This window comes from Paenibacillus sp. HGH0039, from assembly GCF_000411255.1.
Taxonomy (GTDB): domain Bacteria; phylum Bacillota; class Bacilli; order Paenibacillales; family NBRC-103111; genus Paenibacillus_F.
Genome location: NZ_KE150412.1, coordinates 1,943,555 through 2,001,225, shown reverse-complemented (window position 1 = coordinate 2,001,225; position 57,671 = coordinate 1,943,555). Strand labels below are relative to the sequence as shown.

Below are 57,671 nucleotides of genomic sequence, written 5' to 3'. Positions count from 1 at the left end.
GAAGAGAAGTGCCGGCTTTTGCGCTGCCCGTGCGCGGGTGTCGCGCAGAAGGCGAAATAAGGCTGACCGGCGAAACAAAATTCCCACTTGGGCTTCGCAGGGTCCTGCGGAATATCCTCGGGCCAAGGGGCCGTGTCTTTGTCGTGCAATCGGCTGAGGAGGGACCAGAACAAGGTTTCGTACTCAAGAACGTCCGCGTGATTTTTCAAGTCCTCCGGGGTGTCGAAAAAAATAACAAGCGAGGCGTATTTTCCCGTTTCACGCGAGCAGCTCCCATAGGCGTTCAGAAGCTCGGCCGTATCGGATACAGCTTGGGCAGACCGGGGATCGGGCGCAAAGCCGTACCGGAGATTATTCGTGACGTACCCTAGGTGTCCGGGCACACAGGGGTACTTGTTCTCAGGGCCCGCGATCATCGCGGCGAATTCCTCGAACGCCGTCCGCTGCCATTCCGGAAGATCCATTCTGTTCTCCTCGATCCAGATCTTGCTGCGGAGTTCCGCCATCTCTCCACTCCTCTCCACACCATGCAGTATATGAGATCGGATTGGAATAGGTGAATGCCCCGTGCGGATTCCGGAGTTGCCGGAGTTACCAGGGTTACCGGAAGTAAACGAGGGTCAGCCCGCAAGCATCAGAAGAGCCTGATAGCCGAAGTAAAGCCCGAACAGAATCAGCGAGATCCCGGCGAGCAGGGAAGTAATCTGAAGAATCAGGCGGTTTCCGAACCGATGGAAGGAGCTTGCGATGAGGGCTATCGAGACATCCCAGACCATAATGCCGACAAATACGCCGAGGCTGTGCCAAAGCGCCTGGCCGGCGTCGTGACTCTGCGAGCTTTGGGTAAGAATGGAGCCGTATATACCCAGCCAGAAGAGAATGGTCAAGGGGCTCGTCAGCGCGATAAAAAAGCCGGACCGGAAAGAGCTCATTTCGGAAGGAGACTCCCGCATTTCGCCGCTTTCCCTCAGCTTGAGACTTTTCAGGGTCACGATTCCCGTGTATAGAAGAACAAAGCAGCCGAACAGCCACAGGAAGGTTTTCATAAAGGGGGTATCGAGGAAATGGGCAACGCCGAAATAAATCAGCAGCATGTAAAAAAGATCGGCAACCATTGCGCCCGCTCCGACCAGCCACGCGTGAAGAAAGCCGAAGCGGACACCTTTTTCCAACTGGGCGGCATTGACGGGGCCTGCGGGCGCGGATAACGAGATGCCGAGCACGACATAGGCCAAGAAGGCATTCAAAAAGCAACACTCCCCTTAGAGATGGATGACAGGTACAAGCGTACAAGTCATTGTATTCAGGGGATGTCCCGCTTAGAATAATTTACAAAATTTGGACTTCGATCGGCGTGCAGACGTAGCCGTTGCAGATGCTTTCCGAAGCCGGACAAGCCGACATCGCGACCAGCAGATCCGTTTCCGCACGCAGGTCCACGTAATCTCCGGCCTTGGACAGCGGTCTTTTGACGCTAATGGAACCGTCCGGCTGTATAACCGTGTGCATAAACAAATTGAACGGATAGTGCTGTTCCGGAGGCTCGATGCCGAACTGGGCGATGGCCCGGTTCAAGTTGTGGTAACAGCACGCATGATCCTTCTTCTGGTACGTGAATTCGTACATTTCCGGCCGGCAGGCGGAGTTGATAAAATCGTGCTGGCCCACCGTGTCGGCCACAATGGTGAGCAGCGGCGTATAGCGGGTGGAATACAGGATATCCCCGGGTGTTACTTTCATTTTGCGCAGAGCATCCATCGTGACGGTCGGGTCGAACTTCTCCGTGGGATTATCCGCCCGGTAGGCGACGATATCGGCAACCTGCTCGCCTTCCACGTCCGTGATCCGCACGGTCTGGCCTTTGCCTAGCCGGAATCCGAGTCCTTCGGTTGCGGGAATCCGCCATTTTTGCGTGGACATAACGGGTCCTCCTCTGTATGGAAAGATTTTATTAATATGGCTTGGGTTCCGTGGAGGTATTCGCCAAGGTTGGCCGCAGACGGTGTCGGAGTCGGAAGAAAATAGGGGCCGAACGGTTGTAGTTGCACTCCGTTTTCCGCCTTTAAAGGGAAGGGGCTGACGCCCTGAAAACATAAAGGGGAGTGAATATAAATGGCCTATACCTTTTCAACGATCACCGCATCCAACGGAGTAAAGCTCTATTCGATTAAAACGAGTCCCAAAAACATTACCATCAAATCCATCGGCGCATCGAGCGTTGTCGGACAGACGGCTTACGGGGTGAACGGCGGGTATTTTTACGACGGGACTTTGCTGCAGATTGCGGTGAACAACAATATTCCCGTGGCGCCTAACGGCAGCGAGAACGCGAAGTATGCCCGAGGCACGCTGGTGTGGGACGACAAAAACGGAGAGTTTTCCGTTCAAGTCGTTCGTAAGACGGACGAAATTCTGGTCGCTAACAAAAGCAATTACTGGGCGCAGGGCGGCATCAGCATGATGCTGAAAAGCAGCGAGTCCGCCTGGAAAACCCAGGCCGCCGCGGAGAATATCCAGAACCCGGACGGCGCGGCCAACCGGACCGCCCTCGTGTATAACAACACGAACAATATTTGGCTGATCGTGACCGATTCGAAGCCGACAGCGGCCGCTTTCCGTACCGCGATCAAAGAGAAAATCGGCTCCGGAACCCTGGTGGACGGCATTTTCCTGGACGGAAGCGGCTCCTCGCAGTATAAAGTGGCCGAAGGCTCCTACGGCGGGTCGGATGCCACGCCGCGGCTTGTTTATCAGATAGTCGCTTTGAAGAGCTGATATATATGTAGATTTTTTTAACTTGTGTCTAAATTACTTAATTTTTCTTAATAATCCTCTTAAAAAATCCAATTAATTCCTTAAAAGACTCCAAGTAAACGCTTTGAGTCTTTTTTTTCTTTACAAATAACGAAAATCACAAAAGAGTCACTTAGCAGAGTTAGAGAATCGGAGCAAAACGGAGGAAAATTTTAGTAAACGTGTGATGTATTCGCTTTATCGGATGATGTAAGAGTTTTACACTACTAGTAGATTAGACTAAATTAGATAAAAAGAACTACATTTCCAGATGAAAGGAGATTATCGGATAAATCCTTTAACGCTGTAATGCGTGTCTTAACCGGAGGAGACCTATAGACAAAGAGAAAAGATAGGAGGAGTAGAGAGATGCAGATTCTGTTATACGTAACGACAATCGTTTTTTTGGCGTTCCAGCTCCTGTATACCTTTATTCCGCTGCTGTTCAGCAAGGTAAAGAAGCTGGAGGAAGGCTTGGAGGAAAAATCGATTTCCGTTCTTGTGCCGGCCTACAACGAGGAACTGACGATTCGCAATTGTATCGAAGCGATGGAAGGCCTGAAGTACCGGAATCATGAAATCATCATTATCAACGATGGATCGAAAGACGCAACTCTCCGGAGGCTCCAAGAGCTGCTGGATCTGCAGGAAGACGACCGTCAGGTCATGCAGGAGTTAACCTATCAGCCGGTTAGAGCCTTTTACCGTTCCCGGCAGTATCCCCATATTTATGTCATCGATAAACAGAACGGCGGCAAGGCCGACTCCCTCAACGCCGGAATCGATTACGCCCTCTCGGACATCGTCATCACGCTGGATGCCGACTCGATGCTGGAAGCCCACTCGCTTCAATACGTGAACCAGTATTTTCACGATCCCGACGTCATGGCGCTTGGCGGTACCGTCAAGATTGTCCAGGGCGCGGAAAGAAAGGACGGGCAAATCCAGGAGAGGTTTACGGGCAAAGGTCTCATCAAGAGTCAGATCATTTCCTATATTCACGGCTTCTACGTTAGAAAACTGACCCAGTCGGCGCTTAACTCGATCGTGGTCATTTCCGGCGCTTTCGGCGCTTTTTACAAAGACGTGCTCATCCAGGTGGACGGGTTCCGGAGCACGGTCGGCGAGGACATCGACATCACGCTGAAAATCCACGAATATATCAAGGCGAACAACCTTTCCAAAAAGCTCGTGTACGCCCCCGAGGCCGTCTGTTACACCGAATGCCCCGAGAACATGCCGAACTTCTACAAACAACGGATCCGCTGGCAGAAAGCCTTTGTCGATTGTATCCTCATTTATTGGTCGGACCTGCCTCGTAAGTTCAATCTGGGCGTCCGGCTGTTTTTCGCCATTGACGGCTTTGTGCTGGGAACGCTGACGGCGTTCACGACCTTCGTGTATTTGTTCCAGCTGCTTATAGCCGGAGACGGCATATGGATGGCGCTGCTCATCCTGTCGGCCACGCTGCTTATTAACGCCATTCAGATTGTCATTTCGCTCGTGCTCTGCAAGAAATACGGGAGCACCTATACGCTCAAGGATTATATCCACATGTTTATTTTCAGTCAATTGGAACTGCTGACGTACCGGAATGTGCTGCTCTATATCAATATTGTGGGGACATTCAAATATTTCGATAACGACGAAGGCTGGGGCTATGTCGAGAGAAAAGGAATCGCGTCCATCTCCCGGAACGTAACCGCCCCGCCTTCCGCACCCGCTGCCCCACTATCCCAGAGCTAACGGAGGAAACCTTTATGAACAACGCAGTGCTCAAAACGAACCGGATCATTTACATCGATCTCCTGCGGATTCTCTCGATTCTCGCCGTGATCATTTTACATATTACCGCCACCCTGCTGACCAGCACGAACGATTTCAATACGGCCTCCTGGTGGGTGAGCAATCTGTTCAATTCCGCCGCGCGTTTCGCGGTGCCCGTCTTTTTTATGATCAGCGGAGCGATGATTCTGCGGTCGGAAGTCAAATCCTACAAAACGTTCTTCCTGAAGCGCATCATGCCGCTTGTCGTTTCGCTCGTAAGCTGGTCCCTCATCTACAGCATTTTCACCCAGTATTATTTGCAGAAAAGCACCATGGGCGCGGGGGAATTCCTGCTCAGCTTCGCTTACAAGTTCATTCTGGACCGCAACTATATCCACCTGTGGTTCCTGTATGCGATCATTGCCATCTACCTGACGGTGCCGCTCATCAGCCGAATGGTCAAGGCATGTACCGAGAAGGAGCTTCGGTATTACCTGCTGCTCTGGTTTACCGTCAGCATCGCGTACCGCTTCATTACGGACTGCGTGCTGCGGATTACGTCGGAAAGCCTGTACGTGCCCATCATGAACATCCCCTTGTTTATGGGGTATCTCGGTTATTTTATCCTCGGCTATTATCTGTTCCATTATGAAATATCGCGTAAGCTGAAGAACGTCCTATTCAATCTGGGGATCGTCTCCTTCTTTCTGACGCCGGTGGCCACGTATTTCGCTTCCATGTACAGCGGGGTGTTGGACGAAATGTTCTACGGCAATTACTCCGTGACGACATTTTTCATGGCGGCCGGCCTCTTTATTCTCTTTAAAGAAAAGGATGTCGCGATCAGCGCCAAGGTAAACGACAAAGTCAAACGGCTCGTCGGCTCCATTTCCAAAGCGAGCTTCAGCATTTACCTGATTCACCTGCTTATCGAAATTATGGTCTCCCGGAGGACGGAGGTCGAAGGAAGTCTGGTCGAGACGACCGTGACGCTTCTGTTTAACCTTGGCGCGGTCTTTGTGGTCAGCTACATTCTCGTCAAAATTCTCAATCTCAACAAAATCGTGACGAATGTCTTATTCGGGGGGAAAGGGTAACGATGAAAATACACCTGTATACGAAACTGTTCGTGGCGCTTCTGATCTCCGGAATGGGCTTTTACTTCTATACCACCACTCAGGCCAAAGACCATAAAATCAATTCCGTCTACGTCATCCCGACCGGGGACAAGCTGGACCAGATCAACTTCGAGGAGAAGAAGATCGACATCGCGTTCTTGGCTTTCGCCCAGATAGGGGACAAGTACAAGGTATCCTTTCATAAAGACGAAGCGGCGGATGCCGAAATCAAGGAGAACATCAAAAAGCTCAAAAAAAACAATCCCAAAACGAGCCTTGTGCTCGCGGTAGGGGGATACGGGGCGGACGGCTTTTCCGACGCCAGCCTGCAGGAGAACCGGCGGACGTTCACCGACAACATTATCGCCCTGGTCAAAGAGCTCGGCCTGGACGGGGTCGATATCGATTGGGAATATCCGGCCTCGGATGCCTGGGGAACGCAAAAATCCCGCAGCGAAGACACGCAGAACTTCACGTTCCTGATGAAGGAACTCAGAGAGAAGCTGAACCAGCTTCCGCATAAGAATAAGAAGTATATCCTGACCTTCGCGTCAGGGACGCAGGACTGGTACTTCAAGAACGTCGAGGTTAAGAAAGTGGAAAAATACGTCGACTACATCAACGTCATGAGCTACGATCTGACCGGTAAATGGTCGGATACGACGGGGCTCAACTCCAACCTGTACAAGGATGCGGAGAACAAATCCATAGACAGCGTGGATAGTATTGTGAAGCTGTATCTCAGTCACCAAGTCGATCCGGCGAAGCTGCTGCTTGGGGTTCCCGCGTATTCGTACGGATGGGAAGACGTCAAGAGCGACGGCGACGGTTCGTTCTCGCCGGGCAAGCCGATCGACATCGACAAAACCGATCTCAGCTACAAGACCATCGAGGAGAAATACATGGACAAGAACGGGTTCAAACGGTATTTCGACGAGAAGGCCAAAGCCGCTTATTTGTACGACGGCGAAACGTTCATCTCTTACGAGGATAAAGAAGCGCTCCGTGAAAAAATCGCCTACATTAAGGCGAACAATCTCGGCGGCGCCATGGTCTGGGAATATTCGCAGGATGCGGACGACGGGCTTGTGAAGTACTTGGGGGATCATTTGAACGAATAGGAATAGGGAGTGGACAATTCAGAAGCGTACGGCCCCGGGCTGTCTCTTAGGAGGCAGCCTTTTTTGTATCGGGGAGCCGGGTTCAATGCAAATGACACCGCGGCTATATTCGTGGAGTAAATTTCCGGCCGATAATATTGCCGTCCTTATAGCCGTCGTCCCCGAAGAAATCTTTGGCCAGATGCATGTATAAGCGGGGATGAACAAGCGATAAAGGTTCCGATTCTGAAGGTTGGTAATCTTGAAGGGAAGCATAACGGCTCAAGGCTTCTTCTCTTACATAAAGCAGGGTGTTTTGTGCGTACCACCACTGGACATGAGCATTTTCCCAGACCTGCTTGCGGATACAATCAATGGCGACAAATCCTTTTTTGTTAAAAAGCTCCGCCCAGTAGCCCGGCCACTGCTCGTTGATATGATTCTTCCCCCCTTGGTAAGGTATGGCGGCTGAGAATAGAACGGCATCCCCATGGGAGACGAGGGTATTTACATAAGTTTCGGCGGAAGCGTGGGGCAGGTGTTCGCCGACCTCCAGGGAAACGACCAGATCATACTGCTTTCCGGAAGAAAAAAATGCGGTAAGATCATGCTTTCTGAAATTCTCTTTCGGTATTTGGAGCATGTCCTCATTCACATAATCACCGTCTACCCCCAGGATGTCCCCGACTCCGAGGTCTTTAAAAACGGAAAGCCAGGCGCCCGTGCCGCACCCGATGTCAATGACGGATTCCGGGTTAATAAGGTCCAGGAGAATAGGAACTATCTCGCAGGCCGATTTCCTGGACCCATCCTGCTGTGACTTAAAAAAATCCGGGTTATAAACGGTTTCGTTCATTGTTCTCACCACTCCTTTTCCACTGGAAATCATGTCAGCCATGTCATATAAACTTGGAAAAAATTATAATCTCGCTCAGATACCTACTGTTTTTCAACGTTTTTCAGACAATTGAATCGGTATTAGTATTTTATGGTAAATTATACCTTGTTTTATCTATTGCTTACAATCGTTTGAAAAAGGTTTAGTATTGTTTTCCATATCCGCACACAAAAAAAGCGTCAGCTCCCCGGAGCCGACGCTTTTGGCGTTTCTATGTGCTTTTCCGTCTCTAAATCAGGCGATATGCCGCCGGTTTCTTCAGGTTCATCCCCATAGCGTGCGAGCGCCCGCGCCGACGAATCGGCCATCCGCCACCGCAGATGCCGCCCTTCCACGACTTTTACTCTCATTCCGAGAAAACGGATTTTCGATAAAATGTATTCCGCGTCTTCCCTCATATAGGTCAGTCTGATCCGGTACAGATCCCTCTCGTCGTCATAGCTTACCTCTTTCTCGAAGCAGGAGAAAGCGTACAGAATCCGGGACAACTCCCGGTTATAAGTGCGGACGACTTCGATGACCGAGCTTTCTTTGCGCAGCCGGGTGCTCTGGTCAAGCTTGGCGGTAATTTCCTCGTATACGCCGTCCGCCGGAGCCTCGGCCTCCAGCTCAAGGATGCTGCCGAGCTTGGTCGCCATATACATGCGGTTCCTCAAGTGGTACCAGAGCAGGTACCATTCTTTCTTCACCATGGAGTATTCCAGTTTGTAAGGGATGCCCGACTGGCTCTCCATCGTACGGCCGTTTCGGATCCGGTAGCTGAGCCGGATTCCCTGCCGTTCCCGCATAAAACGGCGCAGGGGGCGCAGAAGCGGATGGTACACCTGCTTGTCGGGGCTTTTGGCCTTCTCCGTAACAAGGGAATCCGTCTCCAGATCCGCCTCCTCTTCAAGAAGGCTGCGCAGTTTCGTCAGCGTATCGGCCGCAAAGGCCTCTTCCGCAGCGGGATGCCTCAGAGCGGATTTTAACCAGGTGCGCTCATGGGAAGTCAGCGCCACGACGCCGGATTCCTCCAGCCGGGAAATCATCTGGTAGTTAAAGATTTTCTCGAACAGGTTCATAGTAGGCGTGAATCTCCTTCCATTCCGCGATGAATTCCTTTCTAAGCTGCCGGGGAGCGAGCACTTCACAACTGGACCCGAAGCTGCGGAGCCATGGCTTGATCTCGGTCAGTCCGTTGACCGTAATTTCGTAGACGAACGATTCCTCGTTCTCTTCGGTGATCGTTCCCCATTGCCCTTGCAGCAGCACCCTCTCCTTGATAAAGTCGGCCGGAGCATTCAGCGGCCTGTAGAAGCGCGCGCGAACCTTAACGGGGCCGGATGTATCAATGAGCCAACTGTAGCGCGTTTTCTCTTCCAGTTCCGCAAGCTTGCACCGGAATTCTTCTTCCGGGACCGGGTTCTGCTCCTCGATCTGGGTGAGTCCTTCGATGCGGAACTTCATGATCCCCTGCCTGGCGTCACTTGCGAGCAGATACCATCTTCCGTACTGATGGTCGTACACGACTTTCAGCGGAAGCACATGCGCCTGTTTCCCGTTTGTCTCCCGTTCGAACAGGGGATTCGTATTGCGGGAGGCATAGCTTTTGTGCGTTTTCGGCGAAAAATACAGAAACCGGAGCTTCCTCCGCTGCCGGATCGCCTGAAAGAGGGGGAACAGATGCGCTTCGTCCAGAATGCGCGAGTAATAGTGATATTTGTATAAAAAAGGCTCGGCAATCGCCGCTTCCAGCCCCTGCTGCCGGATCGCTTTCTTGAGGCTGTCCCGGAGGAGATAGCCCTGCACGGAAGGAAGCCGAGTATTTGCCATCACGTCCGCAAAATCGTACAGATCCAGAAGCTCCTCCCGGCTCAAGTGCAGGATCAGATCGTTATGCAGCCGGTAACGGTAGGGGCGGCCGCTCCCTTCTTTGCGGATCACGCCGACTTCCTCTAAATATTTGAGGTCGGAGCGGATCGTTTTCTCGTCGGGCAGAGGGACGTCGTCCGGCATTCCGCCGCAGCATGCGTCGATCAATTCTCCGGCGGACATGGCCTGGTCTTGCTCCTGCATGACCGCCAGCAGGAAGGGCAGACGCCGGCTTTCGGACTCCTTCATCGACTTTGCCCGGTAGAGGAAGAGGAGCAGAGGATCGGAGGATTCATAGTAATTGAAACGGAGCATTTCCGCGAATTCCCGGCCCTGTTCTTCGGCCAGCGGATAAGAGACGGTGCTCGCTATTTCTTTGAGCCGGCGGAGCGTTTTATCAAACGTATGCACGGAAATGCCCAGCCGCTCGGCAAACTGCTGCCGGCTGTAGGCGCCGCTCGTCAGAACAAGCAGACGGAGGAACTGGATTTCTTTATCGAAGCTTTCGCGGGCCATGGTCCTCCCCCATCCTGTTTTTATTCCCTAAAATCTGTCATCTTTTCATTGTATCAAAGGCCGGTGATGGGGGAAACGGAAACTTTCTCCCGGCATCGTAATACTTTCGCCATGTTCCGCCGCGGCCGGATGAGCGATAATAGGGATATGACAAAGACAAGGACAAGGAGAACTTTCTTATGGCTATCGTTCAGCTTAGCTCGACAAATCCGCAGTTTTCGTACCTTATCCGCAAAAATCCGGAATCCGGCATGCTGCTCAGACCGGTCCGCAAGGGCATAGCTTACGGCTGGTACACCGGCGAGAACACCTTTAACGTGTATTTTAAGGACGCGGACAACGAAATTTCCTACAAACAGCACGACAAGGAAGAATTCGAATACCTCAATGTATCCCGTTACAATACGCCGCTGTTTCCGCTTAACGCATGGAACGAATTTTTTACGGCTCCGCTTAAAATACGGGACGAACGGGATTCGGAAGGATTTACGCATACCGTCCGGATTCCAATGATACATATCGAAATGATCCGGTACATTCATTTTTTTGAAAAGCATCTGCCGGATTTTTCGTTCGAAATCGCGCATCAGGCGCATAAAACCTACTCCCTGACGGTGACGACGGGTCGCAGCCTGTATCACCTGCTGCATGCCGTCAGCGTGCTCTGCCTGTTCTTGTCCACGTTCGGCAACGAATATATCGACATTTCCGATCTTTTGCTCGAGAAGTATATCCGCAGCGTTCAGGTGATCGACGCGCCGTTTTATATCCGCAGTTTGTTCGTGAGGAATTTCCTCAATTCGCGTGAGCGCTTTAAGAAATATAAAGGAGAACTGGAAAAAACGGACCGCTACGAAATCGATTTCGATTTCGGAGGAACCGGTCATCAGAGGCGGACTTTCATCCGCGGGCAGCTTCCTTTTGACAAAGCGGTTCTCGATATCGGATGCGGGGAAGGTTTTTACGCCATTCCTTTCGCGGCTAAACTGGAAGACACTTACTACGCGGTGGATATTGATGAAGCAGCGCTGGAAACGGTCAGCCGCAAGGCCCGTGCCAAGGAGCTGGATAATCTCGTTGCCCTGCCTTCGATCCGGCATTTTCTCGACCAGTATAACGGAGAACAAGTCGATGTGATTCTGACGGAGGTCATTGAACACATGAGTCCCGAAGAAGCGCAGGCGCTCATTGTACAGGTTTGCGCGGAGGTCGATTTCGACCGGTTTATTATTACGACGCCTAACGCCGATTTCAATCCCTTCTATGAACTGGACGGTTACAGGCACCCCGATCATAAATGGGAGATGGGCCGGGAGGAATTCGGGCAGTGGATCGCCGGCTTCATCGGGACGACGGGCTGTCAGGCCGAACCGGTAGCCATCGGGGACGGAGTCAACTCCATCCGCACGACGCAGGGCGTTATTTTAAGGAAAAAGGAGGCGTAACCCGTGAACATTCAAACCCGTATCCATACCATTTTCATGCTGGTCGGTTCGACCGAATGCGGCAAGACGACTTTTGCCAAGGAAGTTCTCATTCCCGGGCTCCAGTTCGAAGCTTCCGATAAAGCGTTGAAAGCTAACGTCCAATATTTGTCCTCGGACCGCATCCGGCAGGAAATCCTCGGATTCGATTACGATAAATACGAACAGATTATGCTGGAATCCAGCGGCCAGGCTTTTCATCTCTTGTTCGAGCGGCTTAAGATGGCGACTTCTTTTCCCGTCAATGCCGAGTTTGTGGTGGTCGACACGACGGGGCTGGCCGAGGATTTTCGTGAGAAAGTCCGCGCGGTAGCAAAGGAAAACAACTACAACCTCGAAGTGATCCTTTTCGATTACCGGAAACGGCACGATTATTATGCGTCCGAACGGTCCAAGAAGCTGATTACATCCCATATCAACCGGCTGAAAAAAGACGTGATGGGCTCGCTCTCCCGCGAAGGTTATACGAAAATCCACAAGGTGCGCGCCAAAGACTTCTACTCCCCGGAGGAGGGGAAAGCTAATGGAGCTTACACCGTCGAAATCCTCGATCTGGATGAATATCTTGCCGCTGTGCTCCCACAGGAGTACGACTGCATCATAGTGGGAGATGTCCACGAATGCGTGGACGATCTGAAGGGGCTGCTGCTAGACTACGGTTTCAAGCTCAGCGGAAATTCATTGGAACTCTCGGAAAAGCTGCGCCATACGAAAATCGTGCTGACGGGAGACTGGATCGATAAAGGCCATCATACGAGAGCCATCGTGGAATTCCTGTACGAAAACCGTGAACACTTTCTGCTTGTCCTCGGCAATCACGAAAACTTCGTGTTCAAGTATTTGAAAGGCGAGATCGGCGGCGTGGAGGAGGAGCTCTTTCATTCGTATTTCACGTCCGTCGAGACGTTGAGGAAGGATGCCGAGCTGCTGCGGAAATTCAACGAGCTCGTCGGAATGTCGAAGCCGTTTTACCGGAAGGTCGGTACCCGGGGGCCTTCTTTCTACGTGACGCATTCGCCGTGCCGTAATAAATATATCGGGAAGCTGGATGGAAATTCGGCGCGTCATCAGCGTAATTTCAGGCTGGACCGGGAAGAATCTTTCGAACGGCAGCTCGCTTTCCTGAAAGATGAGGCCGTGAAGAATCATCCGTTTCACGTGTTCGGGCACGTCGCCGCGAAGAACGCGTTCCGGATCGGAAACAAGGTCCACGTGGACACAGGCTGCGTAAGCGGCAATAAGCTGACTGCGGTCAGCCTTTCGTTCAAGCCGTTTTTCAAATCGCGCAGCGCGGGGGCGGCGGTACTGCCGGAAGATCTGCCGGTCCTGTTCCGGGAAGAGCGCAAAGTGACTCTTGGGGACCTGGAGGCCGAGGAACTGAGAAGGCTGCATTACTGCTCCCGAAACCGGATCAACACCATCTCGGGAACGATGTCTCCCGCGGACAAAGACGAAGCTGCCGGCGAACTGGAATCACTGAGGCAGGGCCTGTGCTATTTTGCGGATCACGGGGTGGATAAAGTCGTGCTTCAGCCCAAATATATGGGTTCCCGATGCCAGATCTATTTGCACCGCGACCCCGATCATTGCTATGGCGTCAGCCGGAACGGCTACAAGATCAAGGGAGCCGATTTAAGCGATATTTTCAGAAGCCTGCTGGTAAAATACAGTTCCTATATGGAAGAAAACCAAATAGCCGTGCTCCTGCTGGACGGCGAGCTGCTTCCCTGGCATGCGCTGGGGGAAGGGCTTATCGAGCGTCAGTTCAGACCGATCGAGAAGGCGCTGGAAGCGGAGCTGGACTTTCTGAAGGCGAACGGATTCGAAGAAGCGTTCGGCAAACTTGCGGAGGCTTACGCGGCAAGCGGCTTCGAAAAGGATCAGTTCACGATGCCGAAGGCCCGTTTAAGCGAAAAATACGGTGCGAGCGTCTACCAGAACTACAAGCACATGCGCGGTCTGCTGGAGAAGCGGGTCCCGCTGGAGGAGTACGAGACTGCATACCGCACGTATAAAAGGCAGCTGGAGCTTTACGGGGAGGCGGGCGAGCCGGAATACAAGCCGTTTGCGATCCTCAAGATCGTATACGAAAACGGGGAAGAGCAGATCCCGCAGATGGCGACGTCCGAGGCGTACGAATTTTTGTCCGGAGATGAATTTCTCCAGCTTGATTTGAGTGATCCGGACAGCTATGAGAAAGCGGAAGCGTACTTTGAGAGCCTGACGACCGGACTTCATATGGAAGGAGTCGTCATCAAGCCGGAGCTGCCCGGCAGTGAGACCGTGCCTTACATGAAAGTCCGCAACCGGGATTACTTGACCCTCGTTTACGGATACGACTACCGCTTTCCGCACAAATACGCCAAACTCATGAAGCAGAAGAACATCAAGCTTAAGCTGCGAACCTCATTGAACGAATACCTGCTGGGTCAGAAGATGCTTGCCGTGAAATACGGCGATATTGCACCTGACCACGAGGGATATAAGGAAGCGGCGGCCAATGTGCTGTTTGAAGTGGCGAAGGAGAAAGAGATCGATCCGAGGCTGTAGAGCCGTTAACCGTCCTGACGCTTTCGTTAGGGCGGTTTTTGGCGTGAGGCTGTTCACGGACTTGACAGCCGGGCTGCTAGCCGCGTGCGGTTGACTGCTGTCGTGCGAAGCCAAACGCCGCCAAACGCCACGCGCTAGGAGTTGCATACGGTGCGAAGAACGAAGGCCCTCGTTCCTGCCGGTACAAACGCGGACTCAATCGGGAAAATAGATGCCGGGTAAGGCACCCAGCAGTTGTTCACACCGGTCTTCTAGCAGAACGCCTGCCTGTCAAAAGCCAAGCGGGTACGGATGCTATGCCGTCGGCGGCTCTCGGTCCCAAGCGGACTGCCACAAAACGGCCTTCGGGCGCCGCAGGCTTGCCTCGATATCGATTAACCGCTGATTGCGGCTTCCCCTATACAGAAGCGCCGGATCCCGGAGCTCCTCCACATACCGGCCGTCCACCAGCACCTGGCAGCGGCTTAGCAGACCGAATTCACCGCTTTCCGGATTTGCGGCGAGTTCTTCGTAAGTATAGCCGCTGTAAATCCAGACGTTGACGGTTCCCGCTTTCTGCCGAAGACGGTCCAGAAATGAACTCACCTGACCGGCGGAAAAGAAGGGGTCGCCGCCCAGAATGGATAAGCCGTCGAGTAGGGGGTTGCTCTGAAGTTCGGCGATAATCCGCTCTTCCCAGTAAGTTCCTATGGGCGTGCCGTAATCGAAATCCCACGTCCTGGGACTGAAGCAGCCCCGGCAGTAATGCCGGCAGCCGCTAATATATAGAGCTGTCCGCAGCCCCTCGCCTTCGTCAATGGTCTCGGGTGCATAACCACAAATATTCATGGACTGTGCTTCACCCGGTCCCTGACCTCGGCCTGCTTGGCCCCGTTAAAACGAGTCTGGTAGTCTCCGGTCAGATAGCCGGTCACACGACGCAGGCGGCGGATATGTACGTCCTTTTCATGACTTCCGCAAGCGGGACAAACGGCACCGATCATGCCTTCGTAACCGCAAGCGCCGCAGCGGTCGATGGGATGATTGATGCTGAAATAGCTGACCTGCCGGGAAAGCGCAAACTTAATGATTTTGACAAAGGCGGGCAGGTTATTGCGGGCATTCCCGTTCAGTTCCACGTAGGTGATGGCTCCGGCGTTGCATAACTCATGGAACGGGGCTTCCAGACTGATCTTTTCCGCCGATGTCATCGGATGATATACCGGAATATGAAAAGAATTCGTGTAATATTCACGGTCGGTGACACCGGGCAGGCAGCCGTAAGTTTCCCGGTCCCGCTTGGTGAACTTGCCGGACAATCCTTCGGCAGGAGTCGCGAATAGCGTAAGGTTGATGTTCAGCGCCTCGCTTTTGGCATCGCAGAAATTACGCAGATAACGGATCAGCTCGATTGCTTTGGCGTACACCTGCGGGGTTTCACCGTGGTGAGAGCCGTACATCGCTTTCATGCATTCGGCTAGACCGATGAACCCGATAGACAGGCTGCCATGTTTGAGCAGGTCGCCTACGGGTTCGTCGGGATCAAGCTGTTCCCCGCCTTCCCAGACTCCTTCCCGCATCATGAAATCCGATGCTTTAGTCTTCTGGGCGGCTTGAATGCCGAAACGGTGCAGCAATCCGTCAAGGGCAATCTCGAGTTGACGAGTGAGTTTGCGGTAAAAGCCCGCTTCATCCGCCTTACTGCGACGACCCGAAACGATGCCGTACTCAATGCCCGGCTTCACCAGATTCAGCGTATTGAAAGACAGATTTCCTTTGCCGGACAAACGGTTCCGGCCGAAGCGGTCGGCGACAACCCGGGTACGGCAGCCCATAGTGGCGAACTCCGTATCGGGATCGGCCGGGTCGTAGTGTTCCAGATTGAGCGGGGCATCCAGATTGGCGAAATTCGGATACAGCCTTCGCGACGAGCATTCAGCCGCTTTCAGGAAGAGGGAATAGTTCGGGGCCCCGGGCTCCAGATTTACGCCCTTCTTGCATTTGAAGATCTGAATAGGAAAAATCGGTGTCTCCCCGTGCCCGAGTCCTCTTATCGTAGCCGTTAAAACGGACCGAATGACCAACTGCCCTTCGGGGGAAGTACAGGTCCCGTAATTGATGCTGGTAAACGGGATTTGTCCGCCTGCGCGGCTGGACATGGTGTTCAGGTTATGAATCAGACTCTCTGCGCCCTGCATCGTTTCCTGTTCGGTCTCTTCAAGCGCATAACGATAAGATTCGGGGCATAATAGCCGCAAATCCGCCCGGCTCATCGAGATGCCCCGTTCGTCGTCTACCGGTTCGTTTTCGCCGAAATAACGCAGCGCCTTCCTGAAATGTTTGGCAAACGACTTGGCCACATAAGGAGCAAGGTCGTGATCGAGCTTATTGGCGGAAACACCGCCGTACTGGGCGTTCTGCTGCGATTGGAAGATGATGGCGACGAGCGCCATCGCCGACGAGATTGAGTTTGGCGGCCGCACGCTGCCGCTGCCCGTGTCAAATCCCCGCCGAAGCAGTTTGGCGAACGGAATAAAAATGCAATTGGTCGTCCCGAGAACGTACTGGTCCAGATCGTGCACATACAAATAATTGGCGTCTACAGCTTGTACCAGAACCGCAGGCATCGTAAATCGCCGGGCGTACCATCTGGCATACTCGCTCCCGAACTTGCTCATTTTCCCCGAGAAACTCTCTCCGTTCAGATTGGCATTCTCGCGCAGAAGATCAGCATCGCTGCCTTCCATGATGGCGTCTCCCCATTTTTTTATTTCCTCCAGCAAGGCATCGGTGTTGCTCTGGTTCGGCCTGCCTAACAACGACATGTAAATGTCTCCCTTCCGAAAACAGCAGGTTTTTACCGGTAAGAGGTCTCCCGTTCAGATTGCGAATTTTCACCTTCTTAGACCGAAAACACTACATATAGATGTTTTTATTTAATTTATCACATGATCTAGTGTTTTGGTGTCGATTTAATCACAGACATGCACGGCCCAACCTTCCCCGGGCGTATACTCTTCATTTCGTGTATATTGGAAGATGTACGTTATCACCCGCACCGAAGGAGTGTCCGCAGTTGAAAAACCTTCTCGTGACCGGCTACCGGGCGCATGAGCTGAACATTTTTAACGAAAAGCACGAAGGCATTGAGTATATTAAAAAAGCGATCGCGGGCCGGCTTGTCCCGCTCATCGAAGATGGGTTGGAATGGGTGATCACGCCGGGGCAGTACGGGGTGGATCTGTGGGCGTGCGAGGTCGTGATCGGACTCAAGAAGGAGTATCCGCAGCTGAAGCTTTCGATTCTGACCGCCTACGCCAACCCGGAAGAGAAGTGGAAGGAAGACAAGCAGGAGTTTTACCGCGGCATCCTGAAGGATGTGGATTTCTACGGAGCCGTCAGCAAGCAGCCGTATGCCGGCGTGTGGCAGCTGCAGGCCCGGGACGATCTTCTCCTGCGCAAAACGGACGGCCTTCTTCTTTTTTATGACGAAGAAGCGGGCGAGGGGAGTCCCCGTTTTATGAAAGAACGGGCCCTGAAGAAACAGAACGAAGACGGATACGCCGTCATGATAATCACGCCCGAAGAGGTTCAAGACATAGCGGACGAAGAGAACCGGTCGGATTTTTACTGACCCGGGCCCCGCCGTTTCCGCCCGCTTCCGTCCTTCGCTGTCTCTCCGGTTTCCCCTGGCAATACTTCCCCCTCTCGCCGATTCGGCGCCTTTTCCTTGAGACCGGCTGTCAGGTCGTTTCCGCCGACCTTTTTCCCTCCGCCCTATATGACATTTGTCATGTGCCCTCATGACGTTTATGACTACTGCGCGCAAGCGGTTCTCTTTATAATGAAGGTAGAATAGCGCGCTGATGCCAGGGATTTAGCCCCGCGTCAGAACGAGGAGGACACATACTAATGTCTCAAACGAAAGTTATGAATTTGAAAAAAGATGTCGCCCCCTACGAAAAGACCGATACAAGATCAAGCATCCGGCAGGTTTTCAACACGATTGTGCCTCTCCTCCTGCTGTGGTACGCGGCTTATGCAAGCCTTGCCGTCTCGTACTGGCTCACGCTCCCTCTCGCTTTACTCACAGCCGGATTTGTCATCCGGACGTTCATCATATTTCACGACTGCTGTCATCAGTCATTCTTTAAAAGCCGCCGGGCCAACGATATTCTCGGCACGATTACCGGCATTCTGACGCTGTGTCCTTACGAGCAGTGGAAATACAGCCACTCCGTGCATCATGCCACTAGCAGCAATCTCGACAAGCGCGGCACCGGAGACATGTGGGTGCTGACCGTAGAAGAATACGCCGCATCTCCATGGTTCCGTAAAGCCGCTTACCGCATCTACCGCAATCCGCTGGTTATGTTCGGCCTCGGGCCGATAGCCGTCTTTCTAATCCAGTACCGTTTCAACCGCAAGAAAGCGAAGCGCAAGGAACGCATCAACACGTATGTGATCAACGTATCCATCGTGCTGCTGTACGCGCTGATGTGCTGGCTGATCGGCTGGCAGGCGTTCGTGCTCGTGCAGGCGCCGGTATTCTTCGTATCGGGACTGCTCGGCATCTGGCTCTTCTATGTGCAGCATCAGTTCGAGGATTCCTACTTCGAGAAAGAAGACGAGTGGAGCTACGTAAAAGCGGCCGTTGACGGCAGCTCTTACTACCAGCTTCCGAAAGTTTTGCAGTGGATCACAGGCAACATCGGCTACCATCATGTTCATCATCTGAGTCCGAGAGTGCCGAATTACAACCTGGAAAAAGCGCACAATTCAACGCCTCCTTTGCAAAAAGCGACGACCATTACGCTCCGTACGAGCCTTCAGTCTCTCCGCTTCCGTCTGTGGGACGAGAAAGGGAAGACGTTTGTAAGCTTTAAAGATGTCAAACATGTGCTCCGCAGGCCGGGAGCCGCAAGCGATGTCCTGAAAAATCCGAAACCGGGTTTCCAGGGCGAATAGTCCCAAACTTAACGGTTTATGCTAAAATGGATGTAAAACGGCGCCGCAGAAAAGGTGAAGAGACCATGCAGAATTGGATTCGAATTTTTCAGAAAAACACCGGTCTCAGTCCTTACGTGTGGGTAGTCTTTTACATCCTTCCTTTTTATTTCATATTCAGTTCGGGCTCCACCCTCAAGAACGCCTTCGGCATCGGCATGATCATTGTGTTTTTCAGCTGCTATGTGCTGTCCGTCGTATCGAAGGGGTGGCTTGTGTATTTCTGGACGAGCGTGCAGATTGTCGTTTCGATCGCGATGACGCTTCTGTTCGGGTACGTGTATTTTTCGCTGTTTCTCGCTTTTTTTATCGGGAATATCCAGAACAAGATCGGCTTCTTTACCTTCTATACCATTCATCTGGTAAGCACGATCGCTACGATCAATTTCGGTTTCGTCACGCAAAATCCGATCTTCATTACGCAGCTTCCGTTCGTGCTGATCTCCCTGATCGGGGTGATTCTGCTTCCGGTCAATACGTATACGAAGAACAAACGGGATAAGCTGCAGGAGCAGCTGGAGGACGCGAACAAGCGGATTGACGAGCTGGTCAAGCTGGAGGAGCGTCAGAGGATCGCCCGGGACCTGCATGACACGCTCGGGCAAAAGCTTTCCCTGATCGGGCTCAAGAGCGATCTGGCGGGCAAGCTCATCGCCAAGAACCCGAGCCAGGCGCGGGCCGAGATTAACGATGTGCGGCAGACGGCGCGGAGCGCGCTGAAGGAAGTGCGCGAAATGGTGACCAACATGCGCAGCACGCGGGTCGCCGAGGAAATGTTCCGGGTCAAGCAGATTTTGAAAGCGGCGCAGATAGCTTTCAAGCTGGAAGGCGACCCGAAGCAGATCGATACTTCGCTGATGACGGAGAATGTCGTCAGCATGTGCCTTAAAGAAGCGGTCACCAACGTGGTCAAGCACAGCGGTGCGACGGCCTGCACGATTGTGATCGAACCGTCGCGGACGGACCTCGTCGTCAAGGTGAAGGACAACGGGAACGGCCGGGCGGAGCAGTTCGATTATTTCCGCGGGAACGGGCTGCGCGGGATGAAAGAACGTCTGGAATTTATTAACGGCACGCTGGAAATTCTCTCCGACGGAGGGACCACGGTCGTCATTAAAATTCCGATCGTTTTGAAACAACCGGCAAAGGAGGCGGGGAAATGATTCGCATTGTGATCGCCGAGGACCAGCGGATGCTGCTGGGCGCGCTAGCTTCCCTGCTTAATCTGGAGGAAGATATGACCGTTGTGGGCGTTGCGGGCAACGGCGAAGATGCGCTGAAGCTCGTGCACGAGCACAAGCCGGACGTCTGCATCATGGACATCGAGATGCCGGCGAAGAGCGGGCTGGATGCGGCCGAGGAGCTGAAAGGCTCCGGCTGCAAGGTCATCATCCTGACGACGTTCGCCCGCTCCGGCTATTTCGAGCGCGCCATGAAGGCCGGCGTGAACGGCTATCTGCTCAAGGACAGCCCCAGCGAGGAGCTGGCGGATTCCATCCGCAGTGTGATGGCGGGCCGGCGGCTCTACGCCTCGGAGCTCGTAGACGAAGCCTACAGCGAGGAGAATCCGCTGACGGAGCGGGAGAAGGAAGTGCTGCTTCTCATCGCCGACGGCAAGAATACGAAAGAAATCGCCAGCCAGATGTACATTACGACCGGGACGGTCCGCAATTACATCTCGGTGATCCTCGACAAGCTGGACGTGAGCAACCGGATCGAAGCCATCACCCGCTTCAAGGAGAAGGGCTGGTTTAAATAAACCGGAACGCAGAGCCGCAACCGTTCCGATTCCGAAGTAGCACCATACGTGCCGGGACACTCTCATCCACTAACCATACAAAACCATCCTTTCCGTAAATGTGTGCCTTGTGAGAATGGCGCCGGTGCTGCGGAAAGGTTTTTTTGCTTTCCGGCGGGAAAACGGAAATAAAGGCTCAGGCCGCCTCCGGAGGAGACGGCTTGAGCCTTTTGCTAATCGGGATAACTACCGGCAAACGGCAGCTTAGACCCGCCGGAAAAGGAAGCGGGGGACTGCAGTCGCATCAGGCGGAAAGCAGCCGCATCGCGTTACTCCGTAAATTCAAACGACACCGCGGCCATCGGGGTCCCGTTAACGAGAATGCGGACCTCGTGTTCACCGGCGTAATACGTGCGGGTCGTCAGAAGCTTGAACGAATGCCGTTTGGCAAGGGGATGAGCGCCCGGTCCGAACGGCTTCTCAGTCAGCTTGAAACGTTTCGGCGCAAGCATCCCGTTTTTCTTCCGGTACCCGATTTCATAATCCACCCGCAGGGCCTGTACATCTTCCGATTCGTTCACAAGCCGGAAAGAAAACTCCAGATTCTCTCCCTCCGCTATGCTTCCGGTTATCACGTCCAGAGCATGAACCGAGATGTTCCGGATCTCTTCATACCCGAACAGGGAGAGCGCACGGGAATCGCCTTTTCTCAGCAGCGAGCGGCAGCCGTGCTTCACGATCCAGTTGGTGGCCGGGTTTTTACCATACCAGCCCTTGGCAAGCTCCAACACGAGTTCGGGGTGGTCCTTGGATATGTCGTTGAGATTGTTGGCCACGCTCTTCCTCACGTATTCCGACGGGTCTTCCTTCAGCGTTTCGAGAATCGGAAGAATCGGACGAGGGTCTTCCCGCAAGGCGGGCAGATTGGAAGCCCACGGCAGACGGGGTCTGCAGCCTTCGCTGGCCAGACGCCGGACATGCTCGTTCTCGTGGCGCGCCCACCGCTTCATATGTTCCAGGGTAAGCCCCGGTTCCCGCAGCAAAAAAGGACGGACGGCAAATTCGGAGCTGGAGTAAGGAGTGAATGTTTGCAAAAATTCCATAGACAGCTCGTACGAACCGAGACCGTTAAGCTCGATGAAGTCGGGGAAGAACAAATACTCGACTCCCCTGCACTGCGGCGCGACGGCCGTCAAGACTTCCAGCGCCTCGGGATAAGAGGAAGGGAGCGTCTCCGTAAGCGAGCATGTAATATGCCGCATCCGCTGCTTGAACGCCTCCGTATCCCAGTTCCCGTCATAAATGGAGACGCGGAAGCGGTCCCCGTCAAATGAGGGATATTTTTCTTTAACAAGGTTAATAAAACGCTCGAAAAAAGATGGACTATATAAATCTTTAAGCAGTTCCATGACTTGCCCCTTTCCTGATTCAACGACCTGTAATCAACTTATCATGGAATGGTGACAAGGATTGTCAACGTTTGTGAGGTATACTAGAAGCAATTCTTGATGCTGTCTGGAACCAAATCAAAAGCAAGGAGCCCAGGTCATTGTCCAAATCCCGAAGACAGATCGAACTGATGATTACGCTCAATACGAAGCGGAGGTTTACGGCAGGCGAACTGGCACAGGAGTTCGGTGTTTCCAAAAGGACCATCCTCCGGGACCTGCAGGAGTTGACCGAAGCCGGTCTTCCCTTATATTCCGAGCCGGGAGCGGCCGGGGGATATCAGATGCTGAGGGAGAAAACGCTGCCGCCCATTTTATTTTCGGAAAATGAAGCGGTCGCGATGTTTTTCGCTTACCAGTCGCTGCGCGATTATGCCGACCTGCCTTTTCAGCCGGAATCGCTCTCCGCACTGAAAAAGTTTACCCACTATCTCCCGGAGGAAACCCGGCAGCGGATTAACGGACTCCGGACGCGTTTCACGTTCTGGACCCCGCAGCGGCATGTGGAAGCGCCTCATCTGGCCGGGCTTCTGGAACAGGCGGTGGAGCAGCGGATCATCCGGATCCGGTATGACGCCAATACGGATATCGTCTCCAGAAAAATCCAGCCCATCGGCATCTATGCGACGAACGGCTTATGGTACTGTCCGGCCTACTGCTTCGAGCGATCCGCGATCCGTGTGTTCCGCGTAGACCGGATTACCGCCATCGAGCCAGTGGAGGATCAGAGCGGTAAGCGGAACTATGACAAGCTTACCGTCCAAGACTATCTGTCGCTCTCCGATGAAGAGGGGGCCTCTCCTTTACACGTTTTGCTCGATAAGGAAGGCGTCCGCCGGTGCAGCACGGAAACCTGGATGGCCGAAGGGTTGACCGTGTACGAGGACGGGACCGGAACGATCAGCCGGATGATCCGGCCGGATTTCATCCCTTGGGCCGCCCGATTTTTTGTGAGCTTCGGCAAGGAGGCGCGTGTGGAGCAGCCGGCGGCTCTCGTAGCCGCCATCCGGGAGCTCATCGCGGAACTCAGCGTGCAGTATCCCGGTCCCGCCTGATGGCGGGCGCGCGCCGTAAGCCGTAGGCAGCGCAGCGCAGCCGGCTTAGCTTTTACGCGCCGTTTTACGGATTTTACCCAGCGGCTTGAAATAGGAAATCGCCGTCATAAACACGAGCGCCGCGATGTTGGCGACCGCTCCTCCGAGCAGCCGGTAGGCGGTGCCGAGAAATTCGGCGTCGCCCAAAGCGGCCAGCCTCATTTCGTCCGCCGTGCGGAACAGCCCGGAAAGCCACTGCCCCATGCAGGTGATGCCGAACACGATTAACCGGTTCTACCGCGCCGACCATTCCCGGACCCGCCCGAGCGGCGGCACGGGTCTCGGTCTTGCCATCGCGGAGCAGAACGTTCTGCTGCACGGAGGGAGCATCGGGGTGCATAGCGAACCCGGCAAGGGAACGGTCTTCACTGTTCTTCTTCCCGCGTAGAAATCGTCCGTTTCTCTTGCGTAAAGGGGCGGACGTTTTTTTTAGTTTCGAATGAGCTGGCTCATTACCCGGGAAGCGGCACGACCGCGGTCAATCGCATGAAGACTTGCGAGTGCGTATTGTTGTCAGACGAAACCGGCGGTGCTACACTTTCCGTAGCGGTCTATAAACTTTGCGGATAAAGGATGTCAGTCTGAATGATACTTGTCAGTTCTTGCTTGGCCGGACTGGAATGCCGGTATAACGCGACACACAGTCTGGTGGAGATGATCTCCGAATTAGTCGGCGAAGGCAAGGCCATGATGGTCTGTCCGGAGCTGCTGGGCGGATTCACGACTCCGCGCGAACCGGCTGAAATTACCGGAGGTACGGGCGAGGACGTGCTTGCCGGCGGAGCGAAGGTGGTCGACCGGTCCGGGAACGATGTAACTGGGCTTTACGCGAGCGGAGCTTTTAAAACACTGGAGCTTGCCTGCAAGGTCGGCGCGACCGTAGTCGTGCTCAAAGAAAACAGCCCTTCCTGCGGCAGCCGGGCCATTTACAACGGGGCTTTTAACGGAACCAAAATTTCCGGCGAGGGAGTCACGGCGGCATTGCTCCGCAAAGAAGGCTTCAAAGTGATCTCGGAGGATGAGCTGCTGGAGCATGGTCTGTCGGAATACGTGTCTGTTTAAAACAGGGAGAGTGCAAAAGCGGCACCGGCCGCGGCGGCCTCACATTTAGGTGCCTGACTGACTGTAGCGGCGCGATGCTTGTACCGGATGTTCGAGCGGATCAGGCAGGACCGGACGAATCTACCCTTACAACCTGATCATTTGGAAAGCTTACGCGGGCAAAGACGTGAAGTCTTACCTGCATGCCGGATAACCTCTTCTCAAAACCTTGACGGGCCTCTATGCCTAGCAAGGTTTTTTTCGCAGATTCATTTTTTGCCCGCAAGGCTATTATAAAGAGAGATAGGTACACAGGGGCCAATAAAAGTCAGTGGCGCAGAGGAGAAAATTATGATCCGTTTCGAGAACGTCTCTAAACGTTACGCGGACGATACGGTAGCCGTAAACGATCTGAATCTGGAAATTAACGAAGGGGAATTTTTCGTATTTATCGGGCCCAGCGGGTGCGGGAAAACGACGACGCTGAAAATGATCAACCGGCTTATCCCGCTGTCCGGGGGAACGCTGTGGATCAACGGGCGCAAAGTAAGCGAATACGATATCCACGAGCTTCGCTGGAACATCGGCTATGTGCTTCAGCAGATCGCGCTGTTTCCGCATATGACGATCGAAGAGAATATCGCCATCGTGCCGGAAATGCGCAAATGGGATCGCGCGAAAATACGCGCCCGCGTGGACGAGCTGCTCGATATGGTGGGACTCGAGCCTAAAACTTACCGCTCCCGCAAGCCGAAGGAGCTTTCCGGCGGACAGCAGCAGCGGGTAGGGGTTGTCCGCGCTCTGGCCGCGGACCCGCAGATCGTGCTGATGGACGAACCGTTCAGCGCGCTGGACCCGCTCAGCCGGGAGAAGCTGCAGAACGAGCTGCTGGAGCTCCAGCAGCGGATCAAGAAGACGATCGTGTTCGTCACCCACGATATGCAGGAAGCGATGAAGCTGGGTGACCGGATCTGCCTCATGAACGAAGGCGAGATCGTCCAGCTGGACACCCCGCAGGGGTTTTTACAAAATCCCGCCAGCGCGTTTGTGGAACAGTTCGTCGGCGGGCAGAAGGGGCTCTTCGGCAGCCGGTTGACGCTGGAAGATGTGCTGCTGGAAATCGGCCCGTCCGATTTCCCGACCCGTCCCGCGGCTATCGCCAAGGCGGAAGTGCCGCTGGAAGCGGCCATGCAGCTGCTTGCCGACGAAGAGGTGCTCGCCGTCGAGAAGGCCGGCGTGATCGTGGGCTCCGTCTCGCGGCAGGCGCTGCTGAAGTTCATGGCCGGGCGGCTGAAGGAGGGGGCGCGGACATGAATACGCTGGCCGAGGTTTTCCGCGAGAGGCAGTCCCAGCTTCTCGGCGCCGTGGCGGACCATATCGTGCTGTCCGTCATCGCCTTGTTTTTCGCCGTCCTTATTTCGGTTCCGCTCGGCATTTACCTCACCCGGAAAACCCGCGGAGCGGAAGGAATTATCGGCATCGCGGCCGTCCTGCAGACGATTCCGTCGCTGGCGCTGCTCGGCATGCTCATTCCGCTGTTCGGAATCGGACGGGTGCCGGCGGTAATCGCGCTCGTCATCTACGCGCTGCTTCCCATTCTCCGCAACACGTATACGGGGATCAAAGAGGTGGACGCCTCGCTCATCGAAGCGTCCAGAGCGATGGGGATGAACAGCCGCAGGCGTCTGTTCAAAGTGGAGCTGCCGCTCGCGCTTCCCGTCATTCTGGCCGGCATCCGCACGGCCACCGTGCTCATCATCAGCACGGCGACACTGGCCGCCCTCATCGGAGCGGGCGGTCTCGGCGATCTCATCCTGCTCGGCATCGACCGGAACGATTCGGCGCTCATCATTCTGGGCGCGGTTCCGGCGGCGCTTCTGGCCATCTTGTTCGATCTGCTGCTGAGGGCGTTCGAGCGCATGTCGTTCCGGCGCTTCGTGCCGGCAGCCGGGGCGGCCGTCCTGGTCGTGCTCCTTCTGCTGCTGGTCCCGTACTTCACGGGTGGGAAGGACAAGAATCTCGTGATCGCGGGCAAGCTCGGCTCCGAGCCGGAGATTCTCATCCAGATGTACAAGCAGCTCATCGAGCAGGATACGGATTTGAAGGTCGAGCTTAAGCCGGGCTTAGGGAAAACGTCGTTTGTTTTCAACGCGCTGAAGGCTGGCGAAATCGACATTTACCCGGAGTTTACGGGAACCGCCATTTCCGAGTTTTTGAAGGAAACACCGGTCAGCACCGACAGCAAGCAGGTGTACGAACAGGCGAAAGCCGGCATGCTGAGTAAATTCGGTATGGAAATGCTGACGCCGATGGCGTACAACAACACCTATGCGCTGGCGGTGCCCGCACAGCTTGCGGAAGAGCGCGGGCTGAAGACCATTTCCGATCTGCAAAACGAGCGGCAGACGATTAAGCCCGGCTTTACGCTGGAATTTTCCGACCGCGAAGACGGGTATCGGGGCATTCAGAAGCTGTACGGTCTCCAGTTCGCGGACGTCAAAAAGATGGAGCCGAAAATCCGCTATCAAGCCGTGCAGTCCGGCGATATCAATCTAGTGGACGCGTACTCCACCGACAGTGAACTGAAGCAGTATAATCTGACGATGCTGGAGGACGACAAGCATTTGTTCCCGCCGTATCAGGGCGCGCCCGTGCTGCGAACGAAGACACTGGAAGAGCATCCGGAGCTGCGCGGAGTTCTGAACAAGCTGGGCGGGAAGATCAGCGACGACGAGATGCGCGAAATGAACTACAAGGTGAACGTTCAGGGAGCGTCGGCGGAACAGACCGCGAAGGATTATTTGATGCAGGCGGGGCTGCTGGGGAAATAGGCCGAGGATTTTTAAATTTTTCGCCGTCTTATGGACGTTTGGGTGTGCGTAAAAGACCTGCCGGAGCATTTGCTCCGGCAGGTCTTTTTGCATGAACTATCAAGGATGTTAATAAGTCCGGTCAGCTTTTCACGAGCTTCAGAAATTCGCGCATAAAACCAGGCAGATCCGGCCAGGCATGCCCGGAGACGAGGTTTCCGTCCACGTGCAGCGTTTCTTCCGTGTAGTTCGCCCCGAGGCTCTCCACATCGAACCGGCAGGCTGTGTAGGCGGTCAGGGTGCGACCCTCGAAATATTTGTTGTTTTTTAGAGCCGCAAGTACGAGAGCGGCATGACAGATAGCCCCGACCGGCTTGCCTTCTTCGAAGAAGTGGCCCACGATGCGGGGAATGTTCGGATCGAGCCGGATATATTCGGGCGCACGGCCGCCGGGGATGATCAGAGCGTCGAACTCGGCCGGATTGACCTCATCGAATGAAATGTGGGATTCGAGCAGGTAACCGGGCTTCTCCGTGTAGGTGTCCCAGCCCTCGAAGTCGTGGATGACGGTTTTAAGCACTTTCTGCTGGGGAGACGCGAGAACCGCTTCATAGCCCTCTTCCAGCACGCGGTAGTACGGGTAATACACCTCTAAAGCCTCGACTGCATCGCCTGCAATGATCAGGATCTTCTTGGACATTCGATCACTCCTACAAGGATTTTAGGCTTGGATCACCTATATCCATATTTTGCATCGGGGGCAACTATCTGTAAAGAGGGAAGACTTCGGTTCTTGCAGGATCGGCGGCAAAACACGTAAGGATGCCGTCAAGCAATCCTCCCGGCAGGCGTGATACACTGTATCTAATACAGGCGGTGTACGAAAGGGGAGCTTTAACATGAACAGACCGGCCAAAATTGCGGTCGCGGGAAGCATCAATATGGATCTGGTCGTTACGGCTGAACGTCTGCCGGTTCCCGGTGAGACGGTAATGGGACGGCAGTTCCGCATGATCCCCGGCGGAAAAGGCGCCAATCAGGCGGTCGCTGCAGCGAGACTGGGCGCGCAGGTGTCCATGATTGGCTGCGTAGGCGGCGACACCTTCGGCGCGCAGATGCTCGAAGGCCTGCGCGGGGAAGGCATCGACACCGCCTTCGTTGCCACGGCGGAAGAGACTTCGTCCGGCGTCGCGCTGATCCAGGTGCAGGGCGGCGGGGACAACAGCATCGTCGTCGTGCCCGGAGCCAATGCCGCCCTGACCCCGGAGCGGGTATCGCAGGCCGAGGAAGCGATCCGCGGTGCGGACGTTCTGCTCGTCCAGCTGGAGATTCCTCTGGAATCCGTCCGCAGAGCAGTGGAAATCGCGCATCGTCATGGCGTGAAAGTCATTCTTGATCCGGCGCCCGCTGCGGAGCTTCCGCTCTCTCTGCTGAGGCAGATCGATCTGATCACGCCTAACGAGACGGAGGCGCTTATTCTGACGGGCGGCGCTGCGGATGCCTCTCCGGATGCCTCTGCGCAGGACGGTAGAACCGTCTCTGAGAGCATAAGGCAGCTTAAAGAGAGGACGGGCGGAGCGGGCGTCGTCGTAACCTGCGGCGGAAAGGGCGTGCTCTACGACCTGGACGGGAAGCAGGGAGCGGATCCGGCTTACCGGGTGGATGCCGCCGATACGACCGCTGCGGGCGATTCCTTCAACGCGGGACTGGCTGTCCGGTGGAGCGAAGGGGCGCCGCTGGAGGAAGCGGTCCGGTTCGCCTCGAAGGTCGGGGCGCTGACGGTGACGCGGTTCGGCGCGCAGACCTCGCTTCCGGCGAGAGACGAAGTCGAGGCGTTCGAGGCGCCGTTCCGGGACGACCCGGCCTGACGCGAGGAGGCCCGCCTCGGCACTCGCTGTGCCGTAAAGCCTGGCCTGCCGGACAGCGCATCTTGGCGAGCGGCTCTTCCTGACCGCAGCGCTGTAAGACGCTCTCTAGGCACTTTGGCGGTCCCGGCCCGACTTGTTGGCTCCGGCCGACCCCGCGCCGAGACTGCACGGTCCGAACCGGCCGTGCCAAGATTCCGCCCGAAAGGACGAAGCATACCATGAAGCACGAATATGCCGACCGCATCGGCAAAGTGATCGCCTACATCGAGGAAAACAGCTCGCGCAAACTCGATCTGGACACGCTGGCGGGCGTATCGAACTTTTCCAAATACCATTTCTCCCGCATTTTTGCCGCCGTGACAGGCGTAACTCCGGCCGCTTACGTGACCCGCAACCGTCTGGAGAACGCCGTCCGGCTTCTGAAGGATACCGACAGGACGGTGCTGGATATCGCGCATTCCTGCGGGTTTGAGTCTTTATCGACTTTTAACGGCGTGTTCAAAAGGCAGCACGGGAAATCTCCGAGTGAACTTCGCAGAGAACTTCAAGACCGCAATTTTTCGTTAGGAGACCGCAAGAAGCGGGAAGAACCCTCCTCCACCAGCGAGTATGATGAAAGTGCCGGTAACGGAAATCACTTTCTGAGGAGGATTTGGAGCATGAATGTCACGCTGAAAGAACTGCCGGATTTGGAAGTAGCCTTCGTTCGGCATACGGGAAGCTACCTGGAGACGGGGCGGGCCTGGGAGAAGCTCGGAAGCTGGGCCGGCCGGAACGGACTCACCCCGGAGCGCCAGCAATTCATCGGGATTTCGCTGGACGACCCGTCTCTCGTGGACGAATTTGCCTGCCGCTACGATGCCTGCGTCACGCTGCCGCCCGATTTCGAGCGGGAAGGCCACACCGAGGTGAGCTTCAAAAAGCTGAAGGGCGGGCTGTACGGCCGGTACGCTTTTTACGATACCGTGGACAAGCTTGCGCTCGCTTACGCAAACTTGTACGGTAACTGGCTGCCGGGAAGCGGATACGAAGCGGACGACAGGTACGGCCTGGAGTTCTGTATGAACGACCCGCTCCGGGACCCGGAAGGCAAAGCGAAGGTGGATCTGTATATTCCCGTCCGGCTCAAAGATTAACTTATTCCGCTGTGAGAAGGTGTGGTATGAACATTCAAGCTGTATTTGCGCAGCTTCCTGTTCTGGAAACCTCCAGGCTGGTGCTGACAAAAATCGGAGAAGACAACCTCGACGAGGTGTTCGGCATATACGACAACGAGGAAGTATTCCGGCACTGCGGCATTATCCCCAAGCATAACAAAGAGACGGTCCGTTCGATGATCGGCCATTTCGAGAGAGATTTCGGCAAAAAATCGAGAATCAAATGGGGGATTTTCCGGAAAGAGGACGGCAGGCTGACGGGAATCGCGGAAGCTTTCGATTTCAACCAGAAAGTCGATAGGGTGACGATCGGCTATTTCCTGGCCGAAGATTGTTGGGGCATGGGAATCGCTACCGAAGCCGTCCGGCTGCTGACCGCCTATCTGTTTACGGAAGCGGAGGTAAACCGGATTCAGGCCGAGGTGATGCCGGCGAACGATGCTTCCAAGAAGGTGCTGATCAAGAACGGCTTCCGCAAAGAAGGAACGCTTCGGCAGGCCGCATTATGGTCGGGCAAAGGAATTGTCGATCTGGAAATCTACGCGATTTTAAAAGAAGACTACGACGCGGCACCGGTTAAATAGAGGGTATCCGGCATGTCAGGCACATTCGTTCAAGCGGATGTGCCTCTTTGTGTTTTTAACTTTTTATTTTATGAGGTAAAATAAACCTGACACAACTTTTTAACAAAACGGCAGGGAGCGTTCGGCGCAAAGTCTGCCGGTCTTCAAAGGAGAGAGAAATGAAGGGAAAAGTAAAGTTTTTGATCGGCTGTTTAGTTGTTCTTGCGGCAATTGCCGTTGCGAGCCCCGGCATGGCTCTGAATATCGTCGTTTTCCTCTTGTCTTTCGTGGCCGCGGGCGGAGCCGCCCTTTTTGTGCACGAACTGGGTCATGTTCTGGGGGCGTTTATTACGGGCAGAAAAGTAATCAAATTCAGTCTGGGGCCCTGTACTCTGTCCATTCCGCAGAAAAAGATCATTTTTTCGTGGAAGAACTTTTATTATGTCGGCAATGTGCTGGTGGATGTGGCCGATTTCAGGGATGAAGCTTCTTATGAGCGGAACAACAAGAAGCAGTCGGTAATTTTCATTCTCGGGCCTGTTATGAGCCTCGTAACGGGTATTCTGGCCTTGACGCTGCTTAAGAACAGCTTCGACCATCTGGTCGTAACGCTGTTCGGTATTTTATCGCTGGCGATGGGACTGGGTACGCTGATCTTCTCGGACGGCAGGCTTGCCAAGACGATTTCCGATCCGTACGAATCGCTTTATTATTACTGGAATATTTTATTTACCATTCCGAATGTTAAGGAAGAGAGCCTTAAATTTCTGCTGCTGAAGTCGGAAACGTATCTGTTCGATAAATATATCGGCAACAAGAAGGGAATCACGGAAAAATTTACGGATCTGTTTGTGCTGTATTATTCGAAATATTTCAGCCAGGTGATCGGCAGAGAACGGATCAACGCCATTGATTTCATGCCGTTTCTGATGGATGATCTCCGCGATGAGTCCGGGAATAGACACAACAAAATGATCATTTCCCATATTTTATGCGAGGAAGCGATGGGCTGGAGTCTGGCGGGCAGGCAGGATGAAGCGGAATCCTTGTACGCGTTTGTCCAGGAGCATGGGGTTACGGAGCCGATCACCCGGCTTAAAGTCGAAACCGTCCTCAAACGATCCGTGGAGCTTGGCCGTGAGTATGCGGCACAGCGCAAAGCGCTTGTGCAGAACAACGTGTTTGATTATTACGAAGAAAAATGGTTGAAGGAACGCGGACTTCCCGGATTTAAGTAAGACCGGATAAAGCTCGTGACAAAGGCTGCCCGCAAGGGCGGTCTTTTTGTAGTTGCGGAGGGGCGGCTCCTCCCTTTTTTCGACATGTTTTTTATTGGGCAGAGTGGGTAAAAATAAAAAGAGTCTTTTTTTAACCTGAATGAGGATAGGGGGAAATCAATGATGGCACTGACACCCGAGCAGCGGATCACCCTCCATGGCTTTAATAACCTTACAAAGTCATTGAGTTTTAATATGTACGATATTTGTTACACCCGTACCCGGGAAGAGCGGCAGGCGTATCTCGAATATATCGACGAGCAGTACAACGCGGAGAGGCTGACCAAAATTTTAAATACCGTGTCCGACATCATCGGCGCCCACGTCCTGAATATCGCCAAGCAGGATTACGAGCCGCAGGGCTCCAGCGTTACGATGCTCGTATCGGAAGGACCGGTCGATACCGCACCCACGGAATCGTTCGAGGAATCCCCGGGGCCCCTGCCGGAAGCCGTTGTGGCTCATCTCGATAAAAGCCACATCACGGTCCATACGTATCCCGAGTATCACCCTGATGAAGGTATTTCCACGTTCCGTGCGGATATCGACGTCTCCACTTGCGGCGAAATTTCTCCGCTAAAGGCGCTGAACTATATGATCCATTCGTTCGACACGGATATCTTTACGATGGATTACCGGGTCCGCGGCTTTACGCGGGACATTAACGGCCATAAATTGTTTATCGACCACGAAATCAGCTCCATCCAGAACTATATTCCGCAGTCCATCAAGGATAAGTATCATATGATCGACGTGAACGTATACCAGGAAAATATTTTCCACACGAAATGTAAACTGCGTGAATTCGATCTGAACAACTATTTGTTCGGCTACACGAAGGACAAGCTGACTGCCGAGGAGCAGGAGGAAATAACGGAAAGCCTGACGCTGGAGATGGACGAAATCTTCTACGGCAAAAATATTTATTCCGCGACGCTTGAGGATGAAGAAGGCGGGGGCGAGTGAAGTCTGACGCATGAAGCGAGAAAAGCGGGGCACGGGGCAGCGGACGAGATGAAAAAGCAGGACAGGGGAAAACAGACGGGATGAGAAAAGCAGGATACGAGGGGATGAAAAGCAGACACGGGACACCGGACGTTCCGTGTCTTTGCCGTGAGGTTGTTGCCCGCGCGCAGAGCTCGCGTTTTTTTGCTTCGCATGAAGGCGGTCAATTAACCGCAGACGGGTGTTCTTCCCGCTGTGTCCGCCGGCACGCATCCAGGGTCATACCGGAAGCGGCAGCGCAGCGCCGGCCGCTGAACACCGGCCGCGGAACGCCACAAAGGCCGTCCATTGCCGGACGGCCTTTCGTTGAGAAGCGGGAGAAGGTTACTTATCCCGCGCGGGAGGCGTACACACGCCGTCGGCACAGGCTCCGTCAGCCGCGCCGCCTTCGTCGCCCAAAATCGTGAGAGGCTTGGATTCGGCGTACGCTTTCTCCAGAGCCTGCACGAAAACTTCAACGGGCTGAGCGCCCGAAATGCCGTATTTGCGGTCGATCACGAAGAACGGAACGCCGGTTATGCCCAGCTCGGCGCCTTCCTGCTCGTCGGCGCGCACTTCGCTTGCATACAGGTCGCCCGCCAGCATTTGCTCGGCCGCGGCCTTGTCGAGTCCCACTTCCTCCGCGAGGGAAGCCAGTACGGCATGATCACCGAGATGAAGGGAATCCGTGAAGTAGGCTTTCAGCAGCCGTTCGGTCATCTCGTGCATTTTGCCGTGGGCGTTCGCGAAATGAGCCAGACGGTGCGCGTCGAACGTGTTCGTCAGGACGATTGTGTCCATGCGGTAGGTGAGCCCGACGGATTCCGCCTGCGCAACCACATTGGCATTCATCGTTTTGGCCTGCTCGACGCTCATCCCGTATTTCTGGGAAAGCATCACATGGACGCCGTGGCTGATGTCCCGGGGAGAGTTAGGGTCCAACTCGAAACTGCGGTACACCACTTCAAGCTCGCTCTTGCGGGAAAATTGTTCAAGCGCCTGCTCGAACCGGCGTTTGCCGATATAACAGAACGGACACGCAAAATCGGACCAGATTTCAATTTTCATAGTAGGAAAACCTCCAAATTTCTATCTCGGACCGTTTGCACGAAGCAAACAGGGAGTTGGTTTTGAATATCTTGTAATCATTATAGTTACAGTTTGTCCGGAAAGCAAGAGGGGCGAAAATAGGGATGAAAAGCAGCAAAGCCAAGCAGGCTATAAAAAATCCGTGAAGGGAAAAATAAGGTTCACTTTTTCTGCTAAATCCCAGAGAAACAGGCGGAATAGACCGAAAAAAGGTACGGCTGCAAAAATAAGCGGAAAGAGGCCTCTTGACAACGATAACTGTTACTAATAGAATAACAGTCGTGACCGGAACTAACCATTCCTTGGTTTTCCGATTAACCTTCGGATGAATATATGTTCAAAAGAAATAGAGAACGCTAACCCTGTAAAATTTGTTTGGATATAGAGGAGGAAAAACCAGATGAACAGTAAATTCAACCCTTTATTCGAAAGTTTCTCTCTCTCCAGCGGCGTGGAGCTGGATAATCGTATCGTGCTGGCTCCGATGACAAATTTTTCGTCCCACGAGGACGGAACCGTTTCGGATGCGGAGATCGCCTACTATGAGCGCAGATCCAATGGAGCGGGTCTCGTCATTACGGCTTGCACGTACGTAACGCCTAACGGCAAAGGGTTTCCCGGCGAGTTCGCCGGAGACCGCGACGAGATGATCCCGAGTCTGGCCCGTCTCGCTTCGGCAATCAAGGGGCAGGGCGCCAAAGCCATCCTGCAAATTTTCCACGGCGGCCGGAGCTGTCCGCCGGAGCTGGTGCCGAATGGCGAAATCGTAAGCGCAAGCGCCGTTGCGGAAGAGAAGGAAGGCAGCGTCGTGCCCAGAGCGCTGACGGATGCCGAAATCGAAGGCATTATCCGCGACTTCGGCGAAGCGACCCGCCGCGCCATCGAAGCGGGCTACGACGGCGTGGAAATTCACGGAGCGAACGGCTATCTCATTCAGCAGTTCTTCTCTCCTCATTCCAACCGCCGTGAGGACCGCTGGGGCGGAGACGTGAACAAGCGGATGACTTTCCCGCTTGCCGTTGTGGATGAAGTGCAGCGTGTCGCGGCGGAGCATGCGAAACAGCCGTTCGCCGTAGGCTATCGCTTCTCGCCGGAAGAACCCGAGACTCCCGGAATCTCCATGGACGATTCCATTCAGCTCGTAAATACGCTGGCCGACAAGGGTCTGGATTATATCCACGTGTCCCTGATGGATTTCTGGTCGGCTCCGAGAACGCTGGACGATAACCGTCCGCGGATCGAGATCATCCTCGAAACCGTCGGCGGCAGAACGCCCGTGATGGGCGTAGGCTCTATCCGTACGGCGGACGACGCTTTGAAAGCTTTGGAGTCCGGCGTGCCTCTGGTCGCTCTGGGCCGCGAGCTGATCGTGGAACCGGACTGGGTCGGCAAAGTCGCGGACGGACGCGAGTCGGAGATCAAGACGACGCTGACCAAAGACGATCAGGAGCGTCTGGTCATTCCCGATCCTCTGTGGAACGCGATCCTAAATACACCGGGTTGGTTCCCTGTGGTATAAGCGACAGAGCCGGCTGAGATGCGGCTGGCACGAGCGGAAAACATAGACATAAAAAAGAAGAAGCCATGCTATACGCGGGCTTCTTCTTTTTTATGCTTTTACAAGGCGGTAAAACAATAAAATGAACGACCGCCGGATTCCGGCGATTCCGTAAACGAAGAAAAGCAGCCGGAATTCCGGCTGCTTATAAAAGGAACCTGCCTGTTGGCGCACGCCTATTCCCGGGTTCTTCCTGTGCCCGCGGTTGCAGCTCAAGGCTGCCGGGATCAGGCTCTTAACGAGGGCGCTACGACCCTTGCAGTAGACACACCTACACATCCCTACATAGCGCTACACAACAGCCGCAGCACTAACGCCAGGAACCCGCTACCCGCGAAGCATCTTCAGATCGAACTTAGGCACCAGCCCTTCCTGCGCGGCCCTACCGAGCAGAGCTTCGATCGCTCCATAGCCGTCTTCGCCGAGATCCGCCGTGAACGAATTCACATACAGGTCGATATGCGCCTTGGCGACCTCGGGAGACATTTCCTGCGCATGCTGGAGCACGTAAGCCTGAGACGCTTCCGGATGGGCCCACGCGTACTCCACGGAAGAGCGGACCCATCCCGCCAACGCCTCCAGATCCATCGACCGCTTCGCGATGATGGCGCCGAGCGGAATCGGGAGTCCCGTGTCGGACTCCCACCAGCTGCCGAGATCGGCCAGCAGGCTGAGACCGTAGGACGGGTAAGTGAAGCGCGCCTCGTGAATGACGAGGCCCGCGTCGATCTTCCCGTCCCGCACGGCCGGCATGATCTCGTGGAAAGGCATCACGACGATCTCGCCGACGCCGCCCGGAACCTGCTGGGCGGCCCACAGCCGGAACAGCAGGTACGCGGTCGAGCGTTCGCTCGGGACGGCCACGCGCTTGCCGGAGAGGGACGCCGGATCGGCGGAGTCCCGGGACAGCACGAGCGGCCCGCAGCCTCTGCCGAGAGCGCCGCCGCAAGGGAGCAGGGCGTAGTCCGAGAGGACCCAGGGCAGGGCCGCGTAAGAGATTTTCATCACTTCCGGTCCGCCGGGCCTGGCGGCCAGACTGTTGGTAACATCGATGTCGGCATACAGGACATCGAGTTCGGGTGCGCCCGGGACGAGCCCGTGCACCCAGGCGTGAAAGACGAACGTGTCGTTCGGACACGGGGAAAACGCGATTTTCATAACAGCACCTCCGGTAAGACTGAACTGGCTTTCTCCAGCATGGCGAGCGCTTCGGGAATTCGCCATGCCGCTTTGTTGCGCGGCCCCACCGCGTTGGAGACCGAACGGAGCTCCAGGCACGGGATGCCGCGGGCGAGGGCGGCGCTTGCCGCGCCGAAGCCTTCCATGCCCTCGGCGGCGGCGCCCGGCACCCGCCCGGCAAGCTCCAGGGTATGCTCCGCCGTGCCGGTCACGGTCGAGACCGTAAGCACAGGACCTGTGCTTACAGGCAGCCCGGCGGCCGCCAGAGCCTCGGCGACGCGGCCGGCAAGCGCCGCGTCGACGGGCACGCGGGCCGAGCCGAAGCCGAGCTCGTCCAGGCTGAGGAAACCCCCGGGCGTCTCGGCGCCCAGATCGGCCGCGAGAATCTCGCTTGCCACGACGAGCGAGCCGACCGCGGCCCGGCCCTCGAAGCCGCCGGCGATTCCGGCGGCTACAACGAGGTCGTACTCGGCGGCGGCGAGCGCCGTCGTGGTGGAGATAGCCGCGGCCACGGGTCCGACGCCCGCGAGCTCCACGCGGAAGCCGGGCGCTCCGGCCAGACCGCGAAGTACGGCGTCCCGTTCGGCTTCGACCGGGGTCATAATCAAGACACGCCTCATGGCAGGCGTTCCGCCGGCTGGGGGCCGGGAAGAGGGAGAATAAAAATCAGGGCTCATTTGCAAGATCTCCTTTAAATGCTGATCCGGATAAGCTATATTATAAACCAATGCTTCGCGGTATAAAAACTTTAGCGCTAAACAAATTTTCTTCATTACCAAATTTATCCGCATTTACGCACGGATCGGGAAGGACTGGAACGTGCTTTTTCCGAACTAATAGCTGTTTGAATCCAATTTGCGCCTTTCTTGTTCCATGGCAACCGCATCTGCCGCACATCATCCCCTAGCTTACTCTTCAACGCATAAAGGAGACACACATCTTGAATGAATTTATCATCGGCGCTGTTGTATGCATCCTTCTTCTGACCGTCCAAATCATTCTTATCCTTTACAAAAGAAATCTGGAAAAACGGAAACATCATGAAGTGCTTGTCAAAAAGTACGGCCTGCTGTTGAAAATCATGCATACCGTGGATGTCGGCACCTGGTCGTACGATTACTCGTCCCAGCGCGTTCCTTTCACATCGGAAGCTCTGTTCAAAATTACCGGCTATCGGGCTGAATATTTCGCTACCCAGCAAGCATGGGAAAGAATTATCCATCCGGACGATTTTCAGCGGTACAGGGTAGCTTGTGATAACGTCAAACAGGGGATTTCCGATTTCAGCGAATACCGGATCGTTCACGCCTGCGGCGATATCCGGTGGGTACAGGTGCGGATGATTCCGACACTGGATGAAACGGGCGGCCGGTTTGTCCGTCTGGACGGTGTGGTGCTGGATATTACGGCCCGCAAATCGGCGGAGGAAGCTCTGCTGAGAAGCGAGCAGCGCTACCGTTCTCTATTCGAACATCATTCGGATGTGATCGTGGAGCTGGATCTGCACGGGAAGGTTCTGGATATCAATTCGGCCGCCCTGGAAATTACGGGGAACGGGCACAATATCACGAGCCCGATGTCGCTTATCGAATTGTTCGGCGTGGACAGCCTGAAGCGGTTGTCGGTGTATTTCGAGCAGGTGGTGCAGGGGACGACCCAGACGTTTGAAATGATCTCTCACCATAAAGAAGGCCGCATGTACCACTGGGATATAAAAATGGTGCCCGTGTATGTAAACGACGCGGTTACGGGAGTTTTTGTCCTGTGCCGGGACATCACTCCGAATAAACGGACGGAGCAGTCGTTAAAAGAGAGCGAGGCCATGTACCGTCTGATCGCGGAAAACATGACGGATCTTGTGGCCGTAGTCGGTACGGACGGAAAGTTCCGCTACACGTCTCCTTCTTATAAAGCCAGGCTCGGTTTGGACGGGGCGGCCGCGGCGGATTTGTCGCTGTACGATATCCTGCATCCCGAAGACGAGAAGCTTGTCCGGCTTAAGCTGGAAGAAATGCCGGAATCGGCTTGCGTCTGGACGGCGCGCTGCCGGCTTATTCACGCGAACGGCTCAGAGCTGCATTTCGACTGTGTGGCGAGCCCTGTCCAGGGAGCCGGCGGGAAAGTGGAAAGCATCATCATCGTATCCCGGAACATCACGGAGAGAGTGCTCATCGAGCGCGAGCTGATGGAGAACGAAGAACGGTACAGGCATCTGATCGAGCTGCTGCCCCAGCCCTTGACGATGATCCGCGACGAGCGGTTTATTTATGCGAATCCCGCAGGACTGGAGCTGTTCGGAGCCGCGCTGCCCTGCGATTTCATCGGCCGGAGCATCTACGAATTCATGCATCCGGATTATGTGGAACAGGCCCGAGGCCGCGCGAATGCGATGGCGCAGGAGGAGTATGCTCCGCCGCTGGAATACAAAATGGTCCGTTCCGACGGGAGCGTCATCGACGTGGAAGTGACGGGCATCTACGACGGACTGTCGTTTTCCTCCCTTCACGTGCATACGGATATTACGGTGCGCAAGCAGATGGAGCAGGCGCTCAGGGACAGCGAAGAACGCTACCGCAGTCTTGTGGAGCTGTCCCCGGTTTCGATCGCGCTCTATAAAGACGGGCAGGTCATCTATGTGAATCCCGCTGCGGTCCGGGTACTGGGTGCGGGATGCCCGGAGGAGATCATAGGCACGGCGCCGCAGGACTGGCTTCAGCCGGGTACGCTCTTCGAAGAGGAACATGCCATCCGGGAAAGCGGGACCAGCGCCCCTATCGATCTGGCCATTACCCGGCGCGACGGCAATGTGGTGGATATGCTCGCGACCGCCATCTACGACGCCCGGTCGGAGGCATTCCTCGTTTTCTTCGAGGATATTACGACGCGCAAACAGGCGGAAACCGCCCTGCTGGAGAGCGAGAGGCTGAGCCGCCACCTGGTGGAACTGTCGCCGATACCGACGATTCTGACCCGGGACCACAAATTTGACTACGTCAATCCTGCCGGCCTGGATCTGTTCGGAGCGGGAACGTCCTGCAGCTTGATCGGCCGCTCGATTTACGACACCGTCCACCCGAACTACAAGGACAAGGTGCGGGCCCGGCTGAACGCGGTTTACGAGAACAAGGAAGCCACCCGCATCGCCGAGCACAAGATCATCCGGCTGGACGGGCAGATCATCGACGCCGAAGTCGTATCCATTCCCATTCCGTACATCGGCATGGATGTCGCCATGACCGTCATCCGGGATATAAGCGAGCAGAAGAAGGCGGAGAAGGACCGGGACTATGCGGAGCAGATTGTCCGCGAGAGCAAGGACCGCTATTATATGCTGCAGACGAGCCTGGACCGCTTCTCAAGCGATTTATTCGGGCTTATGAACGTGCAGGAGCTGGACCGGAGGCTTATTCAGGAAGTGCGGGAAATGATCCGCACGGAGAAGGTCAGTCTTGTTGAGGTGGACAAGCTGAACAAGATTACGGTCAAAAACGGCAGCTCGGACATTCCTCAGCACGTCTGGGAGGAGATTGTCGAGGGCTGTTCCGACCCGCTGCCCGTCTGCGAAATTATCGACACGCTCGACGGACATCTGATCCGCATCGGGGAAATTAAAGGAAAAAGCTACCTGCTGTGCATCGGGGAAAAGTCCCCTTCTCTCGTATTGCAATCCAAAAGGGTGTGGATCAAAACGATTGCCCGCTACGCGAGCGTCCTGTACGACAATTTCAGAGTCATCGAAGATCTGACGCAAGAGCTCCGCGAGCTGGCGACCCGCCAAAAGACGCCTTCCTGGCTGATCCGGCTTCTATTCACTTTATCCGAGAATGAAAGCAAGCGTCTTTCCCAGGATCTGCACGACGGGGCTTTGCAGGAGCAGATCATCTGGTACCGCAAGCTGGACGAGATCTCGTCGGACGATGGGGTTCCGCCGGGTCTGCGCGAGAAGCTGGCTCAAATTACGCAGGGGCTGCTCGACGTTATTTACCAGATCCGTATCACGTGCAACGAACTGAGGCCGCCGATGCTCAAGGAAGAGGGTCTGGTGGCTTCTCTGGAGGCCCTGTTCGAATTTACGCAGCTGCGGAGCGACTATTCCATTGCTTTTGACTACACGGGCTTTCACGGCTCTCTGCACGACGACGATTTGTTGATCGGGTTGTATCGAATTGTACAGGAGCTTTTGGCCAACGCGACGAAACATTCTAACGCAGTAAAAGTTCAATTCAAGTTGTCGGCTCACTCCGACCGGATTCATTTGAGTTATGAGGATAACGGAATCGGTATGGATGTTAGTGGAATGGTGGAGTCCTTTAACAGTATGGGAGTTTACGGCATTAAAGAAAGAGTTCGCAGTATGGATGGCGACGTTGAGTTTTACTCCTCCCCGAACAATGGGCTCGCCGTTTTCATTAACGTACCGGTGAAACAGAATCAGAAATTCGAAATCAGAAATTGGAGTGTTAGGGATAACGATGATTGAGATCTTATTGGTCGACGACCACCCTTCCGTCATGGAGGGGACGAAAATGCTGCTGGAGCAGGATACCAATATGAAAGTCTCCTTGGCTCATACGGCCAAAGAAGCGATGGAGCTGGCGGTTGCCCAGCATTTTGATGTGATGCTGATCGATCTGCACATGCCTACGATGAACGGGATCGATCTGGCCAAACAAATTCTCAACCTTATTCCGGACGCCGTCATCCTGATCTACACCGGCTTTGAATTCAACAATCATTTTAATCTGATGATTGAAGCCGGAATCGCCGGATTTGTCCTCAAAACGGCAAATAAGGAACAGCTCGTAACGGCTGTGCGCTGCGCTCTCAGGGGCGAAGCCGTGCTGCCTTTGTCTCTCGTGAAACAGCTCAGGCGGGCGACGGGCAGCCAGTTTGCGGAAACGGCAAGCGGCAATCCGGAAACGCAGGCGGTCAACTCCAAGGAATACGAGATCTTGAAAGAGATCGCGAGAGGAAGAAGCAACAAGGAAATCGCCGCATCCGTCCTGATGAGCCAGCGTTCGCTGGAGTACTGCTTGACGAACCTGTTTCACAAGCTTAACGTGAAATCACGGATCGAAGCGGCCATGAAAGCGAAGCAGCTGGGTCTGCTGTCCGATGAGGATTTTCCGAAAATGGCCTGATAAAAAATTTATCAAGTTCGACATAAACCCGACCGTACACAGCCGTGTTACGGTTTTTTTGTCTATTTATTACCATTAATCCGACAGGGATTTACAAGTTTCCGCAATATTTTTGCGGGTTCCCGCAAAGTTTTTTCGGTTACCACCGCTCTTTTGCGGTTTATGATTAAAACATCTTCTAGGTCTTTTAACCTATGCCGGATTGCTCAAATTTTTAACGCTTTCGAAAAGGAGAATGCGAATTTGCGGGTAAATGCCTGCCTCTAACCGCGGGCGTTTCACAGCGAAGGTCCCGGGCTGAGATCATTTTATACACATAAAGGATGGTTGATTGAAGTGCAGAATCCAAACGGAGTTAAAGATTTACTGAACAGCACCATCGCATCGATGAGTCAGGTTTTTCCCATCCCTATCGACACAAAGCCGCCCAGTATGCTGCAAAATGCGGTCATCCAGGGCGAGATCGGGGTGTTGATCGGGATTGTTGGCGATGTCGAAGGGAGACTGGTGATCGAAGGAGATATGCAAACGTTCGGTAAACTGGGACAATCCATGTTTGGCATGCCTCTTGAGGGTGAAATGCTCCATAGTTTTGTGGGAGAAATGGCGAATATGATTGCCGGAAATACATCGGCCATCATTTATCAGAAAGGGCACAAAATCGATATTACCCCGCCCACGGTCATGGTAGGTCAAATGCAGCTTTACGGATTCGAGAAGGGGATTTCAATAGCGGTTTCCCTCCAGGAAGTCGGAACCATCCAGATGATCCTTCTTCTGCAGAAAACCGAAGCCGCTTAAGGAAACATACACGATTAATCGAAAATTAAAGGTGGGGGAACACATGGAAAAAACGAGAGTTATACGAGCGCTGTGGGACAATTCCAGAAGAAGAACCGATTACAATCCGGAACGAAATGAGGGAGAATTGACGAGCGAAGAAATAGACGACATTCTGCACGATCTGGAGGCCGAGCTCCGAGTCATTGAAGGGCGCAAAGGCAGGAGGTACGGACAATGAAATGGTACCGCAATCTGAAAACCTCCGCAAAGCTGGTTTCGGCATTCGTGTTCATCGCGATTCTGCTTGTATTTACGGGTTTTTTCGGACTCGTTAATATGAGCAAACTTAACAACAGCCTGAGCAGCATGTATGAGGATAACCTGGTTCCGATTCGTCTCGTTTCGGATGCTTCCTACTATTATCAGCTGATACGAACGGATCTTAGGGATATGAACGATTTGGCGGAAACTCCGGCCCAGAAAGACGAGTACAAGAAGAAAATCGACGAGAACGTGAAAAAAATCGGAGACAAGATCGGGACCTACGAGAAAACAGAGGTCACTCAGGGTGAAAAAGATCTGCTTAAGGCTTATCATCCCGTATGGGAGAGCTACCAGAAGCAGCTGGAGGAAGCCGTTAAAATTGGCTATGGCAACGACCGGGAGGCGTTTAAAGGCCTGATCGCGGACGGCGTCTTCAAAACCAAGGGCGACGAGCTGTTGAAGGTTTTCGACGACATGTTCGAGATTAACGTGAAGCTGGCGGAAGAACGCAATGCCGAAGGCGCCGCTTTGTACAAAAGTTCCAGCAACGTGACCTTCGGGGTGATGATCGCGGCTTTCCTGATCTCCATCGGATTGGGGTATGCTATCGCGCGGATCATTTCCCGGCCGCTTAACCGGGTGGTCGGTCTGGTCGGTAAAGTATCCGCAGGCGATTTGACCGAAGTCACGGACATCGACACCCGCGACGAAATCGGGCAGCTGGCCAAATCCGTGAACGAAATGGTTTACAGCCTGCGAAGCACCGTGGGCGGTATTCTGACGTCGGCTGAGAGCGTGTCCGCGGCAGCCGAGCAGATTTCGGCGAGCACGCAGGAAATTGCCAGCGGAAGTGTCAGTCAAGCGGGCGCCGCGCAAACCATCCATGAGCTGTTCAAGGAGCTGTCCACCGCGATTACATCGGTCGCGACCAGCGCCGAACAAGCCTCTGAGGTATCTTCGGACGCGCTGGATATCGCCCAGCAGGGCGGCAAGATCGTGAATTCGTCCATCGAGAGCATGAACCAGGTCAATGAACAGGTGTCCAGACTCGAAGAGGATTCCAACAAAATCGGAGAGATTATCGAAGTGATTGACGATATCGCCGAGCAGACCAATCTGCTTGCCTTGAATGCGGCCATCGAAGCGGCGCGCGCGGGGGACCAGGGACGCGGGTTCGCGGTCGTCGCGGATGAAGTCCGCAAGCTCGCCGAACGGAGCGGGGAAGCGACGAAGCAGATTACCGCGATTATCAAGGGCATGCAGGAGAATACGCGCCAGAGCGTCAAGGCGGTCGGCGACGGTGTGGTCCTGTCCCGCCAGACGGGCGAATCGTTCCATAACATTATCGGCATGGTGAACGAGTCGGCCAACAAGGTGATGGAGATTGCCGCGGCAAGCGAGCAGCAGGCGGCGCAGTCCTCCGAGGTTATGTCGTCGATCGAGAGCATCTCCGCCGTAACCGAGCAGTCGGCGGCAAGCAGCGAAGAGACGGCCTCGACGGCCCAGTCGCTCGCCGGATTGGCGGAAGAGCTTAACCGGACGGTAGCGGTGTTCAAAATCAGCAAATCCGCCTAACGAGGCAGGGACCCCAGTCAGCCTGATTGGGGTTATTCTTTTAACGGCGGGAGCCGGATTCCGTATGAACGGCAGGGAGGACCTTTTTATGCAGGGAAATGGACAGGAGCAATATGTGGCGTTCGGCATCGATCGGGAGCAGTACGCCATCCGGATTTACGATATTCACGAGATTATTAAAATGCAGGCCGTTACGGCCATCCCTAATGTAAAGCCCTATGTCAAAGGGGTGATCAATCTGAGGGGGCGGATCGTCCCGGTCATCTCCCTTCGGACCTTGTTCGGAATGGAAGAAGCGGAGCCGACGAAGACGTCACGCATTGTCGTGGTTCATCATCTGGAGGATACCGTCGGGATTATGGTGGATTATGTGAGCAAAGTGACGACCTTCACGGACATTCAGCCTCCTCCGGAACGGGTGGGCGGTGTGCAGGGCGGATTTTTTACGGGAATCGGGCTTGCGGACAGCGGCCTGGCCGGGATATTGAAACTGGACGAAGTTCTGCTTCACGAATAGGAGTTGACGGGTATGTTGTCCGAGTACAGGGAAATCTTTCTGGAGGAGCTGGAAGAACAGCTTCAGGTCATGGACGGGGAGATTCTGAAGCTGGAGCAGTCCGGTGAGTCCGGGACCGTCATTCAAAGTCTGTTCCGGGCCGCTCATACGATCAAAGGATCGTCGGCGGCGATGGGCTTCGAGGAGATGAAGCAGTTAACCCACGAGATGGAACATTTGCTGGACCGGGTTAGAAGCGGGCAGCTTGCCGTGTCCGGCGCTTTGATCGATCTTCTGTTTACCGCGCTGGATATTCTTAAGCAGCTTAAGCGCGACATCGTGGGCGGGGAGCCGTCTTCCGCAGATATTTCGGACTGTGTCCGGGCGCTGAGGAGCTTCGGCAGTGAAGATCCGGGCCTGGACGGAGATAGGCCGGATGCGGAGGAAATGCCCGCCCATCGTGGTAAACCGTCGCTTTCGCTCGATTTGGGGTTAAGGGTGCAGGAGCGGATGGAGCTCGGCCAAAAGCTGTTCTGGGTGGACATCCGGATTGCTTCCGAATGCCTGATCCGCGGAGCCCGGGCGTACGTTATCCATTCGGCGCTGAATGAGCACGGCGACGTGCTTCTGGCCGATCCGGAACCGGAAGGTTTGGACGAGGAGGGCCCCGGGGACCTGCTTTTCTTGTATGCGGGAAATCAGTCCCGGGAGGAACTGCAGGTGTTCGCGGACGGCCTCATGGAGGTCGAGCGGGCCGTGGTGGAGCCGCTTGCGCAAGAGGAAGCGGCGGTAAGCGGAGCCGGGGCCGCAGAGCGCGATGCGGCGGGCGCCGGAAACAGCGCGGCGGCCGCAGTGAACGCGGCGGATGCAGCAGACGCCGGGGGCCGAGCAGGCGGCGTCATGTCCGCAGAGGAATCCGCGGGCCTGGCGCGCAGCACTGCGGGCGTGGGAGACAGCGGAGTCGCCGCAGTGAACACGGCAGGCCCGGCGCGCAGCGCAGCGGCTCCGGCGGGCGCAGCAGGCGGCCCAGCCGCCGCAGACGCGCCGCCGCACGCCACGGCACCGGCCTCCCGGCCGTCGGCCGAGGATGCTTCCGCTCCGGCGAAGGCCAAGTCTCCGACGATCCGTGTGAGCGTCGAGCGACTGGAGCACCTGATGAATCTGGTCGGAGAACTCGTAATCGACCAGACACGCATTCATCAGGTGGAGCGGACGCAGCGGCGGCGTTTCGCCGACGAGACCGTCGACGAGCTGGGCGACATTGCCGACCATCTGTCGCGGATAATCGGCGATCTGCAGGAAAGCGTCATGAAGACGCGAATGCTGCCGATCGAACAGCTCTTCAACCGCTTTCCCCGCATGATCCGGGATCTTTCCCGCATGCTGGGCAAGGAGATCGAGCTCGTCCTCGAAGGAAAGGATACCGAGCTGGACCGGACGCTCATCGAGGAGATCGCCGACCCGCTAATACATTTGATCCGCAACGCGGTGGATCACGGGATCGAGAAGCCGGAGGTCCGGACGCTGTCCGGCAAAAACGCCGGAGGCGTCCTCACGATCCGGGCCGCCCATGAAGACAACCAGGTCGTCATCTACGTGCAGGACGACGGAGCGGGAATCGATCCCGCCCGGATGATCCGCTCCGCGCTGGAGAAGGGGATCATCACCCGGGAAGAAGCCGGACTGCTGAGCGAGCGGGAAGCCGTGGAGCTTATTTTCCGCCCGGGTTTTTCAACCGCAAGCACAGTAAGCGACGTGTCCGGCAGAGGTGTCGGAATGGATATCGTCCGCAGCCACATTGAGAAGCTGAACGGGCTGATCGACATCGAAACCCGCCTCGGACAAGGAACCTGCTTCAAAATCAAGCTTCCCCTGACACTGGCCATTATCGTGGGCCTTCAGGTCAAACTCGGCGGGCGGACCTTCATCGTCCCGATGAGCAACATCGCGGAGATCGTCCGCGTGAACCCGGATGAGATTCGCAGCATTCAGGGACAGTCGGTCATCGTGCTGCGCAATCAGGTCATTCCGGTTGCCCGGCTTCACGATTACCTCCAGATCCCGTACACGGCGTATCCGGGCAGCCACATTCCGCTCGTTATCGTGGGATCGGCCGAGAAACGGCTCGCTCTGGTGGTCGACGAACTGATCGGCAATCAGGAGATCGTCATCAAGTCGCTGGGGCCTTTTATCGGAAAAGTCGACGGCATCGCCGGGGCGACCATTCTGGGCGACGGAAACGTGGCCCTTATCCTGGAGATCGCCTCCATCATCGGCAGGATAGGCGGCCAAAGTTTGTTGCCCTGATTAAGTGTTTTGGGGCCTGCCTTTTTGGTTCGGTGGTGGATGTAGCTTTGCAGGAGGCGTTGCGGAACTTTCCGGTTTAGACGTAGGATGTTTTAGCATGGTGATAGTATCCGGTATTTTCGTATTCCTTGAGTTGTACAGAAGGTTTTGTGTGAAGTTATTTGCTCTCGGGAATGGTCCGCCCTTACAGCTAATTCTGGATACTGAAGGGTGAACTGACTGAGCTACGGGTACCCGGCTGCCTGCGGGCGTGGCCTGTCTAGACGAGTTCGTATCGATCGGAAAGCTTGGCCATTGAAGGATGAGTTGAAGGTGTTCAGTGAAAATAAAGTGTTTTCTTAATGCTTAGGTTAAGATAAGTCCCCTGTTTAAGAACTACATGCTACCCGCATACGTTCTTTAATTAGTAATTGGAGATGGAGTATAATGAGAAGGACGTAGCCCAAGCGAAGGCGCGGGAGCGTCCTTTTTATTGAACTAACGGGCAGGATAGTTTAAATGTTCATGTTGTTATTAAAGTTACCTAAAACTATTCGTCCATGGATATTATTTGAGTACTTGCTTTCAAAAGAAAAGTGAGGATTATATTAGAGTTATTTCTAATATAGTCCTCACTTTATTTAAGCTATTTCCTTATGTTTTAACAACTATAATCGTAGGCGAAAGAGGGAGCTTCCGAAAATTAGAAAAAATATTGCCTAATTTTTCTGGATTATATCCTAAACCGTGTAGAAGCAATATTGCCTGTTTCACCATCCGGGAAAAACATATCTCCAGTAAACAGAACGCTATCTTCATTGTACTACTTCCAGATACGTTTCAATTTCATTGAAATTGTTGACTGATGATACAGAATGTAGTCCAGCCAGATACTATTAGTTAAAGTCGAAGTAATTATAAGGGGATGTCCCAAGCAGCCATTTAAGGCTTTTGGTACGCCCTCCTTTTTTATGCAAAATAATGCCCTTTTTCGAGATCGGCGATCAATCCGGGCTGTATCGGTTTCCAGCCCAGAAGCTCCCGTGTTGCCAGACTCGCTTGCGCAGTGTTAGACAAGCCTGTGATGTCGAATGCCGCAATGGGGCCAAGAAAGCCGAAATGGGCGGCAGCTTCTGCAGGTGTGATGCTGACCGTCGGCACGTTCAATTGCCGCCCGATGACCGCGGCGATCTCGCGGAACGGAATGCCTACATCGCCGACGCCAAACAGCCGTGAGCCGGCCGGGGCGGATTCCAGCGCCAGTCGGTACAGAACCGCCGCATCCAGGAGGTGAACCGCCGGCCAGCGGTTCGTTCCGTCGCCGATGTAGGCGGCGAAGCCCTTCGCCCGGGCGATGTTGATCAGCTTCGGCACAAAGGCCCTATCGCCTTCGCCGTGCACGGACGGTGAAAGCGTGACGATGGATGCCCGAATACCCCGCTCTGCCATTGCGAGCACTGCATGATCCACGGTTTGTCCATCTGCGTGAGCCGTGTGACCCGTGGTAATGAACGGCTTTCCGGAACCTTCGAGCGCAGCTCCCATGACTTCAACGGCCCGCAAATCCAGAGCCAGCGCATCCGTCAAGTCGGAAAAATCGCTAGTGAACGCTAGATGAATCACGCCGTCCGCAGCAGCAGCGGCGCTGCGCAGAGTATCGAGATCGTCCAGTGTGCCGTACAGCGCTTCGGCCCCCGCCGCCTTTAATCCCGCGGCTTTCTCTTCAGAACGGCAAAGACCCGACACTGTATGTCCCGCGCCGATCAGTTCCCGGACGACCGCGGAACCGACGTACCCTGTTGCTCCTGTAACAAAAACATGCATAATGATATCCTCCTTCATAGGTTGACTGCTTGATCATGTTAAACATAAACTATGAAGTGAACTCTAGGGCAAGCGGCCCAAAGGAGAAATGATGATGAAAATTCAGGAACTGGCGGACAAGATGGGATTAACGATCCATACGATCCGCTTTTATGAAAAGGAAGGCTTGCTGGATGATCGGCATGTCCGGCGAGAAAGCAACAATTACCGTAACTATTCGGAAGAGGCTGTCGAGCGGTTGAGGCTCATCAAGAATTTCCAGTCCATCGGCTGTTCGCTGGCCGAACTGAAGGAAGCTTTGCAGGAATGCGACACCAATATGAGCACCAATCTGCAGATTATAGATTGGATTCGCGGCAAGAAAAAGGAGATCGAAAGCAAGAAGGAAGAATACGACCAAATGCTGGACTCCCTTAACAAGATGCTGGAGTACAAGACTCTACTCATGAACGATCCGCAAAAAGCTCAAGAGATGCAAATGACTTGGTATGCCAGCTCATCCGATTGAGCTGCATTGTAGCTTCCCATTAGTCCATGCGGAACAACTGAAACAGGAACGCATACAAGCGATTTCGTTCGGCGACTCGGAAATTTTTTTAAAAAGTACCTTGGTGTAGCCGCGGAGAATAAAATCTCGGGCACATCTGTTTTTAAAAGTAGGCAGACATACGAGGGTGTTAGAGATACTCGCAGAGTTCTATTCTTAATGACTTTGTTGTTAATATCCCCAAAAATAAGTGAAAATAGTTTCCGCGTTTACTATAAGCGATTAGTTGATCGAGGAATGGCGAAGAGAAAAGCAATAGGACACGTATGCGGTAAGATTGCACAAGTTCTATACTCATGTCTTAAAAACAACGAATCGTATGATCCGTTCAAACATGCGAGCAAAATGGGAGTAAACCTTGATAGCGATAAAGTAAGATTAAAGCTCCCAGCTAATTTAGAAGATTATGAACGCCAGGCAGATGAGCTAGCTGATGATGATGTCTTATAAGCTACAGTACCTTACACTGCTTTTAATAAAACAAAGTTAGCCCATTGCCAATAAAATTTGGGAATAAACAGCATCCAAATTAAGGTGATGGGCTCATTTAAATTTTCATAAGCATTACACTACATTAGACTGGAGTCGTAAATTTATCGTAGTTTTTGAATTGAAGAATCGTCAGCTTTTAAAAAATAAGTTTTAGACTGATCCATTAAAAGAAGCAGCGGCGGATTATGACTTGATAAATAAAGTCTTAGTCTGCCTCTGTTGTTATTCAACTAACGTTTTCCGTTATAGCTTAATATTCGGAGTACTTTTGACCCACGGTAGTGTATAGAGGTTCTAGTCGTCAGACAACACCTCAATACATAAAACACCCGGTTGGACCAACTTTACTTTATTACTGACGCCACGTTCCGCTTGTGTTTCTTTCTGGCATGGATGAAGGGGAAGACAATTGGTTCACTGCTCCCTGTGCGAACCAAGTCATCCACCTATCAAGAAATTCATTTTCATTGCCAATTTCAATTCGAATGAATGGCCAAGCCACTTGAAATTCCGTTAATGCTCGACTAAGAGCTTTTCCGGACTCTACACCGGGTGAGAGGGAAAATGGATTTTGGAGCCCTGTCCCATTGAATATTGGCGTAAACATATATGCGGTTTCGTACCAATGAAATACCCCTTCTTCTTCAGCGTCGCAATACCAGACTGAATGCCCTCTTCCCTCGTATTGATAGCGGTTTGGTGGAATTCGAACTTCAATTGAAGCATGTGCCAGCACCTGAAAGGCTGGCTTGAAATGCCCCCAATTGTTGTTATTGGTCTCTTCAACAGGTTGAACTGTTAGTGTGGAAGGACCTAATTTGGCGGACAAACCATGTGAGTAGTCCCCACTATTATCAAGGATATGGACTTTCCGTGTCGTCCCAACGATCGACTTGTTCCTTATTTGTTCTATCGTTGCGTTCGGAGCATTATCACGGATTGATTGTTCTAATTGGTTGAGAACCATAGAAAAAATTTGACTTGCGGATTTTATAATCTCTCTTTTTCGCCGATCCTCATCTTCAGTTGCTGACCGTGCTGCCATTTCACTGGCTAATTGTTGAGACTGAGCTAAATTAGCTGACTGTAGAAGTGAAGCACCTCCAGATGATGGGCGAAGGATTGGAGCAAGGCGAGCCAAGAAGTTTTCGGCTAACGGCCGTACTTCTGGAGCCTTCATCAGACACTGAGCTACTAAAGCTGTTAAAAGCGGCGGGCAACCAGTCAACTGAGGAGGATTCTGCGTTAGATGTTCTTGCCTAGGATCAATACCGGGAAACGGTCGTCGACCTGTGACTAGTTCAAAACCAATAACGCCCAACGAATACATATCCGAGGCTGTAGTAGCACGGTAATATTGCCAACTTTCCGGTGCGTTATAGCCACCCGTCCAAGAGAACTTATGAGTGTCTGCTACAGTCGAAGCTTCTGCATATCGTGCTATCCCAAAATCGGATATACACCATTGTCCATTATAAAGCAGGATATTCTCTGGTTTAAGATCTCTGTGAACAACCTTACCCTTATCTTACTAAGAATTAAATTTAGCCTAGTGATTTTACAATCTCTAGGCATTTTAACTATATTTTAGTATATAATGGTCCTATATGAATAAAGGAGAAGGCCAAATTGAGTATTAGATACCCGCTAAATTTTATTTTGTTCATCGTTGTTTTCCTAATAGTTAACCAGTTGTCATTAAATGACATTTTGAAAATCGCATTAATCGCAATAATATTGGGTGGTATAGATTACTTATCATTTAAAACGGGACTTATCGAAAAGAAGGTTCCTGTATATATAGGTGCTGGCTTCATGGTGTTAGTAATCGCAGTAATGCTTTCAATAGGGTAGTCATGTTCGGTAAGGGCTCATGCAAAGACTTCCTTGCTTCAGGAATTATGGCTTACGTTGCTTATCTGCTGTGCTGCCTGAATGATCCGCAGGATTCATTCCGTTTCGGTCAAGGAGATCGGCTTTAATGCGGCGAAATGGGACTGTTCAATTTCTACCCACGACATCCGTGATTATTGTAACTGTAGTCATTTCTCGTATACACATATGCTGTCCGCACTAGATCCTCGTTTTCTCCCGGTCCTTCTTTTTCAATAGTCCTTTACCGGCAGCCTGCCGGTTGAAGGGCTATTTGTGTTTCCTTTTATCGTCCCCCTATAAAAACGTATATCTCCCCCGAGTAAAAATTTGTATAATAAAAGGATAGCTGTACCGGAAGAGCGTACGAAGGCAGGTTCCTTTGACGTTCTTTTCCTGCATCGGGGGCTGCCGGGGATTTTGAAACGTGCCGGGACAGATGCCGTATGAAACCGTGTTTCATTTAACGAATTCAGGTATACTTACTTACTGCCGGATGAACAGAACAGAGGGAGGGAAGACCGTGAAGCTTTTTAACGGCTATTATATAAAAAAAGGCAGACAGTACATAAAAGAAGGAAATTTCGCGAAAGCGCTTGAGTATTACGAAAAAGCCGATTACGGCAAGCTGGACACCGCCGAAAAGATTCGAGTCGCGGAGGTTTACCACGAGTGCGGGCGTACGGAACACGCGCTGTCTCTCCTGGGAGATATTATCGGGAGGGTGAGTTCGGATCAGGCCCATGAGCGGCGTGCGCATATTTTGCAGGAAATCGGCCGGGAAGATGAGGCCATGCGGGATCTGGACGAGGCCATCCGGCTCAATCCCGAACCTTATATGTACTGGTATACGAGGGGAATATGGCACAAGGATTTTCACAATTACGAGGCGGCGGCCGCCGATCTGGAGGAATGCGTCAAGCGCGAGTCCGAAGATTCCGTCGTATCGAGCTACTACGAGCTGGGTATGTGCTACTGGCGGATGGAAGATTACGGGCGGGCGGAGGAAACGTTCCGTAAAGTGCTGTCGTATCCCGACCGGGACATTCCCATTTTCCATTACAGGCTTGGAAAAACGCTGGAGAATCTGGGCCGGCTGGAAGAAGCCGCCGCTTCTATGCGCAAAGCCGTCGATCAGGTGATCGAATGGGAATACATATCGGATAAGGGGCAGCGGCTTGTGCTCACCCGGACCGGCTACGGCGCGGGAGCTTTCCGGATTTTCATGGAAGAGGCGGAGCGCACCTGCGGATTCCGCAAGGATCTGGCGGGTCTTTACGCCGGGCTGAAACGGTACGGGGAAGCTTTGGAAGAAATCAACCGCGCTCTTGAAGCCTACCCGGACAACGACGGTTTGCATCTGCAGCGTGTGGCGGTCTACCGCAGTTCGGGGCGCTGGGAGGACGCGGAGCGCGAACTGGATGTTCTGGAGAAAGGGCGGGACGTGGAAGAGCGCGTGCTGTGGATGGAAAGAGTCCTTCTCTACCGGGCGCAGAACCGGGATTCCGAAGCGGTCCCCCTTCTTCACAAGCTCTACGAGCAGGATTCCGGAAATCCGATCGTCTGCTACTGGCTGGCGGACGCTTACCTGGATCTGGGCCAGACCGAGAAAGCGCTGGAATTCAACAAGCGCCTGCTGGAACTGGAGGACGACGATCCTCTTAACGAGCAGCAGCGGGGTTTGATTCTGGAAGAGACCGGCGCCTACGGGCAGGCGGCGTCCGCTTACGGCCGAGCGATCGCGATGCAGGACCGGGCGGATTTCCGCATGAAGCGCAGCTATGCTTATTTCATGGACTCCCGCTTTGACGAGGCCTTGATGGATCTGCACCATGCGGCAGAGCTGGAGCCCGGCATTTCCGAAGGCGCCGGCTACCATCATGCGATGGGCCGGGTGCTGGAGGAGATGGGCCATCTTGACATGGCCATCGCTTCGTTTACGAAAGCGATCGACATTCAGCCGGAGCATGCGGCCTATTACGAGAGCCGGGCGAAATGCTACCTCACTCTGCGCGAGCTGGAGAAAGCGGAGCTGGACTGCATCGTCGGCTACGATAAGGATGCCTCCTATACGGATCTGATCAGTCTGCGGGGCAATGTGCTGTACTTGAAAAAAGAGTACGCCGAATCGCGCAACCTCGCCAGCCAGTTTTCGAGACTTCATCCCGACAGTCCTTCGGCTTTTTTCAATCTGGGTATCGTCTGTTTCAAGCTGGAGGGGGAAGAGGATGCGGCACGCAACGCTTTCGACCAGGCTTTGGCCCTGGACCCGTCCTACGGCGCCTGTTATATTTACAAGGCTTATCTGGATTACGGACGGCTGGATTTCCGGGAGGCAATCGAGAATCTGGCTAACTGGAGCCTGTTCACGTTCCCGGAGCTTTCGCTGGAAGAAAGACTCGAACATCTGGAGGAGCTAGACGGGCTGAACGAAACGGTATTGGAAGGAGCGGCACGGCGCATTACCGAGCTGTATCAGGGACACGTGTATCTGTCTTAAATGTGTCTGTGTGTTTCAACTTGCGTGAGGCTTGTTATATAACGGATAGAGGAAAAAATTAGGGGGGATTGTTTTTGCAGCCGGTTCATCAGCCTAATGATTTGATCATTTATCCGAGTACCAAAAAAACGATCGGGCTTGTTTTGGCCGCACTCGTTTTTGTTGTTCTGGGCGTCGTCTTTATAGGAGCGGGGCAGTCGGAGGAGGAACGTTCCCTGGGGCTTGTAGGGATCGGGGCAGTCAGCGTCGTCTTTTTCGGGGCGTGTCTGGTGTATCTGGTTTACCGGCTCTTTAACCGGAAGCCTTCTCTTATCGTGAACGATGAGGGGATTGTGGACCATTCGTCGGCTATCGGCGGGGGCGAGCTGAGATGGGCGGATATCGAGGAGATTATGCTGTACGACTATATGGGCCAGCGGTTTATCGGCATCCGTCTTCACGACACGGAAACGTACCTGGCCCGGCAGAGCGGGTTCAAGAAAACGCTTATGAAAGCGAATCAGGGGCTGGTGCAAGCTACGGTCAACATTACGCAGACCGCCGTGAAGATGCCTTTGGAGGAGCTGTACGGGCTGATGATGGAAAAATGGGAACGCGACCGCGCCAGTGCCTGAAAAGACCGGCCGCACCCGTGACAATACATAGGGCACGGACGACGGCAGGCAGGCGCGCCGTACGCCCTGCAAACGCCGAAAGGGCGCTCTCCACCGAAAATGGAGAGCGCCCTTTGTCCGATCAGCCGCGCAGGAGCGACTCTGCGCCGTCGACGTAGATTTCCGTCCCCGTGACATGGGAGGACTCGTCGGAAGCAAGGAAGAGCACGAGATCGGCCACCTGCTCGGGCTTTCCCGGCGCACCCTTGAGCGGATGATCGCCTTCCGGGAATTCGACCGGAATTTGAACTTCCTTCAAATCTTCGGTCGGATACGTGTTATCGTCGATATTCGTGTCGATTGCGCCCGGACAGATGGCGTTTACCCGGATTTTGTACCGGGCAAGCTCCAGGGCCGCCATTTTCATAAAGGCTACCTGACCGGCCTTAGTCGTGGCATAAGTAGAAAAACCGATATTGGAAAAGACGCGGTTGCCGTTAATGGAACTCGTGATAATGATGCTCCCGCCCTTTTCTTTCAGATGAGGAATCGCGTATTTGACGGTAGCGAACGTTCCGCGCAGATTGATGTGAATCGTCTGCTCCCATTCGTCGATTTGCAGCGTTTCGATCGGAGCTTTGGTTCCGTTGATGCCCGCATTGGCGAACACGATATCGATGCCGCCGAACCGGCTGGCCGCCTCTCTGAACCCCTGTTCGATCATCTCCGGTTTGGAAATGTCGCACTCGATCACAAGAGCCTCTCCGCCGGCGCTTTCGATGGTTTTTTTCGTTTTCTCCGCGTTATCGGGGGTGCGGTCCAGCATGACGACCTTAGCCCCCTGCTGGGCCAAACGGATGGCCGAAGCTTTGCCGATTCCGGAGCCGCCGCCCGAGACGACGGCCACTTTACCTTCCAAACGTTTATCCGGCATGTGTATGCCCTCCTTTTCAGCGTGAGTTCCGCCTGTTCGTAGATCCGAACGGGATAGTAGAACGAGATAAATTCTTTAAGGAATTACCCTCACGCCGGGCGGAGTGAACCAGTTAATGGTTCAGGGCCTCGCGGATGCCGTTCAGGTAGACGATGCCGAGGGCGCGGTCGTAAAGCCCGTAGCCGGGCTTTCCCGTTTCGCCCCAGATCATGCGGCCGTGATCGGGCCGCAGAGGACCCTCGAAGCCGACTTTCTTGAGAGCCTTCATTACTTCCACCATGTCGACGGACCCGTGCTCGGAGAGATGGGAAGTCTCGCAGAAGCTTTTGTCCCCGATCCGCTTGATGTTGCGGGCATGGACGAAGTGGATGCGCTTCTGGTGCCCGAAATGACGGAGCATGGCCGGGAAATCGTTGTCTTTATGGGCGCCCAGCGAACCGCTGCACATGCACAGGCCGTGATTCCGGCTGTCGTAGAGCCCAAGGAAACGGTCGAGGTTCTCCCGGTTCGTAATGATACGGGGAAGTCCGAAGATCGGCCACGGCGGGTCGTCCGGGTGAATGGCCATTTTGATGCCTTCTTCGTCGGCGACCGGCATGATTTCCCGGATGAAATAAGCGAGGTTCGACCAGAGCTTCTCTTCGTCGACATTTTTATAATGGTCGAAAAGGGTCTTGAGCTGGTCGTCCGTATAGCTCGTATCCCAGCCGGGAAGTTTCAGTTCGCCTGTAAGCGGATTCATTTTCTGCGCGATTTCTTCCTCGTAGATGAGGGCGTTGGAGCCGTCTTCCAGCTCATAGTTGAGTGAGGTGCGGGTCCAGTCGAAGATCGGCATAAAATTGTAGCAGACGGTATCGATGCCGGCTTTGGCCAGGTTGCGCAGCGTTGTTTTGTAGTTGTCGATATAGGCTTGGCGAGAAGGAAGGCCGAGCTTAATGTCCTCGTGAATGGGTACGCTTTCAATTACGTCCAGGCGGAGACCGTGATCTTCGATCGTCTGCTTCAAGCGGGTAATTTTGTCGAGCGGCCATGCTTCTCCGACGGGAACATCGTAGATAGCCGATACGATTCCGGTCACGCCGGGGATTTGACGGATGTTCGTTAAGGTTACGGGATCGTTCTCGCCGAACCAGCGAAAGGTCATCTTCAAGGTGATCATCCTCCCAATAAGTTTCGAGGCCGGGGCCCCGGTGCTCGGTGCTGCGGGAATCTCCCGCTTTATCCTGCCGACGCTGCATGCTGTATACGGAATGTGAGCGCCTGCTCTTGCATGCTCAGGAGGTAAGGCATCCCGAATCCCGCCGCTTGCGTCTTCAATCGGTGAAATAGTGGGGAAACTGCTCCCGGAGCTGCGGAATCTCATGATCCAGGCTGCCGAGATGCTGTTCCAGCAGCTGAACGGTACGCGTTTCGTCTCGCTTTTTCAGGCTGTCGAACAGCTCCAGGTGCTCTTCGACCAGTTTCCGGGTCAGCACCAGTTCTTTCATGGCCAGGT

General features: G+C 54.1%; 50 protein-coding genes and 1 pseudogene (2 of these 51 running past the window's edge). 32 read left to right on the top strand and 19 right to left on the bottom strand.

The genetic code is table 11. The features are described from left to right. The 3 genes from HMPREF1207_RS08830 to HMPREF1207_RS08820 form a co-directional block, all read right to left on the bottom strand. Positions 1 to 506, bottom strand: partial view of a YqcI/YcgG family protein gene (locus HMPREF1207_RS08830; protein ID WP_009675085.1) — the 5' portion only. It extends 265 nt beyond the left edge of the window; the window shows 506 of its 771 coding nt (coding positions 1-506); it begins with the start codon at positions 504 to 506; its stop codon lies off the left edge, out of view. 114 nt (positions 507 to 620) lie between these two features. Beyond that, entirely contained in the window at positions 621 to 1,247 is a 627-nt protein-coding gene (locus HMPREF1207_RS08825; RefSeq protein ID WP_009675071.1) for a LysE family transporter, read from the bottom strand. A gap of 82 nt (positions 1,248 to 1,329) precedes the next feature. Beyond that, on the bottom strand, positions 1,330 to 1,920 hold the full coding sequence (locus HMPREF1207_RS08820; RefSeq protein ID WP_009675135.1) for a DUF1989 domain-containing protein: 591 nt from the start codon (positions 1,918 to 1,920) through the stop codon (positions 1,330 to 1,332). A gap of 192 nt (positions 1,921 to 2,112) precedes the next feature. Between HMPREF1207_RS08820 and HMPREF1207_RS08815 the strand changes: the two genes are divergently transcribed. The 4 genes from HMPREF1207_RS08815 to HMPREF1207_RS08800 all read left to right on the top strand — a co-directional run bounded on the left by HMPREF1207_RS08815 (position 2,113) and on the right by HMPREF1207_RS08800 (position 6,799). Beyond that, positions 2,113 to 2,775, top strand: coding sequence for a phosphodiester glycosidase family protein (locus tag HMPREF1207_RS08815; protein WP_009675096.1), 663 nt, complete (start codon positions 2,113 to 2,115; stop codon positions 2,773 to 2,775). Between the two features lie 387 nt (positions 2,776 to 3,162). Next, complete coding sequence (locus HMPREF1207_RS08810; RefSeq protein ID WP_009675101.1) at positions 3,163 to 4,539, top strand: glycosyltransferase family 2 protein; 1,377 nt, start codon at positions 3,163 to 3,165, stop codon at positions 4,537 to 4,539. Positions 4,540 to 4,553: 14 nt separating this feature from the next. Further along, entirely contained in the window at positions 4,554 to 5,657 is a 1,104-nt protein-coding gene (locus tag HMPREF1207_RS08805; RefSeq protein ID WP_009675099.1) for an acyltransferase, read from the top strand. Between the two features lie 2 nt (positions 5,658 to 5,659). Continuing rightward, a complete protein-coding gene (locus tag HMPREF1207_RS08800; protein WP_009675112.1) occupies positions 5,660 to 6,799 on the top strand; it encodes a glycoside hydrolase family 18 protein in 1,140 nt (379 codons plus the stop codon). Positions 6,800 to 6,902: 103 nt separating this feature from the next. Here the strand turns inward: HMPREF1207_RS08800 and HMPREF1207_RS08795 are convergent, their stop codons facing one another. The 3 genes from HMPREF1207_RS08795 to HMPREF1207_RS08785 form a co-directional block, all read right to left on the bottom strand. Further along, the gene (locus HMPREF1207_RS08795; RefSeq protein ID WP_009675114.1) at positions 6,903 to 7,634 is read right to left on the bottom strand and encodes a class I SAM-dependent methyltransferase; all 732 of its coding nucleotides are present in this window, start codon (positions 7,632 to 7,634) and stop codon (positions 6,903 to 6,905) included. Positions 7,635 to 7,855: 221 nt separating this feature from the next. Further along, positions 7,856 to 8,737, bottom strand: coding sequence for a WYL domain-containing protein (locus tag HMPREF1207_RS08790; RefSeq protein ID WP_009675113.1), 882 nt, complete (start codon positions 8,735 to 8,737; stop codon positions 7,856 to 7,858). Then, a complete protein-coding gene (locus HMPREF1207_RS08785; protein WP_009675108.1) occupies positions 8,712 to 10,043 on the bottom strand; it encodes a helix-turn-helix transcriptional regulator in 1,332 nt (443 codons plus the stop codon). The genes HMPREF1207_RS08790 and HMPREF1207_RS08785 overlap by 26 nt, the downstream gene beginning before the upstream one ends. Before the next feature lie 179 nt (positions 10,044 to 10,222). Between HMPREF1207_RS08785 and HMPREF1207_RS08780 the strand changes: the two genes are divergently transcribed. Together HMPREF1207_RS08780 and HMPREF1207_RS08775 are read left to right on the top strand one after the other, a co-directional pair. Beyond that, positions 10,223 to 11,488 (top strand): class I SAM-dependent methyltransferase, encoded by a 1,266-nt coding sequence (locus HMPREF1207_RS08780; RefSeq protein WP_009675077.1) that lies wholly within the window; start codon positions 10,223 to 10,225, stop codon positions 11,486 to 11,488. 3 nt (positions 11,489 to 11,491) lie between these two features. Next, on the top strand, positions 11,492 to 14,077 hold the full coding sequence (locus tag HMPREF1207_RS08775; RefSeq protein WP_009675072.1) for a metallophosphoesterase: 2,586 nt from the start codon (positions 11,492 to 11,494) through the stop codon (positions 14,075 to 14,077). A gap of 294 nt (positions 14,078 to 14,371) precedes the next feature. On the opposite strand, the gene nrdG is transcribed toward HMPREF1207_RS08775, so the two are convergent. Together nrdG and nrdD are read right to left on the bottom strand one after the other, a co-directional pair. Further along, the gene (gene nrdG / locus HMPREF1207_RS08770) at positions 14,372 to 14,905 is read right to left on the bottom strand and encodes an anaerobic ribonucleoside-triphosphate reductase activating protein (RefSeq protein WP_009675131.1); all 534 of its coding nucleotides are present in this window, start codon (positions 14,903 to 14,905) and stop codon (positions 14,372 to 14,374) included. After that, positions 14,902 to 16,881 carry an anaerobic ribonucleoside-triphosphate reductase gene (nrdD, locus tag HMPREF1207_RS08765; protein ID WP_009675087.1) on the bottom strand — a complete coding sequence of 660 codons (1,980 nt, stop codon included), beginning with the start codon at positions 16,879 to 16,881 and terminating at the stop codon, positions 14,902 to 14,904. Before nrdD ends, nrdG begins: the two co-directional genes overlap by 4 nt. Before the next feature lie 251 nt (positions 16,882 to 17,132). On the opposite strand from nrdD, the gene HMPREF1207_RS08760 reads away from it, so the two are divergent. The 4 genes from HMPREF1207_RS08760 to HMPREF1207_RS08745 all read left to right on the top strand — a co-directional run bounded on the left by HMPREF1207_RS08760 (position 17,133) and on the right by HMPREF1207_RS08745 (position 20,822). Then, the gene (locus tag HMPREF1207_RS08760; RefSeq protein WP_009675089.1) at positions 17,133 to 17,690 is read left to right on the top strand and encodes a DUF1273 domain-containing protein; all 558 of its coding nucleotides are present in this window, start codon (positions 17,133 to 17,135) and stop codon (positions 17,688 to 17,690) included. Between the two features lie 278 nt (positions 17,691 to 17,968). Continuing rightward, a complete protein-coding gene (locus HMPREF1207_RS08755; RefSeq protein ID WP_009675092.1) occupies positions 17,969 to 19,024 on the top strand; it encodes a fatty acid desaturase in 1,056 nt (351 codons plus the stop codon). 65 nt (positions 19,025 to 19,089) lie between these two features. Beyond that, the gene (locus HMPREF1207_RS08750) at positions 19,090 to 20,226 is read left to right on the top strand and encodes a sensor histidine kinase (RefSeq protein ID WP_009675119.1); all 1,137 of its coding nucleotides are present in this window, start codon (positions 19,090 to 19,092) and stop codon (positions 20,224 to 20,226) included. Continuing rightward, the gene (locus HMPREF1207_RS08745; protein WP_009675083.1) at positions 20,223 to 20,822 is read left to right on the top strand and encodes a response regulator transcription factor; all 600 of its coding nucleotides are present in this window, start codon (positions 20,223 to 20,225) and stop codon (positions 20,820 to 20,822) included. Before HMPREF1207_RS08750 ends, HMPREF1207_RS08745 begins: the two co-directional genes overlap by 4 nt. Positions 20,823 to 21,130: 308 nt before the next feature. Here the strand turns inward: HMPREF1207_RS08745 and HMPREF1207_RS08740 are convergent, their stop codons facing one another. Then, a complete protein-coding gene (locus HMPREF1207_RS08740; RefSeq protein WP_009675107.1) occupies positions 21,131 to 22,210 on the bottom strand; it encodes a DNA alkylation repair protein in 1,080 nt (359 codons plus the stop codon). A gap of 140 nt (positions 22,211 to 22,350) precedes the next feature. Between HMPREF1207_RS08740 and HMPREF1207_RS08735 the strand changes: the two genes are divergently transcribed. Further along, positions 22,351 to 23,304: a helix-turn-helix transcriptional regulator gene (locus HMPREF1207_RS08735; RefSeq protein ID WP_009675104.1), complete on the top strand. Its 954-nt coding sequence runs from the start codon at positions 22,351 to 22,353 to the stop codon at positions 23,302 to 23,304. Between the two features lie 45 nt (positions 23,305 to 23,349). On the opposite strand, the gene HMPREF1207_RS08730 is transcribed toward HMPREF1207_RS08735, so the two are convergent. Continuing rightward, on the bottom strand, positions 23,350 to 23,547 hold the full coding sequence (locus HMPREF1207_RS08730; protein ID WP_009675118.1) for a hypothetical protein: 198 nt from the start codon (positions 23,545 to 23,547) through the stop codon (positions 23,350 to 23,352). Here HMPREF1207_RS08730 and HMPREF1207_RS08725 point away from each other — a divergent pair. From HMPREF1207_RS08725 to opuFB, 4 genes are all read left to right on the top strand, one after another. Further along, on the top strand, positions 23,546 to 23,731 hold the full coding sequence (locus tag HMPREF1207_RS08725) for an ATP-binding protein (RefSeq protein ID WP_009675075.1): 186 nt from the start codon (positions 23,546 to 23,548) through the stop codon (positions 23,729 to 23,731). The genes HMPREF1207_RS08730 and HMPREF1207_RS08725 overlap by 2 nt on opposite strands. Positions 23,732 to 23,928: 197 nt before the next feature. Next, complete coding sequence (locus HMPREF1207_RS08720) at positions 23,929 to 24,405, top strand: DUF523 domain-containing protein (RefSeq protein ID WP_009675127.1); 477 nt, start codon at positions 23,929 to 23,931, stop codon at positions 24,403 to 24,405. Between the two features lie 330 nt (positions 24,406 to 24,735). Next, positions 24,736 to 25,698: an ABC transporter ATP-binding protein gene (locus HMPREF1207_RS08715; RefSeq protein WP_009675103.1), complete on the top strand. Its 963-nt coding sequence runs from the start codon at positions 24,736 to 24,738 to the stop codon at positions 25,696 to 25,698. After that, on the top strand, positions 25,695 to 27,215 hold the full coding sequence (gene opuFB, locus HMPREF1207_RS08710; protein WP_009675082.1) for an osmoprotectant update ABC transporter permease/substrate-binding subunit OpuFB: 1,521 nt from the start codon (positions 25,695 to 25,697) through the stop codon (positions 27,213 to 27,215). The genes HMPREF1207_RS08715 and opuFB overlap by 4 nt, the downstream gene beginning before the upstream one ends. Positions 27,216 to 27,336: 121 nt before the next feature. Here the strand turns inward: opuFB and HMPREF1207_RS08705 are convergent, their stop codons facing one another. Then, a complete protein-coding gene (locus HMPREF1207_RS08705; RefSeq protein WP_009675125.1) occupies positions 27,337 to 27,894 on the bottom strand; it encodes a DJ-1/PfpI family protein in 558 nt (185 codons plus the stop codon). A gap of 199 nt (positions 27,895 to 28,093) precedes the next feature. Between HMPREF1207_RS08705 and rbsK the strand changes: the two genes are divergently transcribed. The 5 genes from rbsK (at position 28,094) to speD (ending at position 33,025) form a co-directional block, all read left to right on the top strand. After that, the gene (gene rbsK / locus HMPREF1207_RS08700; RefSeq protein ID WP_009675086.1) at positions 28,094 to 29,062 is read left to right on the top strand and encodes a ribokinase; all 969 of its coding nucleotides are present in this window, start codon (positions 28,094 to 28,096) and stop codon (positions 29,060 to 29,062) included. 218 nt (positions 29,063 to 29,280) lie between these two features. Beyond that, positions 29,281 to 30,198 (top strand): AraC family transcriptional regulator, encoded by a 918-nt coding sequence (locus tag HMPREF1207_RS08695; protein ID WP_009675137.1) that lies wholly within the window; start codon positions 29,281 to 29,283, stop codon positions 30,196 to 30,198. A 26-nt stretch (positions 30,199 to 30,224) separates the two neighbouring features. Further along, on the top strand, positions 30,225 to 30,803 hold the full coding sequence (locus HMPREF1207_RS08690) for a GNAT family N-acetyltransferase (RefSeq protein ID WP_009675095.1): 579 nt from the start codon (positions 30,225 to 30,227) through the stop codon (positions 30,801 to 30,803). Between the two features lie 158 nt (positions 30,804 to 30,961). Beyond that, the gene (locus tag HMPREF1207_RS08685) at positions 30,962 to 32,020 is read left to right on the top strand and encodes a site-2 protease family protein (protein ID WP_009675070.1); all 1,059 of its coding nucleotides are present in this window, start codon (positions 30,962 to 30,964) and stop codon (positions 32,018 to 32,020) included. Between the two features lie 162 nt (positions 32,021 to 32,182). Beyond that, positions 32,183 to 33,025 (top strand): adenosylmethionine decarboxylase, encoded by an 843-nt coding sequence (speD, locus tag HMPREF1207_RS08680; RefSeq protein ID WP_170318687.1) that lies wholly within the window; start codon positions 32,183 to 32,185, stop codon positions 33,023 to 33,025. Between the two features lie 363 nt (positions 33,026 to 33,388). Here speD and HMPREF1207_RS08675 read toward each other — a convergent pair whose 3' ends face one another. Next, on the bottom strand, positions 33,389 to 34,111 hold the full coding sequence (locus HMPREF1207_RS08675; protein WP_009675106.1) for a DsbA family oxidoreductase: 723 nt from the start codon (positions 34,109 to 34,111) through the stop codon (positions 33,389 to 33,391). Positions 34,112 to 34,532: 421 nt separating this feature from the next. On the opposite strand from HMPREF1207_RS08675, the gene HMPREF1207_RS08670 reads away from it, so the two are divergent. Beyond that, positions 34,533 to 35,651 carry an NADH-dependent flavin oxidoreductase gene (locus tag HMPREF1207_RS08670; protein WP_009675138.1) on the top strand — a complete coding sequence of 373 codons (1,119 nt, stop codon included), beginning with the start codon at positions 34,533 to 34,535 and terminating at the stop codon, positions 35,649 to 35,651. Positions 35,652 to 36,017: 366 nt separating this feature from the next. On the opposite strand, the gene HMPREF1207_RS08665 is transcribed toward HMPREF1207_RS08670, so the two are convergent. Both HMPREF1207_RS08665 and HMPREF1207_RS08660 read right to left on the bottom strand, forming a co-directional pair. After that, positions 36,018 to 36,848, bottom strand: a complete 831-nt coding sequence (locus HMPREF1207_RS08665) for a 1,4-dihydroxy-6-naphthoate synthase (RefSeq protein WP_009675079.1) — start codon at positions 36,846 to 36,848, stop codon at positions 36,018 to 36,020. Further along, positions 36,845 to 37,489 (bottom strand): futalosine hydrolase, encoded by a 645-nt coding sequence (locus HMPREF1207_RS08660; protein WP_231392069.1) that lies wholly within the window; start codon positions 37,487 to 37,489, stop codon positions 36,845 to 36,847. Before HMPREF1207_RS08660 ends, HMPREF1207_RS08665 begins: the two co-directional genes overlap by 4 nt. Positions 37,490 to 37,809: 320 nt before the next feature. On the opposite strand from HMPREF1207_RS08660, the gene HMPREF1207_RS08655 reads away from it, so the two are divergent. The 7 genes from HMPREF1207_RS08655 to HMPREF1207_RS08630 all read left to right on the top strand — a co-directional run bounded on the left by HMPREF1207_RS08655 (position 37,810) and on the right by HMPREF1207_RS08630 (position 47,435). Next, positions 37,810 to 41,349 (top strand): PAS domain-containing sensor histidine kinase, encoded by a 3,540-nt coding sequence (locus HMPREF1207_RS08655; protein ID WP_009675097.1) that lies wholly within the window; start codon positions 37,810 to 37,812, stop codon positions 41,347 to 41,349. Continuing rightward, the gene (locus HMPREF1207_RS08650; protein WP_016423593.1) at positions 41,342 to 42,010 is read left to right on the top strand and encodes a response regulator transcription factor; all 669 of its coding nucleotides are present in this window, start codon (positions 41,342 to 41,344) and stop codon (positions 42,008 to 42,010) included. Before HMPREF1207_RS08655 ends, HMPREF1207_RS08650 begins: the two co-directional genes overlap by 8 nt. Before the next feature lie 336 nt (positions 42,011 to 42,346). Continuing rightward, the gene (locus tag HMPREF1207_RS08645) at positions 42,347 to 42,811 is read left to right on the top strand and encodes a chemotaxis protein CheX (protein ID WP_009675094.1); all 465 of its coding nucleotides are present in this window, start codon (positions 42,347 to 42,349) and stop codon (positions 42,809 to 42,811) included. Between the two features lie 43 nt (positions 42,812 to 42,854). Continuing rightward, positions 42,855 to 43,031: a hypothetical protein gene (locus HMPREF1207_RS29750; RefSeq protein WP_009675115.1), complete on the top strand. Its 177-nt coding sequence runs from the start codon at positions 42,855 to 42,857 to the stop codon at positions 43,029 to 43,031. Further along, positions 43,028 to 44,632, top strand: a complete 1,605-nt coding sequence (locus tag HMPREF1207_RS08640; protein ID WP_009675120.1) for a methyl-accepting chemotaxis protein — start codon at positions 43,028 to 43,030, stop codon at positions 44,630 to 44,632. Before HMPREF1207_RS29750 ends, HMPREF1207_RS08640 begins: the two co-directional genes overlap by 4 nt. An 88-nt stretch (positions 44,633 to 44,720) precedes the next feature. After that, positions 44,721 to 45,149 (top strand): chemotaxis protein CheW, encoded by a 429-nt coding sequence (locus tag HMPREF1207_RS08635; RefSeq protein WP_016423592.1) that lies wholly within the window; start codon positions 44,721 to 44,723, stop codon positions 45,147 to 45,149. A 12-nt stretch (positions 45,150 to 45,161) separates the two neighbouring features. After that, positions 45,162 to 47,435, top strand: coding sequence for a chemotaxis protein CheA (locus HMPREF1207_RS08630; RefSeq protein ID WP_009675088.1), 2,274 nt, complete (start codon positions 45,162 to 45,164; stop codon positions 47,433 to 47,435). A gap of 948 nt (positions 47,436 to 48,383) precedes the next feature. Here HMPREF1207_RS08630 and HMPREF1207_RS08625 read toward each other — a convergent pair. After that, positions 48,384 to 49,238 (bottom strand): SDR family oxidoreductase, encoded by an 855-nt coding sequence (locus HMPREF1207_RS08625; RefSeq protein ID WP_009675116.1) that lies wholly within the window; start codon positions 49,236 to 49,238, stop codon positions 48,384 to 48,386. A gap of 94 nt (positions 49,239 to 49,332) precedes the next feature. Here HMPREF1207_RS08625 and HMPREF1207_RS08620 point away from each other — a divergent pair, with 94 nt between their 5' ends. Together HMPREF1207_RS08620 and HMPREF1207_RS08615 are read left to right on the top strand one after the other, a co-directional pair. Beyond that, positions 49,333 to 49,746 (top strand): MerR family transcriptional regulator, encoded by a 414-nt coding sequence (locus HMPREF1207_RS08620; RefSeq protein WP_036739596.1) that lies wholly within the window; start codon positions 49,333 to 49,335, stop codon positions 49,744 to 49,746. A 198-nt stretch (positions 49,747 to 49,944) separates the two neighbouring features. Further along, the gene (locus tag HMPREF1207_RS08615) at positions 49,945 to 50,235 is read left to right on the top strand and encodes a hypothetical protein (RefSeq protein ID WP_231392027.1); all 291 of its coding nucleotides are present in this window, start codon (positions 49,945 to 49,947) and stop codon (positions 50,233 to 50,235) included. Between the two features lie 394 nt (positions 50,236 to 50,629). Here HMPREF1207_RS08615 and HMPREF1207_RS28655 read toward each other — a convergent pair. After that, positions 50,630 to 51,787: pseudogene (locus tag HMPREF1207_RS28655) on the bottom strand (serine/threonine protein kinase); the annotation flags it as partial. Positions 51,788 to 52,672: 885 nt separating this feature from the next. Here HMPREF1207_RS28655 and HMPREF1207_RS08600 point away from each other — a divergent pair. Both HMPREF1207_RS08600 and HMPREF1207_RS08595 read left to right on the top strand, forming a co-directional pair. Further along, positions 52,673 to 54,649 (top strand): tetratricopeptide repeat protein, encoded by a 1,977-nt coding sequence (locus tag HMPREF1207_RS08600; RefSeq protein ID WP_016423589.1) that lies wholly within the window; start codon positions 52,673 to 52,675, stop codon positions 54,647 to 54,649. A gap of 74 nt (positions 54,650 to 54,723) precedes the next feature. Then, positions 54,724 to 55,263 (top strand): STM3941 family protein, encoded by a 540-nt coding sequence (locus tag HMPREF1207_RS08595; protein WP_009671281.1) that lies wholly within the window; start codon positions 54,724 to 54,726, stop codon positions 55,261 to 55,263. A gap of 121 nt (positions 55,264 to 55,384) precedes the next feature. Here HMPREF1207_RS08595 and HMPREF1207_RS08590 read toward each other — a convergent pair whose 3' ends face one another. The 3 genes from HMPREF1207_RS08590 to HMPREF1207_RS08580 all read right to left on the bottom strand — a co-directional run. Further along, positions 55,385 to 56,176 (bottom strand): SDR family oxidoreductase, encoded by a 792-nt coding sequence (locus HMPREF1207_RS08590; RefSeq protein ID WP_009671279.1) that lies wholly within the window; start codon positions 56,174 to 56,176, stop codon positions 55,385 to 55,387. A 112-nt stretch (positions 56,177 to 56,288) separates the two neighbouring features. Next, the gene (gene uxuA, locus HMPREF1207_RS08585) at positions 56,289 to 57,326 is read right to left on the bottom strand and encodes a mannonate dehydratase (protein WP_016423588.1); all 1,038 of its coding nucleotides are present in this window, start codon (positions 57,324 to 57,326) and stop codon (positions 56,289 to 56,291) included. 163 nt (positions 57,327 to 57,489) lie between these two features. After that, on the bottom strand, positions 57,490 to 57,671 hold the 3' portion of the coding sequence (locus tag HMPREF1207_RS08580) for a GntR family transcriptional regulator (protein ID WP_009671275.1). It continues 526 nt past the right edge of the window; 182 of the gene's 708 nt are visible here — the last part of the coding sequence; the start codon falls outside the window, past its right edge; it ends in the stop codon at positions 57,490 to 57,492.

Coding starts and splice junctions, on each gene's coding strand:
- HMPREF1207_RS08820 (WP_009675135.1), bottom strand. CDS start 1,920: ATGTCCACGCAAAAATGGCGGATTCCCGCAACCGAAGGACTCGGATTC.
- HMPREF1207_RS08815 (WP_009675096.1), top strand. CDS start 2,113: ATGGCCTATACCTTTTCAACGATCACCGCATCCAACGGAGTAAAGCTC.
- HMPREF1207_RS08810 (WP_009675101.1), top strand. CDS start 3,163: ATGCAGATTCTGTTATACGTAACGACAATCGTTTTTTTGGCGTTCCAG.
- HMPREF1207_RS08805 (WP_009675099.1), top strand. CDS start 4,554: ATGAACAACGCAGTGCTCAAAACGAACCGGATCATTTACATCGATCTC.
- HMPREF1207_RS08800 (WP_009675112.1), top strand. CDS start 5,660: ATGAAAATACACCTGTATACGAAACTGTTCGTGGCGCTTCTGATCTCC.
- HMPREF1207_RS08795 (WP_009675114.1), bottom strand. CDS start 7,634: ATGAACGAAACCGTTTATAACCCGGATTTTTTTAAGTCACAGCAGGAT.
- HMPREF1207_RS08790 (WP_009675113.1), bottom strand. CDS start 8,737: ATGAACCTGTTCGAGAAAATCTTTAACTACCAGATGATTTCCCGGCTG.
- HMPREF1207_RS08785 (WP_009675108.1), bottom strand. CDS start 10,043: ATGGCCCGCGAAAGCTTCGATAAAGAAATCCAGTTCCTCCGTCTGCTT.
- HMPREF1207_RS08780 (WP_009675077.1), top strand. CDS start 10,223: ATGGCTATCGTTCAGCTTAGCTCGACAAATCCGCAGTTTTCGTACCTT.
- nrdG (WP_009675131.1), bottom strand. CDS start 14,905: ATGAATATTTGTGGTTATGCACCCGAGACCATTGACGAAGGCGAGGGG.
- nrdD (WP_009675087.1), bottom strand. CDS start 16,881: ATGTCGTTGTTAGGCAGGCCGAACCAGAGCAACACCGATGCCTTGCTG.
- HMPREF1207_RS08755 (WP_009675092.1), top strand. CDS start 17,969: ATGTCTCAAACGAAAGTTATGAATTTGAAAAAAGATGTCGCCCCCTAC.
- HMPREF1207_RS08750 (WP_009675119.1), top strand. CDS start 19,090: ATGCAGAATTGGATTCGAATTTTTCAGAAAAACACCGGTCTCAGTCCT.
- HMPREF1207_RS08745 (WP_009675083.1), top strand. CDS start 20,223: ATGATTCGCATTGTGATCGCCGAGGACCAGCGGATGCTGCTGGGCGCG.
- HMPREF1207_RS08740 (WP_009675107.1), bottom strand. CDS start 22,210: ATGGAACTGCTTAAAGATTTATATAGTCCATCTTTTTTCGAGCGTTTT.
- HMPREF1207_RS08725 (WP_009675075.1), top strand. CDS start 23,546: ATGCAGGTGATGCCGAACACGATTAACCGGTTCTACCGCGCCGACCAT.
- HMPREF1207_RS08730 (WP_009675118.1), bottom strand. CDS start 23,547: ATGGGGCAGTGGCTTTCCGGGCTGTTCCGCACGGCGGACGAAATGAGG.
- HMPREF1207_RS08720 (WP_009675127.1), top strand. CDS start 23,929: ATGATACTTGTCAGTTCTTGCTTGGCCGGACTGGAATGCCGGTATAAC.
- HMPREF1207_RS08715 (WP_009675103.1), top strand. CDS start 24,736: ATGATCCGTTTCGAGAACGTCTCTAAACGTTACGCGGACGATACGGTA.
- opuFB (WP_009675082.1), top strand. CDS start 25,695: ATGAATACGCTGGCCGAGGTTTTCCGCGAGAGGCAGTCCCAGCTTCTC.
- HMPREF1207_RS08705 (WP_009675125.1), bottom strand. CDS start 27,894: ATGTCCAAGAAGATCCTGATCATTGCAGGCGATGCAGTCGAGGCTTTA.
- rbsK (WP_009675086.1), top strand. CDS start 28,094: ATGAACAGACCGGCCAAAATTGCGGTCGCGGGAAGCATCAATATGGAT.
- HMPREF1207_RS08695 (WP_009675137.1), top strand. CDS start 29,281: ATGAAGCACGAATATGCCGACCGCATCGGCAAAGTGATCGCCTACATC.
- HMPREF1207_RS08690 (WP_009675095.1), top strand. CDS start 30,225: ATGAACATTCAAGCTGTATTTGCGCAGCTTCCTGTTCTGGAAACCTCC.
- HMPREF1207_RS08685 (WP_009675070.1), top strand. CDS start 30,962: ATGAAGGGAAAAGTAAAGTTTTTGATCGGCTGTTTAGTTGTTCTTGCG.
- speD (WP_170318687.1), top strand. CDS start 32,183: ATGGCACTGACACCCGAGCAGCGGATCACCCTCCATGGCTTTAATAAC.
- HMPREF1207_RS08675 (WP_009675106.1), bottom strand. CDS start 34,111: ATGAAAATTGAAATCTGGTCCGATTTTGCGTGTCCGTTCTGTTATATC.
- HMPREF1207_RS08670 (WP_009675138.1), top strand. CDS start 34,533: ATGAACAGTAAATTCAACCCTTTATTCGAAAGTTTCTCTCTCTCCAGC.
- HMPREF1207_RS08665 (WP_009675079.1), bottom strand. CDS start 36,848: ATGAAAATCGCGTTTTCCCCGTGTCCGAACGACACGTTCGTCTTTCAC.
- HMPREF1207_RS08660 (WP_231392069.1), bottom strand. CDS start 37,489: ATGAGGCGTGTCTTGATTATGACCCCGGTCGAAGCCGAACGGGACGCC.
- HMPREF1207_RS08650 (WP_016423593.1), top strand. CDS start 41,342: ATGATTGAGATCTTATTGGTCGACGACCACCCTTCCGTCATGGAGGGG.
- HMPREF1207_RS29750 (WP_009675115.1), top strand. CDS start 42,855: ATGGAAAAAACGAGAGTTATACGAGCGCTGTGGGACAATTCCAGAAGA.
- HMPREF1207_RS08640 (WP_009675120.1), top strand. CDS start 43,028: ATGAAATGGTACCGCAATCTGAAAACCTCCGCAAAGCTGGTTTCGGCA.
- HMPREF1207_RS08635 (WP_016423592.1), top strand. CDS start 44,721: ATGCAGGGAAATGGACAGGAGCAATATGTGGCGTTCGGCATCGATCGG.
- HMPREF1207_RS08630 (WP_009675088.1), top strand. CDS start 45,162: ATGTTGTCCGAGTACAGGGAAATCTTTCTGGAGGAGCTGGAAGAACAG.
- HMPREF1207_RS08625 (WP_009675116.1), bottom strand. CDS start 49,238: ATGCATGTTTTTGTTACAGGAGCAACAGGGTACGTCGGTTCCGCGGTC.
- HMPREF1207_RS08620 (WP_036739596.1), top strand. CDS start 49,333: ATGAAAATTCAGGAACTGGCGGACAAGATGGGATTAACGATCCATACG.
- HMPREF1207_RS08615 (WP_231392027.1), top strand. CDS start 49,945: ATGACTTTGTTGTTAATATCCCCAAAAATAAGTGAAAATAGTTTCCGC.
- HMPREF1207_RS08590 (WP_009671279.1), bottom strand. CDS start 56,176: ATGCCGGATAAACGTTTGGAAGGTAAAGTGGCCGTCGTCTCGGGCGGC.